The following is a 56,335-nucleotide window of genomic DNA, read 5'->3' as shown; positions in this document are numbered from 1 at the left end:
TGTCGGCGTTCGCTGTGGCAGCGTTGGCCGTGCTGCCGTTCACCGGTCGGACGATCGACCGGCGGGGGCCGCTGCCTGTGCTGCTGACCGGTTCGGTGACGGCGGCTGTCGGGGCGATGGGGTTCGGGCTGGCGACGACCGCGCCGCTGGCGGTGGCGGCGTCGGCGGTGATGGGCGCGGGGATCGCGGTCATGCAGCCGGCGCTGGCGACGCTCATCGTGTGGTGCTCGACGCCGACGACCCGGTCGCGGGCATTCGCGGCGCAGTTCTTTCTGGCCAATCTGGGTCTGGGGATCGGTGGGCTGGTCGGCGGGCTGATGGTGGACGCGTCGAGCCCGGGGTCGTTCACGTTGCTGTTCTCGATCGAGGCGGTGATGTTCCTGGTGCTGGGTGCGGTCGTGGCGTCCGTACGGCTGCCGAGGACTCCCCGTGTGGAGACCACCGCACCGACGGCGAAGGCCGTGAACGGGTGGCGGGTGCTGTTCGCCGACCGGGCGATGGTGCAGCTGTGTGTGCTGGGCGGGGTCATGTTCTTCGCGTGCTACGGGCAGTTCGAGTCGGGGCTCGCGGCCTTCGCGACCGAGGTGACGAGGATTTCGACGTCCACGCTGGGCATCGCGCTCGCGGCGAACACGGCGGTGATTGTGGCCGCGCAGTTTCTGATCCTGCGGACGGTGGAGCGGCGGCGGCGAAGCCGCGTCATCGCGGGGGTCGGTCTGCTGTGGGCTGTCGCCTGGATCGCGGCGGGGCTGTCGGGGCTGGTGCACGGGTCGCAGGCGGTGGCTACGGCTCTGCTGATCTCCACGTACGCGATCTTCGGGCTCGGCGAGGCGATGCTGTCGCCGACCGTCGCTCCGCTGGTGGCGGATCTGGCGCCAGGGCGGCTGGTGGGGCAGTACAACTCGGCTTTCGCGCTGGTGAAGCAACTTGCGCTGGCGGTGGGGCCGGCGGCGGGCGGGCTGATGGCGGGGGCGGGTCTCTACGGGGAGTACGTGGTCGCGATGGTCGCGTGCTCGCTGGGGATCACGTGGCTCGCGCTGCGGTTGGGGCGGAGCCTCGCCCCGGCGCAGGATCAGCCGTTGCGTTCGGTGGTTGTGGCGTCGTCCGCGGGGCGCGTCCAGGAGCCCGTGGCGGCCTGACCTGACCTCGCGTCCTTGGCCATGGCCATGGCCATGGTCAGCGCGGAAGGGCGAACTCGCACCACACCGCCTTGCCGCCTCCCGGCGTACGGCGCGAGCCCCAGGCCGAGGCGACGGTGGCGATGATGGAGATGCCGCGGCCGGACTCGTCGGCGGGTTCGGCGCGGCGGCGGCGCGGGAGGTGGTCGTCGCCGTCGGTGACTTCGATGATCAGGCGGCGGTCGGTGCGGCGGAGCCGCAGGCGCATGGGCGGCATGCCGTGCTGCAGGGAGTTGCCCACCAGTTCGCTGGTGGCGAGGACGCCGAGGTCGACCAGTTCGACGGGGAAGCGCCAGGTCTCCAGCACGCCTGAGGCGAAGGCGCGTGCGCGCGGTGCTGCTTCGATGCCGCCGAGGAGGTCGAGGGAGGCGTTGCGGAAGAGGTCGGAGTCGGCGCCTTCGTGGTCGGGGTACTGGAGGACGAGGACGGCGACGTCGTCGTCGTGCTCGGAGGTGACGCCGAGGGCGCGCAGCAGGCGGTCGCAGATGACGGATGGGGTGCCGGTGGCGCCGGCGAGGGCGTTCATGAGGGAGGCGACGCCTTCGTCGATGTCCTCGCCGCGGCGTTCGATGAGGCCGTCGGTGTAGAGGACGGCGGTGGAGCCGGGGCCGAGGGGGATGGAGCCGGAGGTGTGCATCCAGCCGCCGGTGCCGAGCGGGGGGCCGGTGGGCTCGTCGGTGCGGTGGACGGTGCCCTGGGCATCGCGGACGAGGATGGGGAGGTGGCCGGCGGAGGCGTAGGAGAGGTGGCCTTCGCTGGGGTCGTGGACGGCGTAGACGCAGGTGGCGATCTGGGTGGCGTCGATCTCGGCGGCGAGGCCGTCGAGGAGCTGGATGACCTCGTGCGGGGGGAGGTCGAGGCGGGCGTAGGCGCGTACGGCGGTGCGGAGCTGGCCCATGACGGCGGCGGCGCGCACGCCGCGGCCCATGACGTCGCCGATGACGAGGGCGGTGCGGCCGGCGCCGAGGGTGATGACGTCGTACCAGTCGCCGCCGACGGCGGCGTCGGTGCCGCCGGGCTGGTAGGTGGCGGCGACGCGGAGGTCGTCGGGCTGTTCGAGCTCCTGGGGGAGGAGGCTGCGCTGGAGGGTGACGGCGATGTCGTGGACGCGGCGTTCGCTCTCGCGCAGGCGCTCGGCGGACTGGAACTGGTCGGTGACGTCGGCGGCGAAGACCAGGACGCCGCCGACCCCGGCGGCGGTGGCCTGGATGGGGGTGCAGGTGAACGTGAAGTAGCCCTGGCCGCTGGGCGTGGCGACGCCGCGGGCCTTGACGGTGCGGGGTTTCCCGCTGCGCAGGACCTGGTCCATGAGCGAGAGGATGCCGAGCTCGGCAAGCTCGGGGAGGGCCTCGCGGGCGGGGTCGCCGGGCTTGCGGGGGCCGAAGACGTCGGCGTAGGCGTCGTTGACGTAGCCGATGCGGTGCGCGGGGCCGTAGGTGACGGCGATGAGCGCGGGGACCTGGCCGAGCATGTCGTGGACGGAGAGCGCGTCCAGGACATGGGTGACCTCGTCGGCGAGCTCGGCGCGGGCGGCCGGGACGCCGCCGCCGGGTGCCGGGGGTTCGGCGGGGGCGGCGTTGCGTCGCTGCGTTCCGGGGAGCCGGACGCTCCAGCGCGTGATGTTCACGGGGTTTCACCTTCGGGAGCTTCGCCGGACGCGCCCGGTGCCCTGCGCTGTTCGCGGGGGTACGGGGGGTCGCCCCCCGGGAGAACGCAGCACGGGGTTTCACCTTCGGGAGCTTCGCCGGACGCGCCCGGTGCCCTGCGCTGTTCGCGGGGGTACGGGGGGTCGCCCCCCGGGAGAACGCAGCACGGGGTTTCACCTTCGGGAGCTTCGCCGGACGCGCCCGGTGCCCTGCGCTGTTCGCGGGGGTACGGGGGGTCGCCCCCCGGGAGAACGCAGCACGGGGTTTCACCTTCGGAGGCCTCGCCGGACGCGCCCTCTCGCGAGCCTTGCGTCGATGTCACGGCCGTTGGTGTCACGGCTTGGGCTTTGGATGAATGAAGCAAACGTCCGATTCCTCGTAATTGTCACGCTTTGCAGGTGCTGACGCACGCATGGTCACCCGTCCAGTGTGGCCGACCCGGCGCCTCTGGGGAATCGGCGGCGGTGTCCGCACTGCTTGTCAGGGCGCGTCGGGCTTGCGGCCGACGCCTGCGGCGAGCTCGAACTCGGCTCGCGGGTTCTCCAGGGAACCCAGCGAGACGATCTCTCGTTTGAAGAGCCCGGACAGGGTCCACTCGGCGAGGATGCGCGCCTTGCGGTTGAAGGTCGGGACCCGGCTCAGGTGGTAGGCGCGGTGCATGAACCAGGCCGGATAGCCCTTGAGCTTGCGGCCGTAGACATTCGCGACCCCCTTGTGCAGGCCGAGCGAGGCGACCGAGCCGACGTATTTGTGGCGGTACTCCCGCAAGGGCTGCCCGCGCAGGGCGGCGACGACGTTGTCGGCGAGGACCCTGGCCTGGCGGACGGCGTGCTGGGCGTTGGGGGCGGTCACCGCGTCGGGGTCGGGCGAGGTCAGGTCGGGGACGGCGGCGGCGTCACCGGCGGCCCAGGCGGCTTCGGTGCCGTCGATGCGCAGTTCGGCGGTGCAGGTGAGGCGGCCGTGGCTGTTGAGCGGCAGGCCGGTGCGGGCGAGGACGGGGTTGGGCTTGACGCCGGCGGTCCAGACGAGGGTGCGGGTGGGGAAGCGGGAGCCGTCGTCGAGGACGGCGATGCGGTGCTCGACGGATTCGAGGCGGGTGTCGAGGCGGATGTCGACGTTGCGGCCGCGCAGCTCGCTGATGGCGTACCGGCCCATCTCCTCGCCGACCTCGGGGAGGATCCGGCCGGTGGCCTCGACGAGGATCCACTTCATGTCCTCGGGGGTGACGTTGTGGTAGTACCGCACGGCATAGCGGGCCATGTCCTCCAGCTCGCCGAGGGCCTCGACGCCCGCATAGCCGCCGCCGACGAAGACGAAGGTCAGCGCGGCGTCGCGGACCTCCACATCGCGGGTGGAGGAGGCGATGTCGAGCTGCTCCAGGACGTGGTTGCGCAGGCCGATCGCCTCCTCGACGGTCTTGAAGCCGATGCCGTGGTCGGCGAGGCCGGGGATGGGGAGGGTGCGGGACACCGAGCCCGGGGCGAGGATCAGCTGGTCGTAGGGGATCTCCAGGCCGCCGGAACCTTCCTCCTCGGTGGCGAGGGTTGCGACGGTCGCGACGCGCTTGGCGTGGTCGATGCTGCGGGCCTCGCCGATGACGAGCTTGCACTTGTCCAGCACCCGGCGCAGCGGGACGACGACATGACGGGGCGAGATGGAGCCGGCGGCCGCCTCCGGCAGGAACGGCTGATACGTCATGTAGGGCTGCGGCTCGACCACCACGATCTCGGCCTCGCCCTGCTTGAGCTGCTTCTGCATGCGCAGCGCGGCGTACATCCCGACATAGCCGCCGCCGACGACCAGGATGCGGGGGATCTCCTTGAGTGCTCCCATCGCTCCATGAGGCATTGGGCGGACGGGGTTTGTCCACAGGGCGGACGGTCCCGAATGGACGGATCGGTGTGCGGGGGCCGTTGTCGGGCGGTCAGGAGCGGGGAAAGACGGGACAAGACGAACCAGTCGGGCGGGTACTCCGATCGTGCGGCAGTGCCCTCTTCTCTCTTGAGCGGTGCTCAACTATGTTCGTAGTTCGTCGGGGTTGCGTTTCGTGTGTCGCGCGCGCCGGCTTTCAAGGGGTGGGGAAGTCTCCGGGGGGAGACGTCATAACCGGGGGATACGCATATGCGCATTCAAGATGCTCAATGGGCGACGGCGGCGGCAGTGAACGCGGCGGTGGACGGCGCGGTGGGCGCGAACGGCGGCGGTGGCCGGCCCGGCCCGCTGCGGGTGGACGCCCAGCGCAATCTGGAACACGTGCTGCGTGCTGCGCGTGAGGTGTTCGGCGAACTCGGCTACGGGGCGCCGATGGAGGACGTGGCGCGGCGCGCGCGGGTCGGGGTCGGCACGGTGTACCGGCGGTTCCCGAGCAAGGACGTGCTGGTCCGGCGGATCGCCGAGGAGGAGACCGCGCGGCTGACGGAGCAGGCGCGGACCGCGCTCGGGCAGGAGGAAGAGGCCTGGCCGGCGCTGTCGCGCTTCCTGCGCACGTCGGTCGCGTCGGGCGCCGGGCGGCTGCTGCCGCCGCAGGTGCTGCGGCCGGGGGCGGACGTCTCGGACGAGGCGCGGGTGCCCCAGCAGCGCAGCGCGGTCGAGGACGGCGGGAGCAGCGACGGGATTCCGGAGCTGCTGGAGGTCGTCGGGCAGCTGGTGGACCGGGCGCGGGCGGCGGGCGAGCTGCGCGGCGACGTCTCGGTGGCGGATGTGCTGCTGGTGATAGCCACGGCGGCGCCCGCGCTGCCGGACCCGGTGGCGCAGGAGGCCGCCTCGGCGCGGTTGCTGGACATCCTGCTGGAGGGGCTGCGGTCGCGGCCGACGGCTTAGGGTCTTCAGGGTTCATTGCCCCGTTCGGGCCGTGGCCAAAGGTTCCGGGAGCGGAAGTCTCCCCGGACGAGTGGTTCCGGTGCCGGACGGGTCGACGGCCGGGATCGTTGTGCCAGGCTTTGCGCCGTGGATGAGGGAATCGGGGAGCCTGGGCCTGGAGCCGCTGCCGGCGCGGGCGAGGGTCTGCCGTCGCGGGAGCGCGTACCGGGGCAGCGGGAGCCGGGCCGGCGACTGCCGGGAGCCGGGCCCGACTCCGGGCCTGGCGCCGTACCCGGCACCTGGCCCGGTCCGGCGCGCGTGCCTGCGCAGGACGCGCGCGACCCGCTCCCCCTGTCGGACGCCGATCTGGTCGCGCGCGTGCGTGGCGGTGACGACGGCTCGTACGAAGAGCTTTACCGGCGGCACGCCGCTGCCGTACGGCGCTACGCGCGCAGCTGCTGCCGCGACGGGCACACAGCCGAGGACCTCACCGGCGAGGTCTTCGCGCGCACCCTGCAGGCGATCCGGGGCGGCAGCGGGCCCGACACCGCCGTGCGCGCGTATCTGCTGACGACGGTGCGCCGGGTCGCCGCCTCCTGGGGCAACACGGCCAAGCGAGAGCAACTGGTCGACGACTTCGCGGTCTTCGCGGTGTCGGCCGGCGGCTCGTCGGCGAACGAGGACACTCTGGACCTGGGCGCGGACGTACGCGCCATGCACGAGGCCGAGCAGTCGCTGGCCATCCAGGCCTTCCGCACCCTGCCCGAGCGCTGGCAGGCCGTGCTGTGGCACACCGCGGTCGAGGAGGAGTCGCCGAGCGAGGTCGCGCCGCTGCTGGGGCTGACCGCGAACGCCACGGCCGTGCTCGCGCACCGCGCGCGGGAGGGACTGCGGCAGGCATACCTGCAGGCGCATGTCTCCTCGACGCTGACGGCCGAGACCTCATGCGCACGCTACGCCGACCGGCTGGGCGCGCACGCTCGGGGCGGCCTGCGCATGCGGGCCGACCGGGAGCTGCGCAAGCACCTGGGCGAATGCGCGAAGTGCCGGCTGGCGGCGGCCGAGCTGGCCGATGTCAACGCCGCGCTGAAGGGACTGCTTCCGGTCGCGGTCATCGGCTGGTTCGCAGCTGCGTACGCGGCCAAGGCCGCCGGGATCGCGGTGGCGGGCGGCGCGGTTGCCGCCGGCGCCGGAGCGGGGGCCGCGGCCGCCGCTTCCGGCGGTGGCGGCGCTTCGGCGGGCGCGGGCGGCGCGGCGGTCGCCGAGGGCGCCAGTACGCCGGTCAAGGTCGGCATCGCCGCGGGTGTCGTCGCGGCGGCGGGGGTCGCGCTGGCCCTCGCCCTGGCCGGGGGCGACCACAAGCCGCCGGTGAAGGCCAAGCCCGAGCCGTCCGCCTCGCCGGTCGTCAAAGCCCCGCCGGTGACGCCTGCGCCGTCGAAGGAACGGACGCCTACGCCTTCGCCCACGCCGGCGCCTTCGTCTTCGGCGCGCCCGGTGCCGGTCGTCGCGGTGAGGCCGTCGCCCACGCCCAGGCCGAAGGCCTCGCCCACGCCGACCCCGACGCCCAAGCCGACTCCGAGCCCAACGCCGACGCCCACCCCGACCCCCGACCCCGAGGTCTACCAGGTCAACCAGCTCACCTACGGGCCCCTCGGCGACGGCACCTCCCCCACCATCCGCCCCGGCGACTGGGTCTGGCAGCGGTGGGGCCTCGCCATCGGCGGCACGTCCTACGGCTACGGCGTCACGGTCACCGCGCCGTCATCGGTGACGATCGACCTCAACCGCTCCTGCGTCTCGTACGACGCCCTCGTGGGCATCGACGATCTGGCGCTCGGGCTCGGCTCGGCGCGGTTCTCCGTGTACGGCGATGACACGCGTCTTTGGCAGTCGGATGTGGTGCGGGGCGGGGAGGCCGCGGTGCCGGTCCATGTGCCGCTCGGCGGCCGGCGGACGATCCGGCTCGTCGTGGAGGCGGGCGACGGGTGGCAGCCGGTGAATGTGGCGGACTGGGCGGTGTCGCGGATCGCCTGCGGCTAGGGCCTGTCCGGTCGGAGTGTCCTCAGAGGCCGGGTGGGCTGAGATCAGCCCACTTCGCAGGCGTCGTCGGCGCAGGCCTCCGCGGTGGGAGCCGACGCACCGGTCTCCGCGGCGACCTGTTCGAGCACGCGCAGGAACGTCGATGTCTCCTGGCCGCCCTGGACGGCCCACTTCCCCTCGAAGACGAAGGTGGGGACGGCGGTGATGCCGACGGCGCGCGCGTCGTCGATCTCGGCGAGGACTTCCTCCCGCCCTTCCTCGGACGCGAGGAACGCGGCTGCGCGGTCCCGGTCCAGACCGGCCTCGGCCGCCAGCGCGGCGAGCGCGTCGCGGTCGCCGACGTCGACGCCGTCGGCGAAGTGGGCGGTGAGGAGGCGGTTCTTGAGGGCGGCCTGGACGGTGGGTCCGTAGGCGGTGAGGGCGTGCCAGAGGAGGCGGTGGGCGAGCAGGGTGTTGGTTTCGAGGACGCGGTCGAAGTCGAAGGGCAGGCCTTCGGCGCGGCCGAGGGCGGCGAGGCGGTCGTCCATGGCTGCGGCCTGGGGACCGAAGCGAGCGGTGAGGTACTCGCGGTGGGGCTCGGGCTGCTCGCTCTTGTCGGGGACGAGCTGGTAGGGGCGGTAGACCACCTCGACGGTGTCGGCCCCGGGGAAGGCGGCGAGAGCACGCTCGAAGCGGTGCTTGCCGACGTAACACCAGGGGCAGGCGATGTCGCTGTAGATCTCGACCTTCACGGTGGCCTCACTCCTCATCCGTCCCCGTTTGCTGAAAGCTCAAGCAAGGCCAACAGCTCATCACGCTCCTGCATTCCCTGACCGGCCGTCCAGGCTGCGTCGTACGCGGCGTCGCCGAGCGCACCGCGGGCCCTGGCCTCGGAGTCGGCGAGGTCGGCGGCCTCGGGGACCGGCAGGGGCAGCCCGTTGCGCAGCGCATGAGCGGCTCCGTGCAGACGCGCTGCCTGCTCAGGGGCGCCCAGAGTGACGAGGAGGCCGGCGGACTGGTCGGCGAGGGCTGCGAGCTGGGGCTCGGTGAGACCGCCGTCGTCGAAGCCGGCGCTCAGGGCGGCGCGCAGGAGGGGGAGGGCGCGGCGGGGGTGGCCCTCGGCGGCGGTGATGCAGGCGTTGAGGGCTTTCATGAGGATGTAGAGCACGGGCGCCGGGGTGCCGAGGCCGGCCTGGGAGTGGGCGAGGCCGTAGAGCTCGCGGGCACGGGCGGTCTCGCCGTGGCGCAGCGCGATGAAGCTGAGGCCGTAGCGGATGTAGGTACGGGCGTCGTGGACGCCGTAGCGCTCGGCCTCGGCCAGTCCCTCGTTCAGCAGCTTCTCGGCGGCCGCGTCGTCACCGGCCCAGTGGGCGACCTCACCCATCCGGGCGAGCAGGAAAGGCGATTCGGCGCGCGCCCCCAGCTCGTCGCCCAGCCGCCTGGCGGCCTCCAGGTCGGCCTGGGCCGCCGCGTACTCACCGCGCACGCGGTGGATCTCGGCTCTCGCCCCGTGCACCTGCGCGCGCAGCCAGCGGTCGCCGGTGCTCTCGCCGAGGGCCAGCAGTTCGGGGAGGTCGGCATCGGCGTGGGCGATCCCGCCGGGGGTGTCGACGGCGATGTGGGTACGGAACAGCAGAGCGGTGGCCAGCTCCCACGGACCGCCGTACGCACGGCAGTTGGCCGTCGTGGCCTCCATGGCCGCGGGGATGCCGGCGTAGTCGCGGAAGATGAATCCGACGAAGGGCCACAGCAGACCGGGGAATCGGGCGGCGTGCGGCCCGGGGTGGCTGTAGGCCTCCTTGATGCGGGCGCCCATGGCCCGGGTCTCGTCGTTGAAGAACTCCTCCTCTGTCGCGAAGTCGCTCTTCACGAACATGTCCAGCATGCGCAGGTCCATGGACGGCCAGAAGGCCGGGTCGGCGGGGTCGGCGGGCGGCTCGCCCAGCTCGATGACCCGGTCGAACCAGACGGTGGCCTCGTCGCGGTAGGAGCGCACCCACCAGAACCAGCCCATCGCGAGGACGATCGCGGTCGCGTCATCGGTCTCCCGCTGCTCGATCGTGCGATGCAGCGCGGCGCGGATGTTGTCGAGGTCGGCCTCGACGCGGCCCGCCCAGAGGAGTTGGTCGGCGCCGCGCAGGTGGGGGTCGGCCGTGCGGGCGAACTCGCGGTAGTGGGCGGTGTGCCGGGCAGCGGCCGCGAGGAGGTCGCCGGGGGCGTCGGCGGCCCGCTCGGCGGCGTACTCGTGGATGGTCTCCAGCATGCGGTAGCGGATGTCGTCCGCCTTCTGCTGGGGCACGATCAGGGATTTGTCGATCAGCCGGCCGAGCAGACTGAGCGTGTCCGGCATGTCGATCACCTCCTCGGCGGCGGCGAGCGTGCAGCCGCCGGCGAAGACGCTGAAGCTGCACAGGGCGGCACGCTCGTCCTCGTCCAGCAGGTCCCAGCTCCAGTCGACGACCGCGCGCAGCGTCTGCTGGCGCGGCAGGAGCGTACGGCTGCCGCCGGTGAGGAGCCGGAAGCGGTCGTCGAGGCGGTCGGCGATCTGGCGCGGGGTCAGCATGCGCAGGCGGGCCGCGGCGAGTTCGATGGCGAGCGGCAGGCCGTCGAGGCGACGGCAGATCTCTTCGACGGCATGCGCATGCGGCGTCAGGTCGAAGCCGGGCCGCATCATGGCCGCGCGCTCCGCGAACAGCCGCTGCGCGGTGGGCGGGAGGAGTGGTTCGACGGGGCGTACGGCTTCCCCCGGGACGCCGAGCGGTTCACGGCTGGTCACCAGAATCGTCAGGCCGGGGCAGGACGCGAGGAGGGCGTCGGCGAGGAACGCGGCGGCGTCGATCACATGTTCGCAGTTGTCGAGTACGAGCAGCAGGCGGCGACTGCGGCAGTGTTCGAGCAGCCGGTCCGTGGGGTCCTCCGGACCGGCCGCGAACACATGGGCGTCACGGCGGCCCAGCGCGGTCAGCACGGCGCCCGGCACCGCGGCGGGATGGTCCAGCGGGGCGAGTTCGGCGAGCCACGTCCCGTCGGGGAAGGCCGCCGCGTCGGCGGCCGCCGCGGCTTCCTGCGCAAGGCGGGTTTTGCCCGAGCCCCCGGGGCCGGTGAGGGTGATCAGACGGGAGGCCGCCATGTCGGCGCGCAGCGCGCGCAGTTCGGCCTCCCGGCCGACGAATGTGCTGAGGCGGGCCCGCAGATTGCCCTGCACGGCGGGCGGTGGCGGTGCCTGTGCCTGTGCCTGTGATGACTGCGGCTGAGGCTGCGGCTCCTCGGCCGCTCTCAGCAACTGCGCGTGCAGCGCGCGCAGTTCCGGTCCCGGGTCCGTGCCCAGCTGCTCGGCGAGCGCGCCCCGGGCCTCCTCGTACGCCATCAGCGCGTCGGCGGCGCGGCCCGTCGCGCGCAGAGCGCGTATCAGCTGCGCGCGGAACGGCTCGTGCAACGGCTGCTTCGCGACCAGTTCCCGGAGCTGCGGCAGTACGTCGTCGGCCCGGCCCAACGCGAGGTCCGCGTCGATCCCGCGCTGCAACGCCGTCACGCGCTGCGCTTCCGGCCGCGCGGCGGCGCTCCCCCGGTCCGGGAGGTCGGCGAGCGCCGGGCCGCGCCACAGCGCGAGGGCGTCATGGAGGGCGGCTGCGGCGGCCGCCGGGTCGCCCCCGGTGTCCAGGGCGGCGGTGCCCTCGCGCACGAGGCGTTCGAACACGCGCAGGTCGATGTCGCACGGCTGGGCGTCCAGGCGGTAGCCCGCCGGGCCCGACATCACCGCGTCCTTGCCGAGGGCGCGGCGCAGCCGCGAGACCAGCGCCTGCAGCGCGCCCGGTGCGTCATAGGGCGGCTCGTCGTCCGGGCCGCCCCACACCTCGTCGATCAGCGTCTCCGCGGACACCGCGTGCGGGGCGCGCAGTGCGAGCGCGGTCAGCAGTGCGCGCAGCCGGGTGCCGCCGAGGGTGATCGGCGTGCCGTTGGCGCTTCGCGCCTCTGTCGCGCCCAGGATCAAGTACCGCACGCCCCCATTGTGCGGGGGCGGTGCCCTGCGCACCCCCGGATTACACCCCGCCGCTTCCCGAAACCAGGGGCAGCGCCCCTGGACCCCGAACGTCCTACGGACGTGTCCTCAAACGCCGGACGGGCTGGGGCCTGTCCGGCGGATCAGGGTCGGATAGGCCGCGGCGTCGCAGTGACATCAGCCGCTGGCGCGGCGGGCGGTGCATCGCAAGGCGCCGGAATGCCCGCAGACTGGTTTGTCTGTGGGCATTCCGGCAACGCCGCGAGGTGCCGTGCCAGGTGTCGCGGACCCGGCCATGATCCGCCGGACAGACCCTAGGGCCTGTCGTCGTCGCGGGGGCCCAGGAGTTCGTCGGCGAGGGAGGGGAGGTCGTCGAGGGGGGTTTCCTCGGCCCAGGAGGGGCGGGGACGGCGGGCGGGAGCAGCCCCGGGCGCGGGGAGTTCGCGGGTGCGCTCGGCGTCGGGGGTCTCGGGGCGGAAGAAGTCGGAGGGCACGCGGTCGGTGGGGGCGTCGCCGACCCTGGGGAGGACGGCGGTCTCGTCGGCGTCGGGCGTGGCCTTGTCCCGCACGGGCCGGAGGACAGCCGTCTTCTCGGCGTCCGGCGTGGCCTTGTCCGTGGCCTTGTCCTTGGCCTCGTCCCGCACGGGCCGGAGTACGGCCGTTTCCTCGGCGTCCGGGTTGGCTGCCGGAACGGCGGGCAGGACGGCCGTCTCCGCCGCATCCGGCGTGGCCGGCGGGACGGTGGGCAGAACCGCCGTCTCGGCCGCGTCAGGTACCGGGACCTCGACCGTCCTGGTCGCCTCGGCCTCCGCTGCGGCGGCCATGGCGGCGGCCGAGGCGGCGGCGGCTTCAGCGGCCAGGCGTGCCTGCTCGGCGCGGAGCAGCGCCTCCTCGGCCTTGCGCTGCTTCTCCAGGCGTCGTTCCTCGGCCTCGGCGCGCAGGCGGGCCTCTTCTTCCTTCTGGCGGCGGAGCCGGGCCTGCTCCGCCTCGTAGACACGCTCCTGGGCTTCGCGGCGCAGCCGCTCCTCCTCGGCGAGCCGACGGGCTTCCTCTGCGCGCAGCGCGGCGGCCTCGGCCTCGCGCTCTTCGGCCTCGCGGCGCTCGGCCTCCTCGGCGAGGCGCTTGCGCTCGGCTTCCTCGGCGCGGAGCTTGTCGAGCTGGGCCTGGCGTTCGCGTTCCAGCCGCTCTTCCTCGGCCTTGCGGGCGGCCTCTTCCTCGGCCCGTCGCCGGGCCTCCTCCTCGGCGAGCCGCTTGGCCTCCTCGCGGGCCTCGATCTCCTTGGCGGACATGGGCAGGACCTGGTCCAGCCGGTGCCGTACGACCGTGGTCACCGCCTCCGGCTCCTGGCCGCCGTCGACGACGAGGTAGCGGGCGGGGTCGGCGGCGGCGAGGGTGAGGAAACCGGAGCGTACGCGCTGGTGGAACTCGGCGGGCTCGGACTCCAGGCGGTCGGGAGCCTCGGTGAAGCGCTCGCGGGCCGCCTCCGGGGAGACGTCGAGCAGGACGGTCAGGTGCGGTACGAGACCGTCGGTGGCCCAGCGGGAGATGCGGGCGACCTCGGTCGGGGCGAGGTCGCGGCCGGCGCCCTGGTAGGCGACGGAGGAGTCGATGTAGCGGTCGGAGATGACGACGGCGCCGCGCTCCAGGGCCGGGCGGACGACGGAGTCGACGTGCTCGGCGCGGTCGGCGGCGTAGAGCAGCGCCTCGGCGCGGTGGGACAGGCCTGCGCTGGAGACGTCGAGGAGGATCGAGCGCAGCCGCTTGCCGACGGCGGTGGCGCCGGGCTCGCGGGTGACGACCACCTCGTGGCCCTTGCCGCGTATCCAGTCGGCGAGGGCTTCGACCTGGGTGGACTTGCCGGCGCCGTCGCCGCCCTCGACCGCGATGAAGAAGCCGGTGGGGGCAGGGGCCTGGGCCGGGTCGCCGCCGCGCAGCGCCTCGCGCAGGTCGCGGCGGAGCGGGACGCCCTGGCGGTCGTCGGTCTTGCCGAGGACGACGGCCGCGACCGGCAGCAGCAGCGCGCCGACCAGCATCAGGGCGTACGCGGCTCCGCCGTGGTCGAAGGTGAAGGAACCGTTCGCCAGGCGGTGGCGGCCGATCACCCCGGCGAGGATCGGCGCGCCGACGGCGGCGAAGGCCAGGAAGACCCGTACGACGGCGTGCAGGTGCTCCGTCATCCGGGCCTTGCGGGGCTCCTCGGCCTCCTGGTCGATCAGGGTGTGGCCGGTGTTGGCCGTGATGCCTGCCGCGACGCCGGCGAGCAGCGCGAGGAGCAGGACCGTGGCCGGGTCCGGGACGACGCCCATGAGCAGCAGCGCCAGGCCGGTCACGGCGATGGCCAGCGCGAACAGCCGGCGCCGGGACAGCGCCGGCAGCGTGCGCGGCGCGATCCGGATGCCCAGCACGGTGCCCGCGGTCAGGGCCAGGACCAGCAGTCCGTACGCGACCGGTCCGCCGCCGAGGTCCGCGGCGTGCAGCACGGCCAGCGCGACGGCGGCGGCCACCGCACCCGCCACGGCCGCCGTGGCCAGCACCAGCAGCGGCAGGGCCCCGGTACGGCCGCGCTCGGGCGCGCCGTGCGCGTCCTTGGGCAGCCGCAGGCCCTCCAGGGGGGAGCGCGGGCGTACGTGGTTGGCACTGGGCAGTTCGAGGAAGTACAGGACGGCGATAGACGCCGAGAACAGCCCCGCGGAGACGTAGGAGGCCAGCGCGACCTGGTGCACGTCGAACCAGTCGACGCCGACGCCCAGCAGATTGCCGAACAGCGTGATCACGACCAGCGCGGCGGCGGCGACCGGCAGCGCCACGAATCCGGTACGCAGATCCAGGCGGCGCAGCGCGTCCAGGTGGTCCGGGGCCGGGCGCACCACGCCCTCGCCGGGGGCGGGCGCCGGGAGCATGGCGGGCGCGGCGCCGTCCTTCGCCACGGTCCACAGGCGTTCGGCGACGCCGGTGACGAAGACGGTGGCCAGCAGCCAGGTCACGGCCGAGCCCGGCAGCCAGTCGACCCACAGCGGCGCGACGATCAGCAGCGCCAGGCGCACGCCGTCCGCGCCGATCATCGTCCAGCGGCGGTCGAGGAAGCCGCTGGGCGCGGTCAGCGCGCTGAGCGGGCCGAGCAGCACCGCCCCGAAGAGCAGGGTCGAGAGCAGCCTGGCCCCGAACACGGCGGCCACGGCGAAGGCCGCGCCCTTGTATCCGCCGCCGAACGGCTCCGTCGTGACGGCGGCCTGCCCGGTCAGCGCGACGAGCGTCAGCAGCGCGAGGCGGTCCGCGACGGTGCCGGTGAACTGGGCGCCCCACAGCTTGCGCAATGGCGGGATCTTCAGCAGCGCGCCGACGGCACGCTCGCGTGAATCCGCGACCAGGTCGCCCGCGAAGGCGTCGGTCACGTCAGTTGGCTGAATTGGTTCTTCGGCCGGCTGCTCCGATCGCGTCATTCCGCCAGCCTATCCGGAGCCGGGTGGTACCCGACGCCCCGCCCGAACACGTGGACGGGACAAGCCCTCTCTCCCCGGGTTGCGCAGCCCGCCGGCTGCGCTTTGTCCTCAATCGCCGGACGGGCTGAAATCAGCCCGTCCGGCGATTGAGGACGGAACCGGTCACCGCACTAGGCGGTGGGCTTCTTCGCGGCTGTGGCCGCAGCCGTGGCCTTCTTCGCGGGCGCCTTCTTGGCCACCGTCTTCTTGGCCGCCGTCTTCTTGGCGGCCGTCGCGGTCGTCGTCTTCTTCGCCGGCGCCTTCTTCGCGGGGGCCTTCTTCGCGACCGCCTTCTTCACCGGCCCCTTGGCCCGCTTCTCGGCGAGGAGCTCGTAGCCGCGCTCGGGGGTGATCGTCTCGACGTCGTCGTCACGCCGGAGCGTGGCATTGGTCTCGCCGTCGGTGACGTACGGCCCGAAGCGGCCGTCCTTGACCACGACGGGGCGCTCGCTCACCGGGTCCGTGCCCAGCTCCTTCAGCGGCGGCTTCGCGGCGGCGCGGCCGCGCTGCTTGGGCTGGGCGTAGATGGCGAGGGCCTGCTCCAGGGTGATGGAGAAGAGCTGGTCCTCGGTCTCGATGGAGCGGGAGTCGGTGCCCTTCTTCAGATACGGGCCGTAGCGGCCGTTCTGGGCGGTGATCTCGGTGCCGGACTCGGGGTCGGTGCCGACGACCCGCGGGAGGGACATCAGCTTCAGCGCGTCGTCGAGGGTCACCGTGTCGAGTGACATGGACTTGAAGAGCGAGGCGGTACGCGGCTTGACCGCGTTCTTGCCGGTCTTCGGGGTGCCCTCGGGGAGGATCTCGGTGACGTAGGGGCCGTAGCGGCCGTCCTTGGCGACGATCTGGTTGCCGGAGACGGGGTCGGCGCCGAGCTCGAAGTCGCCGCTGGGCTTGGCGAGGAACTCCTCGGCGAGCTCGACGGTCAGCTCGTCCGGGGGAAGGTCGTCGGGGACGTCGGCGCGCTGGCCGGGCTCGCCCTCGATGTCGCTGGGCTTCTCGACGTAGGGGCCGTAGCGGCCGACGCGGAGCATGATGCCGCCGGTACCGACGGGGAACGAGGAGACCTCGCGGGCGTCGATGGCGCCGAGGTCCTCGACCAGCTCCTTGAGGCCGCCGAGGTGGTCGCCGTCGCCGTTGCCGGCATCCGCGGCGGAGCCCTCCGCCCCGTGCTCGCCGCCGAAGTAGAAGCGGCGCAGCCACGGCACGGCACGGGCCTCGCCGCGCGCGATGCGGTCGAGGTCGTCCTCCATCTTGGCGGTGAAGTCGTAGTCGACGAGCCAGCCGAAGTGCTTCTCCAGGAGGCCGACGACGGCGAAGGAGAGGAAGGACGGGACGAGCGCCGTGCCCTTCTTGAAGACGTAGCCGCGGTCGAGGATCGTGCCGATGATCGAGGCGTACGTCGACGGGCGGCCGATCTCGCGCTCTTCGAGCTCCTTGACCAGCGAGGCCTCGGTGTAGCGGGCCGGGGGCTTGGTGGCGTGGCCGTCGGCGGTGATGTCGGTCGCCGACAGCGGGTCGCCCTCGGTGACCTGCGGGAGACGGCGCTCGGAGCTGTCGAGCTCGGCGTTGGGGTCGTCGGCGCCTTCGACGTAGGCCTTCATGAAGCCGTGGAAGGTGATGATCTTGCCGCTCGCCGAGAACTCGGCGTCGCGGCCGTCACTGGAGCGCCCGCCGACCTTGACGGTCACCGACTGGCCGACGGCGTCCTTCATCTGGCTGGCGACCGTACGCATCCAGATCAGCTCGTAGAGCCGGTACTGGTCGCCGGTCAGGCCGGTCTCGGCGGGGGTGCGGAAGCGGTCGCCGGAGGGGCGGATCGCCTCGTGCGCCTCCTGCGCGTTCTTGACCTTGCCGGTGTACACGCGCGGCTTGTCCGGCAGGTACTCGGCCCCGTAGAGCTGGGTGACCTGGGCGCGGGCGGCGGTGATGGCCGTCTCGGAGAGCGTGGTGGAGTCCGTACGCATGTAGGTGATGAAGCCGTTCTCGTACAGCTTCTGTGCGACCTGCATGGTGGACTTCGCGCCGAAGCCGAGCTTGCGGCTCGCCTCCTGCTGGAGCGTCGTCGTACGGAAGGGCGCGTACGGCGAGCGGCGGTACGGCTTGGACTCCACCGAGCGGACCGCGAAGGAGGAGTCGGCGAGGGCGGCGGCGAGGGCGCGGGCGGCGGGCTCGTCCAGGTGCAGGACGGTCGCGCCGTCCTTGAGGGCGCCGGTGGCGGCGTCGAAGTCGCGGCCCTGGGCGACGCGCTTGCCGTCGACCGTGGTGAGCTTGGCGGAGAAGGTGCCGGGGTCGGTGGCGTCGCCGGCGCGGCCGGTGGCGAAGGTGCCGGAGAGGTCCCAGTACTCGGCGGAGCGGAAGGCGATGCGCTCACGCTCGCGCTGGACGACCAGGCGGGTGGCGACGGACTGCACGCGGCCGGCGGACAGCCGGGGCATGACCTTCTTCCACAGAACCGGCGAGACCTCGTAGCCGTAGAGGCGGTCGAGGATGCGGCGGGTCTCCTGGGCGTCGACCAGCGGCTGGTTCAGCTCGCGCGGGTTGCGGACGGCTTCCTGGATCGCGTCCTTGGTGATCTCGTGGAAGACCATCCGGCGGACCGGGACCTTCGGCTTGAGGACTTCCTGCAGGTGCCAGGCGATGGCCTCGCCCTCGCGGTCCTCATCCGTTGCGAGGAGGAGCTCGTCGGAATCCTTGAGGAGGTCCTTGAGCTTCTTGACCTGCGCCTTCTTGTCGGCGTTGACGACGTAGATCGGCTGGAACTCGCTGTCGACGTTGACGCCGAGCCGCGCCCACGGCTGGCCCTTGAACTCCGCCGGCACTTCGGCGGCCCCGTTCGGGAGGTCGCGGATGTGCCCGACGCTGGCCTCGACGACGTATCCAGGGCCGAGGTAGCCCTTGATCGTCTTCGCCTTGGCGGGCGACTCGACGATGACGAGTCGCTGGCCGCCCTTTGCGGTCTCGCGGGTCGGGGACAACTTCGCTCTTCTCTCCGGGTCGAAGGTGGTCTCGCTGCGGAGTGTGACCGTACATCCCGGCCCCGTGTCAAACGGGAAAAGTCCGCAACGCCACTCGAACGGTAACCCGACTTCCATCCTGTCTGCCGCACGGATGGCAAGCCATGTCCGATTCATCCCCGTGGCGGTACGTGTCATGCACGCGACCCCGCGTGATCGAACTGCGCTCAGATGCGTAGCAACGACCAGACGCCCACGAGGAGCGACACCGCTCCGAACAGCACCGCGAGGACCGTCGCCGTCTGACCGCCGCCCTCGGTCACCGGCGCCCGCTGCGTGATGCGGGTCACCGTCCACAGCAGCAGCCCGGCCCCGAAGAGCCCGAAGACCGCTCCGGCGAAGACCGCAGGTGCGCTGTCCATACTCTCCTCCTTCTACTGGTGTGCTCGACGCTGTGTGGCGGACAATGCCACGCCGCGGCGACGGCCCGGCGAATCCGGGGTGAACGGCCGCCGTGCGTCCGCCGGGGGGTGGCTCGTTTAGGACTGTCGCAGAGGAACCACCCTGTGCCCTCTCATGTCTTGACCGACCTGACAAGATGACGGCGAAGACCACAGGTATTCCGCGGGCCCTTCCCGCGGAACGCAGAACGGGGAGCGCCCGAGATGTCCGACCCGAACAACCCGTACGGCCAGCCTCAGGACGGCGGTTACGGCTACCCGCAGCAGCCGCCCGGCCAGCCCGGCCCCCAGCCCGGCTACGGCTATCCGCAGCAGGGCGCGTACCCGCCGCCGAGCCCCGGCAGCTACACCGGCGACCCCAACGCGCCGTACGGCTACGACGCGTACGGCCGGCCGCTGTCCGACAAGTCCAAGGTCGTCGCGGGTGTGCTGCAGCTCCTCGTCGGCGGTCTCGGCATCGGCCGTTTCTACACCGGTGACGTGGGCATAGGCCTGGCGCAGCTGTTCACCTGCGGCGGCTGCGGCATCTGGTCGCTGATCGACGGCATCCTCTTCCTCACCAGCAACGACCGCACCGACTCCCAGGGCCGGATCCTGCATGGCTGAGACGGCCCTCGCCCGTCTCCGGGCCGTGGCCGGGCGACCGGTCACGGCCTCGCTGACGTCCGCGGTCGCGGGCGTCGGCGCGGCCGCTTATCTGTACGGCACCAACCCGCACCAGCCGGGGCACTGGCTGCCCCGCTGCCCCTTCAACTGGGTGACCGGGCTGCTGTGTCCGGCCTGCGGCGGCACGCGCATGGTCTACGACCTGATGCACGGGGACTTCACAGCTGCGTTCCACGACAACGCGATGCTGCTGATCGCCAGCCCGGCGGGGTTGTACCTCTATCTGCGGTGGTTCACCGAGGGCCTGCGCGGCCAGGTGTACCGGCCGGCGCTCAAGCCGCGTGCGCAGGCCGTGATTCTGGGGATCGCCTTGACGTGGGCCGTCGTGCGCAACGTGATGTGACGTGCGCGCTTTGGCAACGCGCCGATCACGGTTTCATGACGAGACGTAATTATCAGGCCAATGTCGGCCCGCGGATGCAAAGATCTCGTCAATCCGTCGCGGGGGGCCGGGTTTCCGATTTGTGCGCTCCTGCTGACGTTTCTACGTCCCCATTGACGCAAGGAGCATGTTTTCATGGCCACGCCCACCCCTGACGCCCCGCACGGCTTCGACGCCAAGGGCCGTCCGCTGTCCGACAAGAGCCGGACCACCGCTGGCCTCCTCACCCTCTTCCTGGGTGGCTTCGGCGTCGGCCGCTTCTACACCGGCCACACGGGCATGGCCCTCGGCCAGCTCTTCACCTGCGGTGGCTGCGGCATCTGGTCGCTGATCGACGCGATCATCTTCTTCACCAACGAGGACCGCACCGACGCCCAGGGCCGCGTGCTCCAGAAGTAGGCATCAGGCGCATGACGAAAGCCCGTCCGCCCGGCTCTCCGGCGGACGGGCTTCGTCATGCTCGGGCCGTCATGCTCGGGCCGTGGCCGGATGCGGCTCCAGGAAGCCCTGCTCGACCAGCATCCGGATCGCGTCCGGCGTGCGGTCCCGCAGGACCACCGGGTCCTCGCCGAGCAGTTGGGCGATGGCGTCGAGGATCGCACCGGCGGTGAGGCTGCCGTCGCACACACCCGCGAAGCCCGCGCCGACCGTGTCGACCTTGGTCGCCCTGCGCATGCCGCGGTTGGCGCGCAGCACCACGTGCTCGGGGTCCTCGGCGCCCGGGAGGCCGACCTGTTCCTGGACGACCTCGTCGGCGAGCCGGAAGCGGGCGGCGAGCAGCGCGGCGTCGTCGTGCGTGCGCAGGAAGTCCTGGCGGCCGAACCAGGTGGCGATGTGCGGGCCGAGGGGCTGTTCGACGGGGTGCGGCCACTCCTCGGCGATGACGGACGGTCGGTCGGAACCCGTCTTGCGCAGGGTGATCCAGCCGAAGCCGACCCCCTTGACCTTGCGCTGCTCGAAGGCGTCGAGCCAGGCGTCGTAGCGGGCCGCGTACGCGGCCGGGTCGGCGAGGTGGTCGCCGCCGTCGCGCAGCCACAGCTCGGCGTACTGGGTGACGTCCTGGACCTCGCGCTGGACGATCCAGGCGTCGCAGCCGCGCGGGACCCAGGAGGACAGCCGCTCGCGCCAGTCCTCGCCGTCGGTGTGCTGCCAGTTGGCCAGCAGCTGGCAGTAGCCGCCGTCGTTGAGGTGGGCACCGGCCTCCTGGACGAGGGTGCGGCACAGGTCGTCGCCGGACATGCCGCCGTCGCGGTAGGTGAAGCGGCTGCCCGGCGAGATGACGAATGGCGGGTTGGACACGATCAGGTCGTAGCGCTCGTCCCCCACCGGCTCGAACAGGCTGCCCTGCCGCAGCACCGGCTCGGCCGCGCCCGACAGGGCCAGGGTGAGCCGCGCGAAGTGCAGAGCGCGCGGGTTGAGGTCGGTCGCGGTGACCTGGGTGGCGTGCCGGGAGGCGTGCAGGGCCTGGACGCCGGAGCCGGTGCCGAGGTCCAGGGCGCTGCCCACGGGCTCGCGCACCGTGATCCCGGCCAGCGTGGTGGACGCGCCGCCGACGCCGAGCACGAGGTCGGCCCGGTCCACGCCCGGCGTCGTGCCGATGCCGTTGGCGCCGCCGACCGCGCAGCCGAGGTCGGAGACGATCCACCAGTCCTCGCCGGCCCCGTCGCCCGCGTACGGGCGTACGTCGACCGTCGCCCGCACCTCGTCGCCGTCCCGCAGCAGCCAGCCGCCCGCGATGGCCTCGTCGGTGACCGGCAGCGCCCTGCGCAGCGCGGCGTAGGGGACGGGCCGCTGCAGCAGGAAGAGCCGCACCAGGCTCTCCAGCGGGCCGTCGCCGCGCGTCGCGCGCAGCGCGGGCACGGTCTCGGCCCGGGAGAGCGCGGCGTAGGCGCCGGCCCCGAGGAGGTCGAGGCAGCCGTCTGCGGTGAAGGCGGCCTTGCGCAGCGCGTCGCGCAGTCGCGCGGTGTGCTCGGTCGTGGGGAGGGAGGGCTTGCTCACGATGCCATTGTCCCCGGAAAACGGTTCGGGATTCAGCTCGCCGACACCGACGGGCTGACGGTGCCGCCCTGCTGGCAGCCGGGCTGCTTGGCCATGGCCGTGCCGAGTTCGCCCTGGCGCAGCGTGTCGAGGGCCTGCTCGCCGCTCTTGCTGACCTTGGCGAGGCTCTCGGAGACGGTCTTGAGGCCTGCCGCGAACTTCGCCTGGTCGGCGATGTTGAGCGCGTCGACCTGCTTCTGCAGGGCGGCGTAGGAGACGGAGAGCTTGGTGAGGTCGGAGACCGCGTCCTTCTTGAGCGCGGCGCCCTTGTCGACGGGCGGGTCGCCGGCCTGGTTGACGATGCCCGCCAGCGACGCGTACGCGGCCGAGATCTGCGCGAACGCGGCGGAATCCGCCCTGCGCACGTCGAGCGGCTTGCCGGCGCTGTCGACCTTGGTGATCGCCGTGTTGGCGTCGTTGATCTTCGTGACCTGCGCGGCGGCCTGGTCGCAGACCGTCTTCGCCCAGCTGTCCAGTTCCTTGTTGCCGTCGTCGCCGCACGCGGACAGCGACCCCAGCGCCAGGACCAGAGCCGCACCGGTCAGCGCAGCCGTGAATTTGTTCGTCACCGGTTGTCGTTCCTTCCGTGGCTCTACGGCCCCGGAACCTACACGGCATACGGGCCCCGGCCATCATCCGACCGCACCTTGTGCCCCGTATTGCAGCCATTTGAACCAAGAAGCCAGTGACAAACGTGACGTGATCTGATGCGAAAACAGATGATGGGCGCCACCCCAAAGAGTGACGCCCATCATCGCACTGACGGTCTGTCGGCTAGGAGGAGACCACCGCCGGGTCGGCTGATCGCTGGGCCGTCTCGGGGCTGCCCTCGCCCTCGTCGTCCATCGCGATGCCGCGCCGCTTGGACACGTAGACCGCGCCGACGATCACAGCGATCGAGATGGCGGCGACGCCGATGCGCACGCCGAGATTCGCGTCCTTCCCGTAGGAGAACTGGACGACAGCCGGGGCGATCAGCAGCGCCACCAGGTTCATCACCTTGAGCAGCGGGTTGATCGCCGGTCCGGCCGTGTCCTTGAACGGGTCGCCGACGGTGTCGCCGATGACGGTCGCGGCGTGGGCCTCACTGCCCTTGCCGCCGTAGTGGCCGTCCTCGACGAGCTTCTTGGCGTTGTCCCACGCGCCACCGGAATTGGCGAGGAAGACCGCCATGAGCGTGCCCGCGCCGATGGCCCCGGCAAGGTAGGAGCCGAGCGAGCCGACGCCGAACGTGAAGCCGACGGCGACGGGCGCGAGGATGGCGAGCAGGCCGGGGGTGGCCAGTTCGCGCAGCGCGTCCTTGGTGCAGATGTCGACGACGCGGCCGTATTCGGGCTTCTCGGTGTAGTCCATGATCCCGGGGTGCTCGCGGAACTGCCGGCGCACCTCGTAGACCACGGAACCCGCCGACCGGGACACGGCGTTGATGGCGAGCCCGGAGAACAGGAACACCACGGCGGCGCCGAGCAGCAGCCCGACCAGGTTGTTCGGCTGGGAGATGTCCAGGGACAGCCAGCGCATGTCCGAGACCGGGATCTCGGCCTTGGCCACGGCCGTGTCGATGGCCTCCTTGAAGGAGCCGAAGAGCGCGGTCGCGGCGAGCACCGCGGTCGCGATCGCGATGCCCTTGGTGATCGCCTTGGTGGTGTTGCCGACCGCGTCCAGGTCGGTGAGCACCTGGGCGCCCTCGCCGTGCACGTCGCCGGACATCTCGGCGATGCCCTGGGCGTTGTCCGCGACCGGGCCGAAGGTGTCCATGGCCACGATCACGCCGACCGTGGTCAGCAGCCCGGTCCCGGCCAGCGCGACCGCGAACAGGGCCAGCCACACCGACGTACCGCCCAGCAGGAAGGCGCCGTAGACCGACAGCCCGATGAGGACGGCCGAGTAGACCGCCGACTCCAGGCCGAGGGAGATGCCGGACAGGATGACGGTGGCAGGGCCTGTGAGCGAGGTCTTGCCGATGTCCCGGACCGGGCGGCGGCTGGTCTCGGTGAAGTAGCCCGTGAGCTGCTGGATCAGCGCGGCGAGCACGATGCCGATGGCCACCGCGATCAGCGCCAGGGTGCGCGGGTCGCCCGGGTGGGCGGCGATGTCGGCCGGGACGCCCTTGAGGTCGGCGTACGTCGACGGCAGGTAGACGTACGTGGCGACGGCCACCAGGGCCAGCGAGATGACGGCCGAGATGAAGAAGCCGCGGTTGATCGCGGTCATGCCGCTGCGGTCGTTGCGGCGCGGGGCGACCGCGAAGATGCCGACCATGGCGGTCAGGACGCCGATCGCGGGGATGAGCAGCGGGAAGGCGAGACCTGCGTCGCCGAAGGTCACCTTGCCGAGGATCAGCGCGGCGACCAGCGTGACGGCGTACGACTCGAAGAGGTCGGCGGCCATGCCCGCGCAGTCGCCGACGTTGTCGCCCACGTTGTCCGCGATGGTCGCGGCATTGCGCGGGTCGTCCTCCGGGATGCCCTTCTCGACCTTGCCGACCAGGTCGGCGCCCACATCGGCGGCCTTGGTGAAGATGCCGCCACCGACACGCATGAACATCGCGAGCAGCGCCGCCCCGAAGCCGAAGCCCTCCAGCACCTTGGGCGCGTCCTGCTTGTAGACCAGGACGACGACGGAGGCGCCGAGCAGGCCGAGGCCGACGGTGAACATGCCCACCACACCGCCGGTACGGAACGCGATCTTCATCGCCCGGTGCGAGACCGTGGTGAGGTCCGCCGCCGGCTGGCCGGGCTCAGGCGTCGCCGCTCTCGCCGCCGCCGCCACGCGTACGTTGCTGCGCACCGCCAGCCACATGCCGATGTAGCCGGTCACGGCCGAGAAGCCGGCGCCGACCAGGAAGAACACGCTGCGCCCGATGCGCTGCGAGGTGGTGTCGGCAGGCAGCAGCATCAGCAGGAAGAAGGCGGCGACCGCGAAGACGGCCAGAGTGCGGAACTGCCGTGCCAGGTAGGCGTTCGCGCCCTCCTGCACGGCGGCCGCGATCTCCTTCATGCTGTCGGTGCCCTCGTCGGCTGCGAGCACTTGACGCACCAGCACCACCGCGAGCGCCAGTGCTGCGATGGCCACGACCGCGATGACGAGTACGAGATTGCGGTTCCCGTCGGTCAGCACGGGTGAGGCGGCCAGGGTTGAAGCGATGTCCTGCGTGTGAGGGGTGAGTTGCCCCGCCATTCGTCCTCCTTGACGTTTGGCACATGGGCGCGCGGCTCCTGCGACTACGACCGCCGCTGCGCTCAGGCGAACTGCCGAGCAGAGATGTGGACGGATTGTAGGGAGCCGAACTAGATCAAAACAGGGCGCAGGAGCCGTTTTTCGCCTGTGGCGGGCAATAGCAAAGCGCCCGCACCACAAATTTCACCGTAAACGGTGAATGGTGCAGGCGCACGTCGGCTCGGCCGACCGGGTTACGGGGCCGTCGTGTTTGGGGACGTCGTCGTTACGGGGCCGTCGTCGGCCAGGTCATGCGGATCAGGCCGCCGTTCTCGCCGTCGATGACCTCGACGTCATCGACCAGGCCGCTGATGACGGCAAGGCCCATCTGCCCCTCGTCCTCGGCCTCGGTGGACTCGGCCTCGTCCGGCGAGGACTCGGGACGCGCCGAAGGAACGGCGGCCTGGGCCGCCGTGCCGTCCACCACCGGGATTTCGTCGCCGACCGAGATGGAGAACTTCTTCTCGTCCTCGGTCAGCAGCACCCGCACCGGCGTGTCCACACCGCTACTGCGGTGCAGTCCGACGGCCCGGCTGCACGCTTCGCCCACGGCGAGCCGGACCTCGTCGAGGACGGCCTCGTCCACCCCCGCCCTGCGCGCTACCGCCGCCGCAACAAGCCGTGCTGTACGGACGTGCTCCGGCAGAGCGCTGAAGAGCAGTTCTACGGTGGGCATGGCCTCCCCCTCGTGCCTATGGGCGGGCATAACGGGGGCCCGGGCGGCGTCATTGTTCGCCCGGCGCCCCGCGTGCGTACGGCGATCGGCCGGATCAGTCGGTCGCCGCTACGGCCTCGTCGACCGAGGTGTGGATGGGAAACACCTTGGTCAGGCCGGTAATCCGGAAAATCTTAAGAATGCGCTCCTGGTTGCACACCAGGCGAAGCGAGCCTTCATGCGCACGAACCCGCTTGAGCCCGCCGACGAGCACACCCAGACCGGTGGAATCGAGGAAGTCGACTCCCTCCATGTCCACGACCAGGTGATAACTACCGTCGTTCACGAGCTCGACCAGCTGCTCACGCAGCTTGGGCGCGGTGTACACATCAATCTCGCCGCCGACCTCGACGACCGTACGGTCGCCAACGGTTCGAGTCGACAGGGACAGGTCCACGGATCCTCCAGCACCTTGCATCGAGCGGTCGCCCCCCATGGATCGGCAGCCGCGTTGGCATTCAATCACTTACCAGCGGGCGTGCACGACGCCTTACGGCGATTGTCCGTCATGCCAGTGACACACTGAGTGCCGATGGCCCACGATCTTCCGCAGTCGGCGCACGGCCGCCCTTCCCCCCGCGTCCTCCTTGAGCGGCTCGCCACGGGGGCAGGCAGGGCCGCGCGCATCACCCATACGGAGCACTTGCCCGCAAGGGTCGGCCGCCATGCCGATTGGCCTGATCAGATCCGTAATGAAGTGATCGAAGCCGTCCGGACGGCAGGCATCGAGCGCCCCTGGGAGCACCAGGCACGCGTCGCCTCACACGCTATCGGCAACGAGTCCGTCGTGGTCGCCACGGGTACCGCTTCCGGGAAGTCGCTCGCGTATCAGGTGCCGGTGCTGAGCGCCCTGCTGGACGGCTCACAGGCTCCGAACGGGCGTGGGGCCACCGCGCTGTACCTGGCGCCCACGAAGGCCCTGGCGGCCGATCAGAGGCGCGCTGTGGCCTCCCTGGCCGCCCCGCTGGGCACGGCGGTGCGCGCGGCGGTCTACGACGGCGACACGCCCGTGGAGGAGCGGGAGTGGGTCCGGCAGTACGCCACGTACGTCCTGACCAACCCCGACATGCTGCACCTGGGCATCCTGCCGGGGCACGCCCGGTGGTCCTCCTTCCTGCGGGCACTGCGCTATGTCGTGATCGACGAGTGCCACACCTACCGCGGGGTCTTCGGCTCGCACGTCGCCCAGGTGCTGCGGCGGCTGCGGCGGCTGTGCGCCCGCTACGGCTCCGATCCGGTCTTCCTGCTGGCCTCCGCCACCGCCTCGGACCCCGCCGAGGCCGCCGGACGGCTCACCGGCGTCCCGGTCGTCGAGGTGACCGACGACGCCTCCCCGCGCGGCGAGCTCGCCTTCGCCCTCTGGGAGCCCCCGCTGACCGAGCTCAGCGGCGAGCGCGGCGCGCCGGTGCGGCGTACGGCCGTCGCCGAGGCGGCGGACCTGCTCACCGATCTGGTGGTGCAGGGCACCCGCACGGTCGCCTTCGTACGCTCCCGGCGGGGCGCCGAGCTGGTGTCGGTCATCGCGAAGGAGCGACTGGCCGAGATCGACGCCTCCCTGCCGCGCCGGGTCGGCGCCTACCGCGGCGGCTACCTCCCCGAGGAACGCCGCGCCATCGAGCGTGACCTGCACGACGGCCGGCTCCTCGGGCTGGCCTCCACAACGGCCCTGGAGCTGGGCGTGGACGTCTCCGGACTCGATGCCGTCCTCCTGGCGGGCTACCCGGGTACGCGGGCCTCCCTGTGGCAGCAGGCGGGCCGCGCCGGGCGCGCCGGCCAGGGCGCCCTGGCCGTCCTCATCGCCCGCGACGACCCCCTGGACACGTATCTCGTCCACCACCCGGAGGCGCTCTTCCAGCGCCCCGTCGAGTCCACCGTGCTCGACCCCGACAACCCGTACGTCCTCGCCCCGCATCTGTGCGCGGCCGCGGCGGAGCTCCCGCTCGGTGAGGCCGATCTCAAGCTCTTCGGTCCCGAGGCCGCCGGTCTGGTGGGCCAGTTGGAGCAGCGCGGCCTGCTGCGCCGGCGGGCCGGCGGCTGGTACTGGACCCGTCGCGAGCGCGCCGCCGACCTCACCGACATCCGGGGCGGGGGCGGCCGCCCCGTCCGTGTCGTGGAGGCCGGCACCGGGCGGCTGCTCGGCACCGTCGACGCGTCCGCCGCGCATGCGACAGTGCACGAGGGAGCGGTCCATCTGCACCAGGGCCGCACCTATTTGGTGCGGCAGCTCGACCTGGAGGACGCGGTCGCCCTCGTCGAGGCCGCCGAGCCCTCCTACTCGACGATGGCCCGCGACACGGTGTCCGTGTCCGTCCTCGACGTCGACCAGGAGGAAGCCTGGGGCGACGCCCGCCTCTGCTTCGGCTCCGTCGAGGTCACCAATCAAGTCGTCTCCTATCTGCGACGCCGGCTCATCACCGGCGAGGTCCTCGGCGAGACCAAGCTCGACCTCCCCCCGCGCACGCTGCGCACCCGGGCCGTCTGGTGGACCATGACCGACGCCCAGCTCGACGCCGCCAGCATCCACCCCGAGGAGCTCCCCGGCGCCCTTCACGCCGCCGAGCACGCCTCCATCGGGCTGCTGCCCCTCTTCGCCACCTGCGACCGCTGGGACATCGGCGGCGTCTCCATCGCCCTCCACCCCGACACCGGCCTCCCGACCGTTTTCGTCTACGACGGCCACCCCGGCGGGGCGGGCTTCGCCGAGCGTGCCTTCCACACGGCCCGCGCCTGGCTCACCGCCACGCGTGAGGCGATCGCCTCCTGCGAGTGCGACTTCGGGTGCCCGTCCTGTGTGCAGTCCCCCAAGTGCGGCAACGGGAACGACCCGTTGGACAAGGCGGCGGCCGTGCGGGTCCTGAACGCGCTCCTGGCCTGACCTCCTGAGCCAGACCCCCTGAGCCAGACCTCCTGGGCCTGACCCCCTACGGCCCCGCTCTCGCCCGCACCGACGCCGGGCCGACGGCCGTCGTGAGGTCGGCGATCTCGCCGACCACGGCGCAGCGCACCAGCCGCGCCCCCTGCGCCGCCGCGACCCGCGCGGCGAGGGCACAGGCTGCGGCCTGGCCGTCCAGCGCGTGGTCGGCGGCGGCAAGGGCGGCCAAGTCGGCGGCGGCGCCGGCACGGTGGCGGGATGCCAGGGCATGGCCAAGGGTCAGAAAGGCAGCCGCTACGGCACAGAGCAGGGCTGCCAGCAGGACGCCCCAGACCGTGGCTGAACCGCGATCGCGGTGGGCGGTGGTCATGGCTGCTCCGAGAGAGCCGTGGCCTCGCCCCGGAGGGTGAGCGCGGCTTCGCGGGCCGTGACGCGGACCCGGACGAAGTAGCCGTCACGGTCGAGGGTCACGGCGGCGTCGCGCGGGGCGGCTGTACGGGCCGCGGCCAGCGCCGCCGAGTCGGGCTCGGCCCGGGCCGCGGCACGGGCCCCGGCCCGGGCGGCGTCGATGCAGCGGATCTGCGCGGCGGCGGCAGCCAGCCCCCAGAGCAGCATCGCGGCCACGAGCAGCAGGGACGGGATGACGGTCGCCGCCTCGGCGGTGACATAGCCGCGGTCAGAAGCCCGCATCGAGGGCTCGCTTGATCAGGCCGCTCAGCGCCGAGCTGACGACACCGCTGGTCACGACCTTGTAGAGCACCGCAGCAAAGCCACAGGCGGCGAGCGTGCCGACGGCGTACTCGGCGGTGGTCATCCCGGCCTCGCCGGTGACCCGGAGTCGTTTGAGGAGTCGGAGGAACATGGTGGTTTTCCCTTCACTCAGATGAAATCGGCGGCGAGGATCGACTCCGCCAGGCCCATGACCACGGGGGCGACCCCGATGAGCAGGAAGGCCGGCAGGAAGCACAGCCCCAGCGGGGCGGTGGCCAGGACCGCGGCGCGGCGGGCGCGGGCAAGCGCGGCGCGGGAGCGCTCCGCGCGGTAGCCCGCGGCGAGGCGGGAGACCTCGCTGACCGGCGGGATGCCTGTGGAGGAGGCGCGTTCGAGGCAGCGCCCCAGGTCGTGGGAGCCGAGGCGGCCCCAGCAGGCAGCCGGGTCGCCGCCAAGGCGCAGCTCGGCCGCGATGCGCGTGAGCGCCTGGCCGAGGGGACCGCCGAGGGAGCGGCCGACCGCGTCGGCGGCCTCACGGGGACCGGCCCCGGCGGCGAGGCAGGCGGCCATGAGGTCGGCGGCGAGCGGGAGCTGCCGGGCCTCGTCGGCCGACCGCTCGGCAGCCGGGCGCAGCCGAAGGCGGCGCTGCCACCGCCGTATGCCGTAGGCGGCACCGGCTCCCACGACGCAGCCGGGCAGGCCGCCGACCAGGACCGCCGCCCCCAGCCCGGCCCCGGCGACCGGCAGCCAGGCCCGCAGCGCCTCCGGGAACCGGACCAGTGCCGGTACCGACGTACGCCCGGACGGCAGCCCGATCATCCGCTGGAGGCGTCGCCAGGCGGCGCGCTCACGCCGGGCGCCGAGCACCTCACCGGCGGCGCAGAGCCCGGCCACGCAGACGAGCAGAACAATCCCCAGCCTGTGGACGGATTCGACGAGGCCGCTGTTCATGACGTGCCCTCCGCCGACCGTACGATCCGGCTGGTCCAGGCGAGCCCCGCCCACTCCAGAAGGCCACCGGCGAGCAGGCAGGCCAGGCCGGCCGGTGTGTGCAGGAGGACCCGGAGGGGGTCGGCGCCGAAGCCGGTGCCGAGAAGGACGCCGAGCGCGGGAAGCAGGGCGAGCATCGCGGCGGTGGAGCGGGGCCCGGCCAGTTGCGCCCGCAGGTCGTCACGCTGGTCGTGCTCGGCCCGGAGGACGGCGGCGATGCGGTCCAGGCCGTCGGCGAGACCGGCCCCGCCGTCCACGGCGACCTGCCAGCACGCGGCGAGGCCGGCCAGTCCTTCCGCCCCCGCCTGGCCGGCGGCGGACCGCAGCGCGGCGGGCACGTCGCCCCCGAACCTGGCCGCGGCCAGCAACGGCAGCGCCGCGTCGGCCAGTTCCGGGCGGTCCGGCCAGCTCTCGCGCCGCAGCGCACCGGCGAGCGCGGCATGCGGAGCAAGGCCCGCCCGCAGGTCGCCGGCCAGGGCCGAGCAGAGCACGGTCACGGCGACGGCCCGCCGCTCGACCGCCGCCTCCCGCTCACGTGCTCGCAGCCACCGTCCGGCCAACGGCACCGCGGCCGCCCCGGCCAGGGCCGGCAGCACGGACCCGGCAAGCAGCGCGAGCAACAACCCGGCGGGCAGGCACAGGACTTCGCGGCCGAGCTGCCAGCCGAAGCGGTCCACGGCGGACCGGAGGGAGTCGAGCAGCGCCGGCCACCGGGCCTGCGGCGCGTCACCGCCGAAGATCACCCGTGCCCGGCGGAGCGCATCGTCCCGCCCACCCACAACCCACGCGGCTCCGCCCGCGCACAGCGCCGCCGCGAACGCCACCTGCACCTGCGCGGTCATCACGCACCACCCCGTTCGCACAGCGCCGCCAACCGCGCCCAGCCCGGGCCGCGTTCGGCGCCCAGCACAGCCGGGACAGTGCCCACCAGGCCGTCCCCTCCCCGTTCCAGGACATGGATCTCGGCGACCCGGCGCCGCCCCGAGCGGTCCCGCACCAGGTGCACCACCACGGACAGCGCGGCCGCCAACTGGCTGTGCAGCGCGGCCCGGTCGAGCCCGGCGGTGGATCCGAGCGCTTCCAGGCGAGCCGGGACATCACCCGCCGCATTGGCGTGCACGGTGCCGCAGCCGCCCTCGTGGCCGGTGTTGAGCGCGGCCAGCAGATCCGTCACCTCGGGCCCCCGCACCTCGCCCACGACCAGCCGGTCCGGCCGCATGCGCAGGGCCTGGCGGACGAGATCCCGGAGGGTGACCAGGCCCATGCCCTCCTGGTTCGCGGGGCGGGTCTCCAGCCGTACGACATGCGGGTGGCGCGGGCGCAGCTCCGCCGAGTCCTCGGCCAGCACGATCCGTTCGCCGGGGGCGACCAGGCCGAGCAGGCAGCTCAGCAGGGTGGTCTTGCCGCAGCCCGTGCCGCCCGAGACGACGAAGGACAGCCGGGCGTCCAGCACGGCCCTCAGCACCGAGGCGGTCGCCGGGTCCATGCTGCCGGCCGCGATGAGCTCGTCGAGGGTGAAGGCCCTGGTCCGTACGACGCGGAGCGACAGGCAGGGGGCGCCGACCACGACCGGCGGCAGCACGGCGTGCAGCCGGGTGCCGTCGGGGAGCCGGGCGTCGACCCAGGGGCGGGCGTCGTCGAGCCGGCGGCCCGCGGAGGTGGCGAGCCGCTGGGCCAGCCGCCGCACCGCCGCGGCGTCCTTGAAGCGGACGCCGGCCCGCTCAAGTCCCGCGCCGCGGTCGACCCAGACCTCGTCGGGCCCGTTGACCAGGACGTCGGTGACCTCGGGTTCGGCGAGCAGCGGTTCCAGTGGTCCGGCGCCGACGATCTCGGACCGCAGGGCGGTGACGACCCCCAGCACCTCGGTGTCGCCCAGCAGCCGCCCCTGTGCGCGCAGCGCGGCGGCGACGCCGGCCGGGGTGGGCTCGTCCCCGGAGGCGGCCAGGCGCAGCCGTACGGCGTCCAGCAGTTCGGCGCTCATGCGGCCACGCTCCCGCCGCCGGAACCGCCGGCACCGGTGCCGGGCAGCGCCTCGGCCAGGAAAGCGGAGCAGAAACGGGCCAGCGGTCCCCGGCCGTCGGCGCCGGGGGCGTCGCCGCAGTCCAGCGCGGCGGGCAGGCCGGGCTCGGGCGGCAGCTCACCGGCGAGCGGGAGGCCGATGAGCCCGGCGATCGCCTCGTCGCCGAGATAGCCGGAGCCGAACGGGCCCCGGGCCACGACCCGTACGTCCTTGAGGACCATGCCGATCCGCGAGGCGACGCGGCCCGCCGCAGCGACGGCCCGCAGCTCTGCGGGGACCACCAGGAGCCCCACGTCGATCTGCTCCAGCGCCTCCGTCACGGCCTCGTCGACGCGGCGTGGCAGGTCGACGACCACCACCCCGCCGCGCCGCCGGGCGGCGCCCATCACCGACCGCATGGCCTGCGGCGGGATGACCACCGCGTCGCCGCGGTCCCAGCTCAGCACGCTCAGCGCGTGCGCTCTGGGCAACGCCTCCTCCAGGGCACCGCTGTTGACCCTGCCGCGGGATTCGGCCAGGTCGGGCCAGCGCAGCCCGCCGGCCCGTTCCGCGCCGAGCAGGACATCGAGGCCACCGCCGAGCGGGTCGGCGTCGACGAGCATGGTCCGCCGTCCGGAGCGGGCGGCGGTGACGGCGAGGGCGCAGGCCAGCGTGCTGGCCCCGGCTCCGCCCCGGCCTCCGATGACGCCGACCGTGAGGGCCGGGGCGCCGACGCCCTCCGCGGCGTCGGCGATCCGGTCGACCAGCCAGTTCTCGGCATCTGGCAGGAAGAGCACATGGTCGGCTCCGATGTCGACGGCCTGCCGCCACACATCGGGGTCGTCGAGATCTCGCCCGACGAGCAGTACGCCGCCGCGCCGGCCCGCGCCGCGCAGCCGCCGGATCCGTGCGGCCCAGGCGCCCCGGTCGTCCCGGGCCGCACCCACCAGCACCAGCGGCGCGGTCTCCCAGCTCCCGGCCCGTGGCGGGGCCGCGAAGGCCACCTCGGGCTGGGCGCCGGCCGCGGCGCACAGCCTCAGCAGATCGTCGAGAAGAGCCTCGTCCTCGGTGACGATCAGCGGTCCGCCCGGCACACCGGCGGCGGCTGTCCGGCGGTCACCTGTGAATGATTCAGCCATTTTCCCGTCCCCCTCATCCGTCCCGTACGCATCAGGTGCATCACCGATGCGGCGTCTACGGCAAGGATCGAGCGGTCCGGGGAAAAATGTTGATCTTGAACGGGGCCTGTGGACAACTCAGCGATTGTGGATAACTCCGCCACCCGGACGAACGAATCCCGTCGAACAGCGGAACGATTACGGAATGTCACGCGTAGTAATCATCGAGGGAGCGAAAGGAGGCCGACACGATGCAGCGGACGAGAGCCGTAAGAGGAAGCGGACCGACCGGTCCAGGCCCCCCAAAACGCATGCGGACATGCGACGACCCCCGCCGGGGGGGAGAGCGGGGGTCGTCCCCACGGTCCGACTCGGGGGGGGAGGAGCCAGACCGGGTTAGCACGGTCGCGAACGATCCGTGACTTCCATGGTGTACCCGAAGGCCTTCTCAGGCAAACCCACGCGCCTCAGCTTACGCCGAATGGATGGGTGCCTATGCTCGTGCTCGTGGAAAACCACCTGTCTCCGCGCACCGCGGCCTTCTTCGATCTCGACAAGACCGTGATCGCCAAGTCGAGCACGCTGGCCTTCGGCCGGTCCTTCTACCAGGGAGGACTGATCAACCGGCGTGCCGTACTGCGCACCGCGTACGCGCAGTTCGTCTTCCTCCTCGGCGGGGCCGACCACGACCAGATGGAGGGGATGCGCAAGTACCTCTCCGAGCTCTGCCGTGGCTGGAATGTGCAGCAGGTGCGGGAGATCGTGGCCGAGACGCTGCACGACCTCATCGACCCGATCATTTACGACGAGGCGGCCTCCCTCATCGAGGAGCACCACCTGGCCGGCAGGGATGTCGTCATCGTCAGCGCGTCCGGAGCGGAGGTCGTCGAGCCGATCGGCGAGATGCTCGGGGCCGACCATGTCGTGGCCACCCGGATGGTCGCCAAGGACGGCTGCTACACCGGCGAGATCGACCATTACGTCTACGGCCCCGCCAAAGCCGAGGCGGTCCTCGGGCTCGCCGAGTCCGAGGGATACGACCTGGAGCGCTGCTTCGCCTACAGCGACTCGATCACCGACATCCCGATGCTGGAAGCCGTCGGCCACCCCTACGCCGTCAACCCCGACCGCGCGCTGCGCCGTGAGGCGGTCGCGCGCGAGTGGCCGGTGCTGACCTTCAACCGCCCGGTGCGGCTGCACCAGCGGGTGCGCGGCCTGTCCATACCCCCGCGTCCGGTGCTCGCCGCCGCCGCGATCGGAGCGGCGGCCGCCACAGCGGGCCTGGTCTGGTACGCGGCCCGCCGCCGCAGGCCCGCAATGTCCTGATCAGTCATGAATACGAAATAACTGGGCGCAGGGGTTCCGCTTGCCCTGCTCGCGCTGTAGAAATGAGTTAACGGCCCGCGAGACCAGGACATTCCGAGAGGAATCCCCCCTAGAAATCTGCATGAGGCCCCACGGACCGAGCATGACAATCGGGCACCCACGCGACGCAGACCCGCTTACCGGGCCAGCCGCACCAGGTGACGGGCGAAGTCCCGACCTGATGGGCAAATATCGTGCACGCTTGGTAACCCGAACGTCATGCCAGCGGCGGCACCCTTCCGGGTGTCGCCGCAACCCTGTTCAGGCGCCGCTCAGGCCCTCTTCCATTCAGGCCCTCTTCGGGGGCGACTACGAAGCCGCGCCCCGCTGCAGCGCCTCGCAGACCGCCACACTCTCCCGCACCCCGAGCCCCACGGCCCGCCCGCAGTGCGCGATCCAGGCGGTCATGCCCTCGGGCGTGCCGGAGACATAGCCCTCAAGCGCCTTGAGGTAGTCCGCGCGCCCCAGCTCGGCGTGCCCGACCTCCGCCGGACAGATGGACTTGGGGTCGAGGCCGCTGCCGACCAGCACGACGCGCTGCGCTGCCCGCGCCACCAGCCCGTTGAAAGAGCCGAAGGGCCGCAGCGCGAGCAGCTCGCCGTGCACCACCGCGCCCACCACCAGCGCCGGGGCCTCGCTGCCCGCGAGCAGCAGCCCTGCCAGGCCGTCCAGGCGGGCGGCGACCTCCTCGGGTTCGGGCAGCGGCAGCGCCGAAGCGGCCTCCATCAGCGGGTCGTCGGTCACCTTCTCGCCCGCCAGCCGCGGCCGCCCCACCGTCTCGTCCGGCACCGCGCCGCCCGCCGCGACCAGGTGCAGCCTGGCCAGCGCCTGCACCGGCGACTGCCGCCACATGCTGAGCAGTTGGCCCGCCTCGGCGGTCAGCCGCAGCGCGGCACCAACCGCGAGCGCTGAGCCATCGGATGACGCGGTGGCGGAGAAGTCGCTTCGGCGCCGGACCTCCTCCAGCGGCCAGTCGGCCCCGGCCAGCGCCGCCGAGCCGCGCGCGCCGCGCAGCGCCGCCTCGGAGGTCACCTCGTTGGAGCGCCGGCGCATCACCCGGTGGCCGTAGACCTGGTCCACGGCCTTCCGTACGGAGTCCACGGACTCCGCGACACCGGGGAGCGAACCGAGGACGGCGAGCGGATCTGTCGTACTCATACGTACGACCCTACGCACCCCGGCCGCGTGCCCCTCTTTGGAGTGGTGTTCCTCACCTCGCGTGCGGTAGGAGGCCACCCGCACCACTACCCTTACCGAACATGAAGATCGCTTTCGTCGGGAAGGGCGGCAGCGGCAAGACGACGCTGTCCTCTCTCTTCATCCGTCATCTCGCCGCCGCCCGGACCCCCGTCCTCGCCATCGACGCCGACATCAACCAGCACCTCGCGCCCGCCCTAGGCGTCGACGAGGACGAGGCCGCCGCGCTGCCCGCGATGGGCGCGCACCTCCCGGAGATCAAGGAGTACCTGCGCGGCGCCAACCCGCGGATCTCCTCCGCCGACACCATGATCAAGACGACCCCGCCGGGCCACGGCTCGCGTCTCCTGCGCGTGGTCGAGGACAATCCGGTCTACGCCGCATGCGCACGCCGGATTCCGCTGGACGACGGTGAGGCGCGGCTGATGGTCACCGGGCCCTTCAGCGAGTCCGACCTCGGGGTCTCCTGCTACCACTCCAAGGTCGGCGCGGTCGAGCTGTGCCTCAACCACCTCGTCGACGGACCCGGTGAGTACGTGGTGGTCGACATGACCGCCGGCAGCGACTCCTTCGCCTCCGGCATGTTCACCCGCTTCGACATGACCTTCCTGGTGGCCGAGCCGACCCGCAAGGGCGTCGCCGTCTACCGCCAGTACAAGGAGTACGCCCGCGACTTCGGGGTAGCTCTGCACGTCATCGGCAACAAGGTGCAGGGCCCCGAGGACCTGGCCTTCCTGCGCGCCGAGACCGGCGACGACCTGCTGGTCACCGTCGGCCACTCCGACTGGGTGCGGGCGATGGAGAAGGGCCGCCCGCCGCGCTTCGAGCTCCTGGAGAAGGCCAACCGGGCGGCACTGCGCACGATGCACACCGCCGTCGACGCCGCGCACGAGCACCGCGACTGGGCGCGCTACACCCGCCAGATGGTGCACTTCCACCTGAAGAACGCCGAGAGCTGGGGCAACGAGAAGACCGGGGCGGACCTGGCGTCGCAGGTCGATCCGGCATTCCTGCTCGGCGAGCATTCACCCGCAAGGACCAATTAGCAGTCCGTACGGTCCCACGGCCCTCCAGCCTGTCAGAGCCGTGCATTACTCTCCCATTACCGAGTCTTGAGAGTAACGAGATGATTACCTTCCGTTACTTCTCGGGGTCCTTGGCAGCAGCACCCGCCGCACAGCCGTGACCACGACCGCGTACCCACGCAGCCGCGCCGCCCCGGAGGAGACGGGATCCATGCAGAAACTGCGCCACGACCTACGTCACGACCTACGCCACGACCTTTCCGCTTCGATCACCGTTTTCCTCATCGCCGTCCCGCTGTCCCTCGGCATCGCCATGGCGACCGGCGCCCCGCTGCAGGCCGGGCTGGTCTCGGCGGCCGTGGGCGGCATGGTCGCCGGGCTGCTGGGCGGGGCCCCGCTGCAGGTCAGCGGGGCCGCCACCAGCCTGGTCGTGGTCACGGCCGAGCTGGTGCAGCGCTACGGGTGGCGCACCACCTGCGCCATCACCGTGCTCGCCGGCTTGGCCCAACTCGCCCTCGGGGCGCTGCGGGTCGCCCGGGCGGCGCTCGCGGTCAGCCCTGCGATCGTGCACGGCATGCTCGCCGGGATCGGCGCGACGATCGCCATCGCGCAGCTGCATGTGGTCCTCGGCGGCAGCCCGGATCCCTCGGCGCTCGACAACATCGCGGCCCTGCCCGCCCAGTTGGCGCACCCCAATCCGGCGGCGCTGCTGATCGGCGCGGTCACCGTCGCCGTGCTCATCGGCTGGCCCCGGCTGCCCGGCCGGGCAGGACACGCGCTGCGCACGGTCCCCGCGGCGGTCGTGGCGATCGCCACCGCCACGGCGATGGCGGCCGGGATCACGCTGCCCAGGGCGGAACTGCCCTCCTGGAACACCCTGGTCCTGCCCGGCCTGCCGGACGGGCCGGTGCTCGGCATCATCGCCGCCGTCCTCACCGTCACCCTCGTCGCGAGCATGGAGTCGCTGCTGTCCGCCGTCGCCGTCGACAAGCTGCGGGCCGCGCGCGGCGACACGGCCGAGCGGGCGGGCCTGGACCGGGAGCTGCTCGGCCAGGGCGCGTCCAATGTGGTCTCCGGGCTGCTCGGCGGGCTGCCGGTGGCCGGCGGCGCGATCCGCGGCTCGGCCAATGTCGCGGCCGGAGCGGTCAGCCGCCGCTCCACCGTGCTGCACGGGGTGTGGGTGGCGGGGTGTTCCGGCCTGCTGGCCGGAGGTCTGGAGCTGATCCCGCTGGCCACGCTCGCCGCGCTGGTGATGGTGGTCGGGGTGAAGATGGTGAGCTTCGCGCACCTCAGGCACGTCCAGCGGCACCGCGAATTCCCCGTCTACGCGGCCACGGTCGGCGCGGTCGTCCTCTTCGGCGTCCTGGAGGGCGTGGCGGCCGGGGTCGCGGTCTCGGTCTTCCTGCAGATGCGCCGGCTCACCCGGACCCGGATCACGGTCACCGAGGAGGACGGCACCCACCGGGTCCACGTACGCGGCCAGTTGACCTTCCTCGCCGTCCCGCAGCTGACGCGGGCCTTCGCGCAGGTGCCCTACGGTTCCACGGCCGTGGTCGAGCTGGACGGCTCCTTCATGGACCACGCTGCGTACGAGGCGCTGCGCACGTGGTGCGACGGGCACCGGGCGCGCGGCGGCTGGGCCACGCTGGCCGGGCGGGCGGGGCAGCCGATCGCCGAACCCGCCAGTGCGCATGCGTGCCGGCCCTGGACGCCGTGGCGCAACCACCACTGCACGCGCACGGACGTCGCCGCCGGCTCCGAGGGCCAGCTCGTCGGCGGGCTCAGCGCCTTCCAGCGCAACACGGCCCCCCTGGTGCGCGACGAGCTGGCCCGGCTCGCCGCCGAAGGCCAGCGGCCCACCCAGCTCTTCCTGACCTGCGCGGACTCCCGCCTGGTCACCAGCATGATCACCTCCAGTGGCCCCGGCGACCTGTTCACCGTGCGCAATGTCGGCAACCTGATGCCGCCGCCCGGCACGGATGCCTCGTGCGACTCGGTGGCCGCCGCCGTCGAATACGCCGTGGACGTCCTGGAGGTCGGCAGCATCACCGTCTGCGGCCACTCCGGCTGCGGAGCCATGCAGGCCCTCCTCGGCGGCCAGGGCCACGAGCCCGGCGCCCAGACCCCCTTGGCCCGCTGGCTCCGCCACGGCCGCCCCTCCCTGGCCCGCCTCGGCCGCATCGGACGCCTCGGGCGCGGCGAGGTCGCCCTCGCCGACCGGCCGGTGGCCGACGATCTCGAGCGGCTCGCCCTGGTCAACGTCATGCAGCAGCTCGACCACCTGATGGCCCACCCCTGCGTCGCCCGCCGGGTGGCCGAGGGCACGCTGCGGCTGCACGGCATGTACTTCCATGTGGCCGAGGCCCAGGCGTACGTCCTGAACCGGACGACCAGCACGTTCGCCGCGGTGCGGCCCGGGGTGGCGGGCGGCGTGCTCGACGCGGTGTGAGTCCTCCCTACTCCACCGCGCAGTCGACGGACCGCGTCTTGCCGTGCGCCGCCTTCCCGTCCCACACGAGCTTCTGTGGGACGGGAAGCGGCTGCTCGCCGGCCACGTACACCTCCAGGTGGGTCATCGCCCTCACTTCTCCGGTCTTGGTGCCGTTGACCCGCATGACCCCCGTGTACTTGTTGATGTCGACCTGGATCCGCTGCCCGGGCTTCAGCTTCGACGGGTCGATCCGCAGATGCACTCCGTCGCCGGACCCGTTGAGCCAGGAGACGACCTTCCCGGTGTCCTTCAGCACCTGCTCCATGGCGGGCCCCTCGCGCATGCACGTGCCCTGGTCGTCGACGAGCCGGTCGACCGTGGCGTCGAGCCCCGCGGCGCGCAGGTCGTCCTGCAGCTGCTGCGGGTCGCCGAACTCCTCGCCCGTCACCGTGACGGTGCCGTCGGCGTTCTTCTCCACCGCGTACGCCGCCGTGGCCCCGCCACCCGGCAGCAGGACGACGGTGACGGCCGCCGCCGCGCACGCCGCCAGCGCCAAGGCGGTTCGGCGCAGGGTCACCCGGCGGCGTACCGGCTGCGGGCGGTCGCCGGAAGCGAGGGCGACCTCGCGGAGGAGTTCGTCCAGCAGCCGGTCCTCGAAGGTCTTGGTGCTCATGCTTCTCCCCCTGCGTAAGTGAGTTCCGTCGCGGTCCGCGGCTCCGCCGCCGCGCGCAGCGTCCGCCGCGCGCGGTGCAGCCGTACGCGTGCCGTGACCTGCCGTATGCCGAGCGCGGCGGCCGCCTCGGTGACGGTGAGCTGGTCGACGGCGATGAGTTCGAGGACGGCCCGTTCCCCCTCGGGGAGCGAGGCCATGGCGGCCAGCGCCCGGCGGCCCGGGGACTCGGCGTCGACCTTCTCCTCCAGGCGGACGATGTCGTCCGGTTCGAGGAGCCGGCGGCCGGAGATGCGGCCGTTGAGGCGCGATTCGCGGGCGCCGCGCCGCCGTTCGGCGGAGACGACGTTGCGGGTGATGCCGTAGAGCCAGCCGGTCTCGCTGCCGAGGCCGGGGCGGTAGGTGTGAGCGGAGTCGATCACCGCGAGGAAGACCTCGGCGGTAAGGTCGGCGACCGTGTGCGGGTCGTCGACACGCCGCGCGATGAAGCGGGTGACGGCCTCTATGTGTTGCCGGTAGAACTCGGCGAACGCCTCCGGATCGCCGACCGTGTGTCTCATATCGCTTGCCACAAGTGCGTATCCCCTCCTCGTGCTGCCATTCACCCCTACTTGGGCAGCCGGCGGCAGGGCGTTACAAGGACAACAGGTCTAAACCAATTTTCGGGACGGGCCTTGTCATGGAAGCCCCTTGCTGATGAGCTATGGCCCGGGACACACGTGAGCCTGTCGAAGGAGACATTGTGAGCAACGAGAGCCTTGCCAACCTCCTTAAGGAGGAGCGCCGGTTCGCCCCGCCCGCCGAGCTGGCGGCGGCCGCGAATGTCACCGCGGACGCGTACGCGCAGGCGAAGGCGGACCGGCTGGGCTTCTGGGCGGAGCAGGCGCGGCGGCTGACCTGGGCGACGGAGCCGACGGAGACGCTGGACTGGTCGAATCCGCCGTTCGCGAAGTGGTTCGCCGACGGCAAGCTCAACGTGGCGTACAACTGCGTCGACCGGCATGTCGAGGCCGGCCTCGGCGGCCGGGTCGCCATCCACTTCGAGGGTGAGCCCGGCGACAGCCGCGCCATCACCTACGCGGAGCTGAAGGACGAGGTCAGCCGGGCCGCCAACGCGCTCACCGAACTCGGCGTGGGCAAGGGCGACCGGGTCGCGGTCTACCTGCCGATGATCCCCGAGGCCGTCGTCGCGATGCTGGCCTGCGCCCGGATCGGCGCCGCGCATTCCGTGGTCTTCGGCGGCTTCTCGGCCGACGCGCTGGCGACCCGGATCGAGGACGCCGACGCACAGGTCGTGATCACCTCCGACGGCGGCTACCGGCGCGGCAAGCCGATGGCGCTGAAGCCCGCCGTGGACGAGGCAGTCGAGCGCGTGGACCGGGTCCGCCATGTGCTGGTCGTACGCCGCACCGGGCAGGAGGTCGCCTGGACCGAGGGCCGCGACGTGTGGTGGCACGACGCCGTGGACGGCCAGTCGCCCGAGCACACGCCGGAGGCCTTCGAGGCCGAGCAGCCGCTGTTCATCCTCTACACCAGCGGCACGACGGGTAAGCCGAAGGGCATCCTGCACACCTCCGGCGGCTACCTCACCCAGGCCGCGTACACCCACCACGCCGTCTTCGACCTCAAGCCCGAGACCGACGTGTACTGGTGCACCGCCGACATCGGCTGGGTGACCGGCCACTCGTACATCGTCTACGGGCCGCTGGCCAACGGCGCGACCCAGGTCATGTACGAGGGCACCCCGGACACCCCGCACCAGGGGCGCTTCTGGGAGATCGTGCAGAAGTACGGCGTCTCGATCCTCTACACCGCGCCGACCGCGATCCGCACCTTCATGAAGTGGGGCGACGACATCCCCGCGAAGTTCGACCTGTCCAGCCTGCGCGTGCTGGGCAGCGTCGGCGAGCCGATCAACCCCGAGGCCTGGATCTGGTACCGCGAGCACATCGGCGGCGGCCGCTGCCCGATCGTCGACACGTGGTGGCAGACCGAGACCGGCGCGATGATGATCTCGCCGCTGCCCGGTGTGACCGAGACCAAGCCGGGCTCCGCCCAGCGGGCCCTGCCCGGCATCTCCGCCACCGTCGTGGACGACGAGGCCAACGAGGTGCCGGACGGGGCGGGCGGCTACCTGGTGCTGACCGAGCCGTGGCCGTCGATGCTGCGCACCATCTGGGGCGACGACCAGCGCTACCTGGACACCTACTGGTCGCGTTTCCAGGGCCGCTACTTCGCGGGCGACGGCGCCAAGAAGGACGACGACGGCGACATCTGGCTGCTCGGCCGGGTCGATGACGTCATGCTCGTCTCCGGGCACAACATCTCCACGACCGAGGTCGAGTCCGCGCTGGTGTCCCACCCGAAGGTCGCCGAGTCGGCGGTCGTCGGTGCGGCGGACGCGACCACCGGGCAGGCGATCGTCGCGTTCGTGATCCTGCGGGGCACGGCGGAGGACAGCGAGGGGCTGGTCGCCGAACTGCGCGATCATGTCGGGAAGATGCTCGGCCCGATCGCCAAGCCGAAGCGGATCCTGGTCGTCGCCGAACTGCCGAAGACCCGTTCCGGCAAGATCATGCGACGGCTGCTGCGGGATGTCGCGGAGAACCGCGAGCTGGGCGATGTCACGACCCTGACGGACTCCACCGTCATGGATCTCATCCAGACCAAGCTGCCGTCCGCCGCCAGCGAGGACTGACCGGTCCCCTCCGGGGGATGGGAAGGGGCGGGGCCAGGGGGAGAAACCCCGGCCCCGCCCCTTCCCAGGCTCAGTGGTCACATACCCGGATAATATGGGCGCCCGTGCCGTGACCCGACCGGAGGCCGAGCCTTGAGCGCGCCCGCGAACCGCCGCCGTTCCGTGTTCCTGGGGCGGATGTCGCTCCCCGAGCGGAACTTCGTCGCGGACGCGCTCCGTACGGAAACCCTCGGCGGCGTGCTGCTGCTCCTGGCCGCCGTGGCGGCGCTGATCTGGGCGAACAGCCCGCTCAGCGCGTCGTACGAGTCGACCGTGGACTTCCACTTCGGGCCGGCCGCGCTGCGTCTGGACCTGTCGGTCGGCCACTGGGCGGCGGACGGGCTGCTGACGGTCTTCTTCTTCGTGGCGGGCATCGAGCTGAAGCGCGAGCTGGTCGCGGGCGAGCTGCGCAGCCCGTCGGCGGCGGCGCTGCCGGTGGTGGCCGCGGTGTGCGGGATGGCGGTTCCGGCCCTGGTGTACGCGGTGGTGAACGCGACGGGCGGCGGCTCGATGCAGGGGTGGGCGGTGCCGACGGCCACGGACATCGCGTTCGCGCTCGCGGTGCTTGCGGTGCTGGGAACCTCGTTGCCGTCCGCGCTGCGGGCGTTCCTGCTGACGCTGGCGGTCGTGGACGACCTGTTCGCGATCCTGATCATCGCGGTCTTCTTCACCTCGACGATCGATCTGCCGATGCTCGGCCTGGCCGCCGTCGGCCTGGCGCTGTTCTGGCTGCTGCTGCGCAAGGGCGTGCACGGCTGGTACGTCTACGTGCCGCTCGCCCTCGTCAACTGGGGGCTGATGCACGCGAGCGGTGTGCACGCCACGATCGCGGGCGTGGCGATGGGCCTGATGCTGCGCTGCCACCGGCACGAGGGCGAGGAGCACTCCCCCGGGGAGCACATCGAGCATCTCGTACGCCCGCTCTCCGCCGGGCTGTGCGTGCCGCTGTTCGCGCTGTTCTCCGCGGGGGTCAGCGTTTCGGGGGACGCGCTGGGGGATGTGTTCGCGAAGCCGGAGACGCTGGGCGTGGTGCTGGGCCTGGTGGTCGGCAAGGCGGTGGGGGTGTTCGGCGGGACGTGGCTGGCGGCGCGCTTCACCAGGGCGGAGCTGAATCCGGAGCTGGCGTGGGCGGATGTGCTGGCGGTGGCGTCGCTGGCGGGCATCGGGTTCACGGTGTCGCTGCTGATCGGGGAGCTGGCCTTCGACGAGGACCCGTTGCTGGCCGGGGAGGTCAAGGCGGCGGTGCTGATCGGCTCGCTGATCTCCGCGGTCGTGGCGGGCGTGCTGCTGAAGCTGCGCAACGACAGATACCGCCGTCTGGTCGAGGAGGAGGAGCGGGACGAGGACCAGGACGGCATCCCGGACATGTACGAGCAGGGCGACCCGGAATACCACCTGCGCATGGCGGCCATCCACGAAGCGAAGGCCGCCGAACACCGCCGCCTCGCCGAAGTGGCGCGCACCGGGGGCGGCGGCGACGGACCGTCAGGCATGATCGGGGGGTAACCCCGCAATCGGGGGTCACCCCGCATACGCAGAATCAGACGGACGACCACGGAGGACGCGATGAGCGCAGCGCCAGCGGACGAGGCCGGGCCCGAGGGACGCAGCCTCGGCAAACTGTTCGCCTCGGCCACGGCGGAGATGTCCGCTCTGGTGCACGAGGAGATCGCCCTCGCCAAGGCGGAGGTCAGGGAGGACGTCAAGCGGGCCGGCGCGGGCAGCGGGGCGATCGCGGTCGCCGCGGTGCTGGTGCTGTTCTCGCTGCCCGTGCTGAGCTTCGCGGCGGCGTACGGGATCCACAACCTGGGTCTGGGCCTGGCGTGGTCGTTCCTGATCGTGGGCGTGGCGTTCCTGGTACTGGCGGCGCTGCTGGGGCTGCTCGCGAAGGCGAAGTTCAAGAAGATCAAGAAGCCGGAGCGGACCATCGCCTCGGCCAAGCAGACGGCGGCCGTGCTCCAGGGCGTCAAGCCGCATCCCCGGCCGGCCGTGGCGTCCGTGGACGGCGTCAAGGCGATCGCGTCCGGCAACGCGACCGACGTAAAGGTGTGACACGCTCTCGCCATGACGGACGCTGGTAATTCATCGGCCCAATCGGTCGTACGCCCCGACGGCCCCTGGACACACCGGGAGGTCGCGGCGAACGGCGCCCGCTTTCACATCGCGGAGATGGGCGACGGACCGCTGGTGCTGCTGCTGCACGGCTTCCCGCAGTTCTGGTGGGCCTGGCGCGACCAGCTGCCCGCGCTTGCGCAGGCCGGATTCCGCGCGGTGGCGATGGACCTGCGCGGGGTGGGCGGCAGCGACCGTACGCCGCGCGGCTACGACCCGGCCAACCTCGCGCTGGACGTCACCGGGGTGATCCGCTCCCTCGGTGAGCCGGACGCCGCGCTGGTCGGTCATGACCTGGGCGGCTATCTGGCGTGGACGGCCGCCGTGATGCGGCCCAAGCTCGTACGGCGGCTCGCGGTGTGCTCGATGCCGCACCCGAGGCGGTGGCGGGCCGCGATGCTGGGCGACTACAAGCAGACGGCCGCCGGGTCGTACGTATGGGGTTTCCAGCGGCCGTGGATCCCGGAGCGTCAGCTCCTCGCGGACGACGCGGCGCTGGTGGGCCGGCTGATCCGGGACTGGTCCGGGCCCCGGCTGCCGGAGGACGAGGCGGTGGAGACGTACCGGCGGGCGATGACCATCCCGTCGACGGCGCACTGCGCGATCGAGCCGTACCGGTGGATGGTGCGGTCGCTGGCGCGGCTGGACGGCTTCCAGTTCAACCGCCGGATGAAACGGCCCGTGCGCGTGCCGACTCTGCATCTGCACGGCTCGCTGGACCCGGCCATGCGCACGCGGTCCGCGGCGGGCAGCGGGGTGTACGTGGAGGCGCCTTACCGCTGGCGGCTCTTCGACGGGCTGGGGCACTTCCCGCACGAGGAGGACCCGGTGGCGTTCTCGACGGAGCTCATCAACTGGCTGAAGGACCCTGAGCCGGACCGCTAGGTCCCCGTGTGTCTTAGACGCCGCCCCGTCTATCCGCGCGGTCTCTTATATGACCATCAGCCAAATGCCGGGCGCATAGGCCAATTGATGGACCCCCAGGCGGTTACGGACCTTGGGGCCGGGGCACGTAGCTCGGTATGGGCTGGACGCACGACTACCGTGACGTGTCACGCAATCGCCGCTCCGGGGCAGCATCCGCCGCCCGGAGCTTCCCGGGGAACGGCACCCCGGACCCCCGAACGGGTGATTCCCGCATCGGGATTCCACATATCCTGCGGCGCCGCGCGCGCTGGGTGAGCGCGCGCCTGCGCCACGCGCGCAGCGACTAGAACCCGTCCGGGCGGCGGCTCACAGCGCGCAGCCCTGGCTGTCCACCTCGCCGCTGGCCGACACACCCGCGGTCGCGTCGGGGCGCACCTCGTCCGCCGTCAGGGCGTAGCCGGTCGACGCGTCGTCGAGTGACTTGGCGAAGACCACCCCGTAGACCTTGCCCTCTGGGGTGAGCAGCGGGCCGCCGGAGTTGCCCTGCCGGACCGTGGTGTAGAGGGAGTAGACGTCGCGGTTCACCGTGCCCCGGCGGTAGATGTCCGGGCCGGTGGCCGGGATGCGGTTGCGCACCCGGGCGGCGCGGACGTCGTAGCCGCCGTTCTCGGGGAAGCCGGCCACGATCGCGCTGTCGCCGGTCTTGGCGTCGGTGTCGCTGAAGCTGAGCGCGGGCGCGTTGAGCGCGGGGACGTCGAGGACCGCGATGTCGCGCTGGTAGTCGTAGAGCACGATCTTGGCGTCGTAGAGCTTGCCCTCGCCGCCGATCTGGACGGTCGGCTCGTCGACCCCGCCGACGACATGGGCGTTGGTCATGACGCGGTGCTGCGCGAAGACGAAGCCCGTGCCCTCCAGCACCTTGCCGCAGCTCGGCGCGGTGCCGACGACCTTGACGATGCTCTTCTTCGCCCGGCTGACCACCGCGCTGCTGGCGACCGCCGGGTCCGGGGCCGGGACATCGGTGATCGGCTCGTTGGCGAAGGGGGTGAAGACCTGCGGCAGGCCGTTCTGCGCGAGGGTGGAGCTGAAGTCGGCGAACCAGGTGTCGGCCTGCTCCGGTACGACGCGGGCGACGCCGAGCAGCACCTTGGAGGAACGTACCTCGCGGCCGAGCGTCGGCAGCGTGGTCGTGGCCAGCGCGGAACCGATCAGCCAGGCGACCAGCAGCATGGCCACGACATTCACCAGCGCGCCGCCGATCGCGTCGATCGCGCGCGCCGGGGACCAGCTGATGTGCGTACGGACCTTGTTGCCCAGGTGGGTGGTGAAGGCCTGCCCGACCGAGGCGCAGACGATGACCAGGACCACGGCGGTGACCACCGCGACCGTGCCCGGGGTGGCGTTGTCCGTGAGCTCGGCCCAGATCACCGGCAGCAGGTAGACGGCGATCAGCCCGCCGCCGAGGAAGCCGATCACCGACATGACGCCGACGATGAACCCCTGGCGGTACCCGATGACCGCGAACCACACGGCCGCGAGCAGCAGCACGACGTCCAGCACGTTCACCGAGACTCACCTCGCAGGCCGGGGCCCTCCCCGGGGGATTGCAACACCCGGACACCGTCTCATGGCTGATCAGCCCAGCGGGACGGTCTTTGACCTATCCCAACCTCGCTCCCAGCCCGCGAAATGCAGAATTCGGTCGATCAGGCCCGCTGTGAAGCCCCACACGAGCGCGTCCGCGACCAGGAACGCGGGCCCCCGGTAGCCGCTGGGGTGGGCGACGGTCGCGCGGTTGGCCGGGTCGGCGAGGTCCGCGACCGGCACCGTGAAGACCCGGGCGGTCTCGGCGAGATCGACCGCCCCGACCGGAGTGGGGCGGCGCCACCAGCCGAGCACCGGCGTGACGACGAAACCGCTCACCGGGATGTAGAGCCGGGGCAGCACGGCGAAGACCTGGACGCCGGAAGGGTCGAGCCCGGTCTCCTCCTCGGCCTCGCGCAGCGCGGCCCGCAGCGGCCCGTCGCCCTCGGGGTCGCCGTCCTGGGGGTCGAGCGCCCCGCCGGGGAAGGAGGGCTGCCCGGCGTGCGAGCGCAGGGAGCTGGAGCGCTCCATGAGCAGCAGCTCGGGGCCGGCGCCGTCGGCGCCCTCCCCGAAGAGGATCAGTACGGCCGAGGCGCGGCCGCCGGTTGCCGGAGGCAGGAAACGGCTGAGCTGCTCGGGCCGTACGTCGGCCGCGCCACGGGCGACGGGGCGCAGCCAGTCGGGCAGGCCGTCGGAGGTGACGTTGACAGCGTCAAGCCCGTCCTCGTAGGCCCTGTTCGCTCTCGTCACTCAGCCCCCAGCGCCGCGGCGGGCTTGCCCGGGAATCCGACGGGCGGCCTGAGCCGCTGGCCGGGGGCGCCGCCCAACTCGTACTTCAACAGTTTCTTCGCCTTCTCCGGGTCGGTCTCGCCCTCGCCGTACGCGGGGCAGAGCGGCGCTATCGGGCAGGCACCGCAGGCGGGCCTGCGGGAGTGGCAGACGCGGCGGCCGTGGAAGATCAGCCGGTGCGACAGCATCGTCCACTCGCTCTTCGGGAAGAGCGCCCCGATCTCCTGCTCGACCTTCTCCGGGTCCTCCGAGGTCGTCCAGCCGAAGCGGCGCACCAGCCGCCCGAAGTGCGTGTCCACGGTGATCCCGGGCACCCCGAAGGCGTTGCCGAGCACGACGTTGGCGGTCTTTCGGCCCACGCCCGGCAGTGTGACCAGGTCCTCCAGCCGGCCCGGCACCTCGCCGCCGAAGCGGTCGCGCAGCGCGGCGGACAGCCCGAGCAGGGACCTGGCCTTGGCCCGGAAGAAGCCGGTGGGCCGGATGAGCTGCTCCAGCTCCTCGGGGTCGGCGGCCGCGAGATCCTCGGGCGCCGGGTACTTCGCGAAGAGCGCGGGCGTGGTCTGGTTCACCCTCAGGTCCGTGGTCTGCGCGGACAGCACGGTCGCCACGAGGAGCTGGAAGGGATTGTCGAAGTCCAGCTCCGGATGGGCGTACGGATACGCCTCCGCGAGCTCGCGATTGATCCGCCGGGCCCGGCGCACCAGAGCGAGCCGCGACTCGGGGGCACGGCCCGTCGCGCTGCGTTCGCTCACGGCTGAATCGGCTCCGTCCTTCACCCGCCCGGCCGTACCACCCTGCTGTTTCTTGCGCGCACTTGGCGTATCAACCACCCGGCCAGCCTAAGGCTCGGCACTGACATCCGCTCCGGACCACGACGATCCCGTACCCAAACGGACCCCCGGAGCACAGCTCCGCGAACACATAAGACAGACTTGTGATTGATCGCACTGTTTCGCTGTACGGCATTATGGTCCGGAACCGGAAGCACGACCGAGAACAGTCCGGCATGGCCGACAAGGAGATAGCTCGTGGACGACGTTCTGCGGCGCGCACCGCTATTCGCGGCGCTCGACGATGAGCAGGCCGCTGAACTGCGCGCCTCCATGCAGGAGGTCACGCTGGCGCGTGGCGACTCGCTGTTCCACGAGGGCGACCCCGGGGACCGGCTCTATGTCGTCACCGAGGGCAAGGTGAAGCTCCACCGCACCTCCCCCGACGGCCGCGAGAACATGCTCGCCGTCATCGGCCCCGGCGAGCTGATCGGCGAGCTCTCGCTCTTCGACCCCGGCCCGCGCACCGCCACCGCCACCGCTCTGACCGAGGTCAAGCTCCTCGGCCTCGGCCACGGCGACCTCCAGCCCTGGCTCAACGCCCGCCCCGAGGTCGCCACGGCGCTGCTGCGCGCCGTCGCGCGCCGCCTGCGCCGGACGAACGACGTCATGTCCGACCTGGTCTTCTCCGATGTCCCGGGGCGGGTCGCCAAGGCGCTGCTCGACCTGTCGCGCCGCTTCGGCGTCCAGTCCGAGGAAGGCATCCACGTCGTCCACGACCTCACGCAGGAAGAGCTCGCCCAGCTCGTCGGCGCCTCCCGCGAGACCGTGAACAAGGCGCTCGCCGACTTCGCGGGACGCGGCTGGCTGCGGCTGGAGGCCAGGGCGGTCATCCTGCTGGACGTGGAGCGGCTCGCCAAGCGTTCTCGCTAGCGCGGTGACCGGAATGGTTCACCGGGCTCGTCCGGTGAACCGATTCGTCCTCAAACGCCGGACGGGCTGAATTCAGATCAGCCCGTGCTCGCGCAGGTAGTCCAGCTGGGCCCGCACCGACAGCTCGGCCGCCGGCCACAGGCCCTTGTCCACGTCCGCGTAGACATGGGCGACGACCTCGGACGGCGTGACGTAGCCCGATTCCACCGCTGTCTCGACCTGCGCAAGCCGGTTCGCGCGGTGGGCGAGGTAGAACTCCACCGCGCCGCGCGCATCGGTCAGTACGGGGCCGTGGCCGGGCAGGACCGTGTCCACGCCGCTGTCCATGGTGAGGTGCTGCAGCCGCCGCAGGGAGTCCAGGTAGTCGCCGAGGCGGCCCTCGGGGTGGGCGACGACGCTCGTGCCGCGCCCGAGGACGGTGTCGCCGGTGAGGACGGCCGCGTCGGCGGGCAGGTGGAAGGACAGCGAGTCCGCGGTGTGCCCGGGGGTGGGGATGACGCGCAGCTCCAGGCCGCCGGCGGCGATGACGTCGCCTGCCTCCAGGCCCTCGTCGCCGAGGCGCAGGGCGGGGTCCAGGGCCCGTACGGAGGTCCCGGTGAGCTCGGCGAAGCGGGCGGCGCCCTCGGCGTGGTCCGGGTGGCCGTGGGTGAGGAGGGTGAGCGCGATGCGCTTGCCGAGGGAGTGCGCGGTGCTCACGACATGCGCGAGGTGGGTTTCGTCCAGCGGGCCCGGGTCGATGACGACGGCGAGGTCGGAGTCCGGCTCGCCCACGATCCAGGTGTTGGTGCCGTCCAGCGTCATGGCCGACGGATTCGGCGCCAGCACGCAGAACGCGCGCGGCGTCGCCTGTCCCCCGACGGCCGGGCGGGGGTTGCCGGGCAGGATGGCCGAGGTCATTCGCCAGTTCCTCCGATGAGCTTGGTGAATTCCGGGTGCCCCGGCCAGCTGAGTACAACCCCGCCACTTTCGTCCTGCGCAAGCCGCGCCTGGGCCAGGACGGGGGTCAGATCGCGCTCCGCCGCGGCCGCGAGGGCCTCGGCGGCGGCTGCGTACGGGGTGAGCGAGCGCAGCGTCGCGATGGTCGGCGGCATCATCGTCAGCTCGCCCCTGTCGTACGCCGCCGCTGCCTCGGACGGGCGCAGCCAGGCCGTGTGGTCGGCCTCGCCCGACACGTCGCGGGTGCGCTGGCCCGGGGGCAGCGCGGTCACGAAGAACCAGGTGTCGTAGCGCCGCTCCTCGAACTCCGGCGTGATCCAGCGCGCCCACGGGCCGAGAAGGTCGCTGCGCAGGACGAGTTCGCGGCGGGCCAGGAAATCCGCGAACGCCAGCTCCCGGGAGACCAGCGCGCTGCGGTCCGCCTCCCAGTCGGCCGGTGTCGTGTCCTCGACCACGCGGGTCGCGTCCGCGCCGGCCAGCAGCACGCCCGACTCCTCGAACGTCTCGCGCACCGCCGCGCACACCACGGCCTGCGCAGAGGCCGCGTCCACGCCCAGCCGCTCCGCCCACACCTCCACCGGCGGCCCGGCCCAGCCGACGGCCCGCTCGTCCCGGGGGTCGACGCCGCCGCCGGGGTAGGCGTACGCGCCTGCCGCGAAGGCCATCGAGGTACGCCGGCGCAGCATGTGCACGGCGGGGCCCCCGGGCCCGTCACGCAGCAGCATCACCGTCGCCGCCCTGCGCGGCCGCACCGGCTCCAGGCGGCCTTCTGCCAGGGCCCTGATGCGGTCCGGCCAGCTCGGGGGGAACCACTGGCCGTTGGAGGTGGTCATGGGCCGGATGCTATGCGCTTGCGCGGGGATGTTCGATAGGGCCCGGGCTGTGCCCGGACCCACCGGGGGCTTCGCCCCCAGACCCCGAACGCCCTCCGGGCCTGTCCTCAAACGCCGGAGGGGCTGAATTCAGTCCGACAGCTCGACCTGGAGCTCGACCTCGACCGGCGCGTCCAGCGGCAGCACCGCGACGCCGACCGCGCTGCGCGCATGCACGCCCTTGGGGCCGAGGACCTCGCCGAGAAGCTCGCTCGCACCGTTGACGACGCCGGGCTGGCCGGTGAAGTCGGGGGCGGAGGCGACGAAGCCGGTGACCTTGACCACCCGCTTGATGCGGTCGAGGTCGCCGATGACGGACTTGACGGCCGCGAGGCCGTTGAGGGCACAGGTGCGAGCCAGCTCCTTGGCGTCCTCGGGGGAGACCTCGGCACCGACCTTGCCGGTGAGCGCAAGCTTGCCGTCGACCATCGGCAGCTGGCCGGAGGTGAAGACGTAGACGCCGGACCGGACGGCGGGGACATACGCGGCGAGCGGCGCGACGACACCCGGAAGGGTCAGCCCGAGCTCGGCGAGGCGATCGTCGACAGCGCTCATGCCTGCTTCTCCCGCTTGAAGTACGCGACGAGCTGCTCGGGGTTGTTGGGCCCCGGGATGACCTGGACGAGCTCCCAGCCGTCCTCGCCCCAGGTGTCCAGAATCTGCTTTGTCGCGTGCACGAGAAGCGGCACGGTCGCGTATTCCCACTTAGCCATGACAGGGACTGTAATGCCTGACAGCACCCACCCCACGCGTAGCCCGCCGCCCGACTGGTTAGGCTCGAAGCTGTGAGCCCTCAACAGTCAACTGCCACCAGGCTCCACGTCGTGACGGGCAAGGGCGGCACAGGAAAGACCACGGTCGCCGCGGCGCTCGCGCTCGCCCTGGCCGCCGAGGGGAGGCGCGTCCTCCTGGTCGAGGTCGAGGGGCGGCAGGGCATTGCCCAGCTGTTCGAGGCCGAGGCGCTGCCGTACGAGGAGCGGAAGATCGCCGTCTCGCCCGGCGGGGGTGAGGTGTACGCACTCGCCATCGACCCGGAACAGGCGCTGCTGGACTACCTGGACATGTTCTACAAGCTCGGCAGAGCCGGCCGCGCGCTCAAGAAGCTGGGCGCGATCGACTTCGCCACGACCGTCGCGCCCGGCCTGCGCGATGTCCTGCTGACCGGCAAGGCGTGCGAGGCCGTGCGCCGCAAGGACAAGGCGGGCTGGCGGACGTACGACGCCGTCGTCATGGACGCCCCGCCGACCGGCCGGATCACCCGCTTCCTCAATGTGAACGACGAGGTGGCGGGGCTGGCCCGGATCGGCCCGATATACAACCAGGCGCAAGCCGTCATGCGCGTGATGAAGTCCCAGGAGACCGCCGTCCACCTCGTGACGCTCCTGGAGGAGATGCCGGTCCAGGAGACCGTGGACGGCGTCGCCGAGCTGCGCGCCGCCGGGCTGCCGGTCGGCGGCGTGGTGATCAACATGGTGCGTCCGGTGGTCCTGGACTCCGACGCCGTGGGCGCGGTGGCCAACGGGCGGCGTACGGCGGTGGCGAAAGCCCTGTCCCAGGCCGGTCTGGGCGGCGCGCGCAGGGGCGGTCTGGCGGAGCGGCTGGTGGATCCGCTGCTTGCGCAGGCGTACGAGCACGCGGAGCGGGTAGCGCTGGAACGCCGCGAGCGCGAGGAGCTCTCCGCTCTCGGCCTGCCGACGTACGAACTGGAGCTGCAGGGCGACGGAATCGACCTGGGCGGGCTCTACAGGTTGGCTGAAATTGTGCGCAAGCAGGGAGTGGGGATCGCGTGAGCCTGGAGAGTCCGGTATTGGAGATCGACCCCCTCCTGGACGATCCGCGCACGCGGATCCTGGTCTGCTGCGGCTCCGGCGGCGTCGGCAAGACGACCACGGCCGCCGCCCTGGGCGTACGGGCCGCCGAGCGGGGCCGCAAGGCCGTCGTGCTGACCATCGACCCCGCGCGGCGGCTGGCGCAGTCCATGGGGCTGAGCGAGCTGGACAACACCCCGCGCAGGGTGGAGGGCGTCGACGAGTCGGCGGGCGGTGAGCTGAGCGCGATGATGCTGGACATGAAGCGGACCTTCGACGAGGTCGTGCTGCAGCACAGCGACCCGGAGCGGGCCCGGGCGATCCTGGAAAACCCCTTCTACCAGTCGCTTTCGGCGGGCTTCGCGGGCACGCAGGAGTACATGGCCATGGAGAAACTGGGCCAGCTCCGGGCGCTCGACACATGGGACCTGATCATCGTCGACACCCCGCCCAGCCGTTCCGCGCTGGACTTCCTGGACGCGCCGAAGCGACTCGGGTCGTTCCTGGACGGGCGGTTCATCCGGCTGCTGATGGCACCGGCGAAGGTCGGCGGGCGGGCCGGGGTGAAGTTCCTCAACCTGGGGATGTCGATGATGACCGGCACCCTGAGCAAGGTCATGGGCGCGCAGCTGCTGCGGGACGTGCAGACCTTCGTGGCGGCGATGGACTCGATGTTCGGCGGCTTCCGCAAGCGCGCGGACGCCACGTACAAGCTGCTCCAGGCGAACGGCACGGCCTTCCTGGTGGTGGCGGCGCCGGAGCGGGACGCGCTGCGCGAGGCGTCGTACTTCGTGGAGCGGCTGGCGGCGGAGGACATGCCGCTGGCGGGGCTGGTGCTCAACCGGGTACACGGGAGCGGGGCGGCGCAGCTGACCGCGGAGCGGGCCCTGGCGGCGGCGGAGGCCCTGGAGGACGGGCTGCAGGACGGGCCCCGGGAAGGACCCCAGGACCAGGACAAGCCGGCGGAAGCGTCAACTCCCCTCCCCAGCGGGGAGTTCGACGATTCCGCGGAATCCGCAGAAAATCTTCAAAACGGCGGCATTGTGGATCAGGCGGACGGGAAGGCTGAAGTCCGTAAGACCGACCACGCCTCTCCCGACCCGGAGCCGGGCCCAGAGCCAGTAGCGGAGCCGGTAGCGGAACCCGAATCCGCAGACCGTCTCGCCGCCGGCCTGCTCCGCCTGCACGCGGAGCGCATGCAGCTGGTCGCGCGCGAGCGCCGAACCCGGGATCGGTTCGTCTCAGTGCACCCCGAGGTGCCCATGGTGGACGTGGCCGCGCTGCCCGGTGACGTACACGATCTCGCGGGCCTGCGCGAGATCGGCGAGCGCCTCGCGGCAGGTCAGCCGACCGCCGCGTAGTCGCCGTACTCGTCATCGTCGTCGTCGAGCGTCAGCAGGCCGGTGCTGCGCTCGTACTCGTGTCGCGCGGTCTCCAGCAGCGCGCGCCACGAGGTGACCGTGGGACGCCGGCGCAGCAGCGCCCTGCGTTCCCGCTCGGTCATACCGCCCCAGACGCCGAACTCGACACGGTTGTCGAGCGCGTCGGCAAGGCACTCGGTACGCACCGGGCAGCCGGTGCACACCGCCTTGGCCCTGTTCTGGGCGGCTCCTTGGACGAAAAGCTCATCCGGATCCGTCGTACGGCACGCGGCCTGCGTGCTCCAGTCGGTTACCCAGCTGCTCATGCTGGCGCCGTCCTCTCCCGAATCGAGGCTCCCCCACGGCGGCGAGCGGCATATTCGCCGCCGCCAGTTGAGGACGTTACGGAAGGTGGGCACGGCGCAACAGCCCTTTCAGGCCCAATCTTGAATGGCCCGAACGGACTATGGGTACGCGGCAGATCACCCATGGGAGTGAGCTGGCGACATATCCGACCTGGGTGGCGTAGTCGGACATTTCGAGCATTCCAATGCCCGTGACCTATGGCATATGACAGGATTTCGGGCAGATCTCATCACCCACAAGAGTGACGGGGATGGACAGACGCACGCTGCGGGTTGCGACTGCCTTGTTACAAGGGTAGGCGAACAGATGGCCGCACGTCCTAAGAATCGCAACGTACGATGCCCTGCATGGGTCAGAAGCGATCGGGTGGAGGGCTCACCACAGCCCAGCAGGCCGCCAAGTTCCTCGGTGTCAGTGTCATGGCCGGCGTCGTGCTGGCGGGCATCGCGGTGCCCGCCGTCGGCGCCCTCGGGCTGTCCGCGAAGGGAACGGCCTCCGAGTTCGACTCGCTCCCGGGCGAGCTGAAGAGCCCGCCGCTGAGTCAGAGCACCCAGATCCTCGACTCCAAGGGTGGCTTGATCGCGACCGTCTACTCCCGTGACCGCAAGGTCGTGGCGCTGGACGACATCAACAAGACGATGCAACAGGCCATCGTCGCGATCGAGGACTCGCGCTACTACGAGCACGGCGCCATCGACGTCAAGGGCATCCTGCGCGCGGCGAACAAGAACGCCCAGAGCAGCGGCGTCTCGGAAGGCGCGTCCACGCTGACCCAGCAGCTCGTGAAGAACGTCTTCATCGAGGAGGCCGGCGACGACGCGACCAAGGTCGCCCAGGCCACCCAGCAGACGCTCGGCCGCAAGATCAAGGAAATGAAGTACGCGATCCAGCTCGAGAAGGAGCTGGGCAAGAAGAAGATCCTGCAGAACTACCTCAACATCACCTTCTTCGGCGAGCAGGCCTACGGTGTCGAGTCCGCCGCCAAGCGCTACTTCTCCACCACGGCCAAGAAGCTCACCCTCACGCAGTCCGCGCTGCTGGCCGGCATCGTCCAGTCACCGAGCGTCTACGACCCGGTCAACGACCCGCAGGAAGCCATCAAGCGCCGCAACGTCGTACTGCAGCGCATGGCCGACGTGAAGAACATCACCCAGGCCGAGGCCGACGCCGCGAAGAAGAAGCCCCTCGGGCTGAAGATCACCACCCCCAAGAACGGCTGCATCACCGCCGTCAGCGGCGCGGGCTTCTTCTGCGACTACGTACGCGA

General features: G+C 72.0%; 49 protein-coding genes (2 of these 49 running past the window's edge). 19 read left to right on the top strand and 30 right to left on the bottom strand.

Going from position 1 to position 56,335, the window contains the following annotated elements:
- Nucleotides 1-1,139 carry the 3' portion of an MFS transporter gene (locus tag OG607_RS24085; RefSeq protein WP_405727086.1) on the top strand. 145 nt of this gene lie to the left of the window's left edge, so only the last 1,139 of its 1,284 coding nucleotides appear in the window; its start codon lies off the left edge, out of view; the stop codon is at nt 1,137-1,139.
- A 37-nt stretch (nt 1,140-1,176) separates the two neighbouring features.
- On the opposite strand, the gene OG607_RS24080 is transcribed toward OG607_RS24085, so the two are convergent.
- Together OG607_RS24080 and OG607_RS24075 are read right to left on the bottom strand one after the other, a co-directional pair.
- Nucleotides 1,177-2,805 carry a SpoIIE family protein phosphatase gene (locus OG607_RS24080; protein ID WP_405727083.1) on the bottom strand — a complete coding sequence of 543 codons (1,629 nt, stop codon included), beginning with the start codon at nt 2,803-2,805 and terminating at the stop codon, nt 1,177-1,179.
- A 499-nt stretch (nt 2,806-3,304) separates the two neighbouring features.
- Nucleotides 3,305-4,657 carry an NAD(P)/FAD-dependent oxidoreductase gene (locus OG607_RS24075; RefSeq protein WP_405727080.1) on the bottom strand — a complete coding sequence of 451 codons (1,353 nt, stop codon included), beginning with the start codon at nt 4,655-4,657 and terminating at the stop codon, nt 3,305-3,307.
- Nucleotides 4,658-4,945: 288 nt separating this feature from the next.
- Between OG607_RS24075 and OG607_RS24070 the strand changes: the two genes are divergently transcribed.
- Both OG607_RS24070 and OG607_RS24065 read left to right on the top strand, forming a co-directional pair.
- Entirely contained in the window at nt 4,946-5,644 is a 699-nt protein-coding gene (locus OG607_RS24070; protein WP_405727077.1) for a TetR/AcrR family transcriptional regulator, read from the top strand.
- Between the two features lie 126 nt (nt 5,645-5,770).
- A complete protein-coding gene (locus tag OG607_RS24065) occupies nt 5,771-7,663 on the top strand; it encodes a sigma-70 family RNA polymerase sigma factor (RefSeq protein ID WP_405727074.1) in 1,893 nt (630 codons plus the stop codon).
- Between the two features lie 44 nt (nt 7,664-7,707).
- Here the strand turns inward: OG607_RS24065 and OG607_RS24060 are convergent, their stop codons facing one another.
- The 5 genes from OG607_RS24060 to OG607_RS24040 form a co-directional block, all read right to left on the bottom strand.
- Nucleotides 7,708-8,394, bottom strand: a complete 687-nt coding sequence (locus tag OG607_RS24060) for a DsbA family oxidoreductase (RefSeq protein ID WP_405727071.1) — start codon at nt 8,392-8,394, stop codon at nt 7,708-7,710.
- A 14-nt stretch (nt 8,395-8,408) separates the two neighbouring features.
- Nucleotides 8,409-11,642, bottom strand: coding sequence for an AfsR/SARP family transcriptional regulator (locus tag OG607_RS24055; RefSeq protein WP_405727068.1), 3,234 nt, complete (start codon nt 11,640-11,642; stop codon nt 8,409-8,411).
- A 314-nt stretch (nt 11,643-11,956) separates the two neighbouring features.
- Nucleotides 11,957-15,082, bottom strand: a complete 3,126-nt coding sequence (tmk, locus tag OG607_RS24050; RefSeq protein ID WP_405727065.1) for a dTMP kinase — start codon at nt 15,080-15,082, stop codon at nt 11,957-11,959.
- Nucleotides 15,083-15,252: 170 nt separating this feature from the next.
- Nucleotides 15,253-18,096 carry a type I DNA topoisomerase gene (gene topA / locus OG607_RS24045; protein ID WP_405727062.1) on the bottom strand — a complete coding sequence of 948 codons (2,844 nt, stop codon included), beginning with the start codon at nt 18,094-18,096 and terminating at the stop codon, nt 15,253-15,255.
- A gap of 206 nt (nt 18,097-18,302) precedes the next feature.
- The gene (locus tag OG607_RS24040; RefSeq protein WP_405727059.1) at nt 18,303-18,497 is read right to left on the bottom strand and encodes a hypothetical protein; all 195 of its coding nucleotides are present in this window, start codon (nt 18,495-18,497) and stop codon (nt 18,303-18,305) included.
- A 243-nt stretch (nt 18,498-18,740) separates the two neighbouring features.
- Between OG607_RS24040 and OG607_RS24035 the strand changes: the two genes are divergently transcribed.
- The 3 genes from OG607_RS24035 to OG607_RS24025 all read left to right on the top strand — a co-directional run bounded on the left by OG607_RS24035 (nt 18,741) and on the right by OG607_RS24025 (nt 19,983).
- On the top strand, nt 18,741-19,142 hold the full coding sequence (locus OG607_RS24035) for a TM2 domain-containing protein (protein WP_405727056.1): 402 nt from the start codon (nt 18,741-18,743) through the stop codon (nt 19,140-19,142).
- Nucleotides 19,135-19,545, top strand: coding sequence for a DUF2752 domain-containing protein (locus OG607_RS24030; RefSeq protein WP_405727053.1), 411 nt, complete (start codon nt 19,135-19,137; stop codon nt 19,543-19,545). The genes OG607_RS24035 and OG607_RS24030 overlap by 8 nt, the downstream gene beginning before the upstream one ends.
- Nucleotides 19,546-19,719: 174 nt before the next feature.
- Entirely contained in the window at nt 19,720-19,983 is a 264-nt protein-coding gene (locus tag OG607_RS24025; RefSeq protein WP_405727050.1) for a TM2 domain-containing protein, read from the top strand.
- A 69-nt stretch (nt 19,984-20,052) separates the two neighbouring features.
- Here the strand turns inward: OG607_RS24025 and OG607_RS24020 are convergent, their stop codons facing one another.
- The 5 genes from OG607_RS24020 to bldG all read right to left on the bottom strand — a co-directional run bounded on the left by OG607_RS24020 (nt 20,053) and on the right by bldG (nt 25,952).
- Nucleotides 20,053-21,582: a methyltransferase gene (locus OG607_RS24020; RefSeq protein ID WP_405727047.1), complete on the bottom strand. Its 1,530-nt coding sequence runs from the start codon at nt 21,580-21,582 to the stop codon at nt 20,053-20,055.
- 32 nt (nt 21,583-21,614) lie between these two features.
- A complete protein-coding gene (locus OG607_RS24015; RefSeq protein ID WP_405727044.1) occupies nt 21,615-22,190 on the bottom strand; it encodes a small secreted protein in 576 nt (191 codons plus the stop codon).
- A gap of 205 nt (nt 22,191-22,395) precedes the next feature.
- The gene (locus OG607_RS24010) at nt 22,396-24,801 is read right to left on the bottom strand and encodes a sodium-translocating pyrophosphatase (RefSeq protein ID WP_405727041.1); all 2,406 of its coding nucleotides are present in this window, start codon (nt 24,799-24,801) and stop codon (nt 22,396-22,398) included.
- A 265-nt stretch (nt 24,802-25,066) separates the two neighbouring features.
- The gene (locus tag OG607_RS24005) at nt 25,067-25,516 is read right to left on the bottom strand and encodes an ATP-binding protein (protein WP_405727038.1); all 450 of its coding nucleotides are present in this window, start codon (nt 25,514-25,516) and stop codon (nt 25,067-25,069) included.
- Nucleotides 25,517-25,610: 94 nt separating this feature from the next.
- The gene (bldG, locus tag OG607_RS24000) at nt 25,611-25,952 is read right to left on the bottom strand and encodes an anti-sigma factor antagonist BldG (protein WP_018562186.1); all 342 of its coding nucleotides are present in this window, start codon (nt 25,950-25,952) and stop codon (nt 25,611-25,613) included.
- 135 nt (nt 25,953-26,087) lie between these two features.
- Here bldG and OG607_RS23995 point away from each other — a divergent pair, with 135 nt between their 5' ends.
- On the top strand, nt 26,088-28,430 hold the full coding sequence (locus OG607_RS23995) for a DEAD/DEAH box helicase (protein WP_405727034.1): 2,343 nt from the start codon (nt 26,088-26,090) through the stop codon (nt 28,428-28,430).
- 46 nt (nt 28,431-28,476) lie between these two features.
- Here OG607_RS23995 and OG607_RS23990 read toward each other — a convergent pair whose 3' ends face one another.
- The 7 genes from OG607_RS23990 to ssd are packed head-to-tail and all read right to left on the bottom strand — an operon-like array spanning nt 28,477 to nt 33,266.
- Complete coding sequence (locus tag OG607_RS23990) at nt 28,477-28,797, bottom strand: Rv3654c family TadE-like protein (RefSeq protein WP_405727031.1); 321 nt, start codon at nt 28,795-28,797, stop codon at nt 28,477-28,479.
- On the bottom strand, nt 28,794-29,117 hold the full coding sequence (locus tag OG607_RS23985) for a TadE family type IV pilus minor pilin (protein WP_405727028.1): 324 nt from the start codon (nt 29,115-29,117) through the stop codon (nt 28,794-28,796). The genes OG607_RS23990 and OG607_RS23985 overlap by 4 nt, the downstream gene beginning before the upstream one ends.
- Nucleotides 29,104-29,289: a DUF4244 domain-containing protein gene (locus OG607_RS23980; protein ID WP_405727025.1), complete on the bottom strand. Its 186-nt coding sequence runs from the start codon at nt 29,287-29,289 to the stop codon at nt 29,104-29,106. Before OG607_RS23980 ends, OG607_RS23985 begins: the two co-directional genes overlap by 14 nt.
- A gap of 17 nt (nt 29,290-29,306) precedes the next feature.
- Entirely contained in the window at nt 29,307-30,089 is a 783-nt protein-coding gene (locus tag OG607_RS23975) for a type II secretion system F family protein (RefSeq protein WP_405727022.1), read from the bottom strand.
- Entirely contained in the window at nt 30,086-30,970 is an 885-nt protein-coding gene (locus tag OG607_RS23970) for a type II secretion system F family protein (protein WP_405727019.1), read from the bottom strand. The genes OG607_RS23975 and OG607_RS23970 overlap by 4 nt, the downstream gene beginning before the upstream one ends.
- Nucleotides 30,970-32,109, bottom strand: coding sequence for a TadA family conjugal transfer-associated ATPase (locus tag OG607_RS23965; RefSeq protein ID WP_405727016.1), 1,140 nt, complete (start codon nt 32,107-32,109; stop codon nt 30,970-30,972). Before OG607_RS23965 ends, OG607_RS23970 begins: the two co-directional genes overlap by 1 nt.
- Nucleotides 32,106-33,266: a septum site-determining protein Ssd gene (gene ssd, locus OG607_RS23960; protein ID WP_405727013.1), complete on the bottom strand. Its 1,161-nt coding sequence runs from the start codon at nt 33,264-33,266 to the stop codon at nt 32,106-32,108. The genes OG607_RS23965 and ssd overlap by 4 nt, the downstream gene beginning before the upstream one ends.
- Before the next feature lie 474 nt (nt 33,267-33,740).
- On the opposite strand from ssd, the gene OG607_RS23955 reads away from it, so the two are divergent.
- Nucleotides 33,741-34,571 carry an HAD family hydrolase gene (locus OG607_RS23955; RefSeq protein WP_405727010.1) on the top strand — a complete coding sequence of 277 codons (831 nt, stop codon included), beginning with the start codon at nt 33,741-33,743 and terminating at the stop codon, nt 34,569-34,571.
- A gap of 348 nt (nt 34,572-34,919) precedes the next feature.
- Here the strand turns inward: OG607_RS23955 and OG607_RS23950 are convergent, their stop codons facing one another.
- On the bottom strand, nt 34,920-35,768 hold the full coding sequence (locus tag OG607_RS23950) for an oxidoreductase (RefSeq protein ID WP_405727007.1): 849 nt from the start codon (nt 35,766-35,768) through the stop codon (nt 34,920-34,922).
- A gap of 101 nt (nt 35,769-35,869) precedes the next feature.
- Between OG607_RS23950 and OG607_RS23945 the strand changes: the two genes are divergently transcribed.
- Nucleotides 35,870-36,853 carry an ATP-binding protein gene (locus OG607_RS23945; RefSeq protein ID WP_405727004.1) on the top strand — a complete coding sequence of 328 codons (984 nt, stop codon included), beginning with the start codon at nt 35,870-35,872 and terminating at the stop codon, nt 36,851-36,853.
- A gap of 190 nt (nt 36,854-37,043) precedes the next feature.
- Nucleotides 37,044-39,281, top strand: coding sequence for a SulP family inorganic anion transporter (locus OG607_RS23940; protein ID WP_405727001.1), 2,238 nt, complete (start codon nt 37,044-37,046; stop codon nt 39,279-39,281).
- Between the two features lie 7 nt (nt 39,282-39,288).
- Here the strand turns inward: OG607_RS23940 and OG607_RS23935 are convergent, their stop codons facing one another.
- Nucleotides 39,289-39,936, bottom strand: coding sequence for a hypothetical protein (locus OG607_RS23935; RefSeq protein WP_405726998.1), 648 nt, complete (start codon nt 39,934-39,936; stop codon nt 39,289-39,291).
- The gene (locus OG607_RS23930) at nt 39,933-40,493 is read right to left on the bottom strand and encodes an RNA polymerase sigma factor (RefSeq protein WP_405726995.1); all 561 of its coding nucleotides are present in this window, start codon (nt 40,491-40,493) and stop codon (nt 39,933-39,935) included. The genes OG607_RS23935 and OG607_RS23930 overlap by 4 nt, the downstream gene beginning before the upstream one ends.
- 143 nt (nt 40,494-40,636) lie before the next feature.
- Between OG607_RS23930 and acs the strand changes: the two genes are divergently transcribed.
- From acs to OG607_RS23905, 5 genes are all read left to right on the top strand, one after another.
- Nucleotides 40,637-42,631 carry an acetate--CoA ligase gene (acs, locus tag OG607_RS23925; protein ID WP_405726992.1) on the top strand — a complete coding sequence of 665 codons (1,995 nt, stop codon included), beginning with the start codon at nt 40,637-40,639 and terminating at the stop codon, nt 42,629-42,631.
- Between the two features lie 132 nt (nt 42,632-42,763).
- Complete coding sequence (nhaA, locus tag OG607_RS23920) at nt 42,764-44,176, top strand: Na+/H+ antiporter NhaA (protein WP_405726989.1); 1,413 nt, start codon at nt 42,764-42,766, stop codon at nt 44,174-44,176.
- Nucleotides 44,177-44,236: 60 nt separating this feature from the next.
- The gene (locus OG607_RS23915; RefSeq protein ID WP_405726986.1) at nt 44,237-44,722 is read left to right on the top strand and encodes a phage holin family protein; all 486 of its coding nucleotides are present in this window, start codon (nt 44,237-44,239) and stop codon (nt 44,720-44,722) included.
- A gap of 12 nt (nt 44,723-44,734) precedes the next feature.
- Complete coding sequence (locus tag OG607_RS23910) at nt 44,735-45,667, top strand: alpha/beta fold hydrolase (protein ID WP_405726983.1); 933 nt, start codon at nt 44,735-44,737, stop codon at nt 45,665-45,667.
- 137 nt (nt 45,668-45,804) lie between these two features.
- Nucleotides 45,805-45,996 carry a hypothetical protein gene (locus OG607_RS23905; protein WP_405726980.1) on the top strand — a complete coding sequence of 64 codons (192 nt, stop codon included), beginning with the start codon at nt 45,805-45,807 and terminating at the stop codon, nt 45,994-45,996.
- Between the two features lie 19 nt (nt 45,997-46,015).
- Here the strand turns inward: OG607_RS23905 and OG607_RS23900 are convergent, their stop codons facing one another.
- From OG607_RS23900 to nth, 3 genes are all read right to left on the bottom strand, one after another.
- Nucleotides 46,016-47,215: a MarP family serine protease gene (locus tag OG607_RS23900; protein ID WP_405726977.1), complete on the bottom strand. Its 1,200-nt coding sequence runs from the start codon at nt 47,213-47,215 to the stop codon at nt 46,016-46,018.
- A gap of 69 nt (nt 47,216-47,284) precedes the next feature.
- Complete coding sequence (locus OG607_RS23895; protein WP_405726974.1) at nt 47,285-47,983, bottom strand: NUDIX hydrolase; 699 nt, start codon at nt 47,981-47,983, stop codon at nt 47,285-47,287.
- A complete protein-coding gene (nth, locus tag OG607_RS23890; RefSeq protein ID WP_405726971.1) occupies nt 47,980-48,774 on the bottom strand; it encodes an endonuclease III in 795 nt (264 codons plus the stop codon). Before nth ends, OG607_RS23895 begins: the two co-directional genes overlap by 4 nt.
- A gap of 276 nt (nt 48,775-49,050) precedes the next feature.
- Here nth and OG607_RS23885 point away from each other — a divergent pair, with 276 nt between their 5' ends.
- Nucleotides 49,051-49,725, top strand: a complete 675-nt coding sequence (locus OG607_RS23885; protein WP_405726969.1) for a Crp/Fnr family transcriptional regulator — start codon at nt 49,051-49,053, stop codon at nt 49,723-49,725.
- A gap of 72 nt (nt 49,726-49,797) precedes the next feature.
- Here the strand turns inward: OG607_RS23885 and OG607_RS23880 are convergent, their stop codons facing one another.
- The 4 genes from OG607_RS23880 to OG607_RS23865 form a co-directional block, all read right to left on the bottom strand.
- A complete protein-coding gene (locus tag OG607_RS23880; protein WP_405726966.1) occupies nt 49,798-50,622 on the bottom strand; it encodes an MBL fold metallo-hydrolase in 825 nt (274 codons plus the stop codon).
- Complete coding sequence (locus OG607_RS23875) at nt 50,619-51,494, bottom strand: NUDIX hydrolase (RefSeq protein WP_405726963.1); 876 nt, start codon at nt 51,492-51,494, stop codon at nt 50,619-50,621. Before OG607_RS23875 ends, OG607_RS23880 begins: the two co-directional genes overlap by 4 nt.
- Before the next feature lie 129 nt (nt 51,495-51,623).
- Nucleotides 51,624-52,088 carry a RidA family protein gene (locus tag OG607_RS23870; protein ID WP_405726960.1) on the bottom strand — a complete coding sequence of 155 codons (465 nt, stop codon included), beginning with the start codon at nt 52,086-52,088 and terminating at the stop codon, nt 51,624-51,626.
- Nucleotides 52,085-52,246 carry a DUF4177 domain-containing protein gene (locus OG607_RS23865; protein ID WP_136726681.1) on the bottom strand — a complete coding sequence of 54 codons (162 nt, stop codon included), beginning with the start codon at nt 52,244-52,246 and terminating at the stop codon, nt 52,085-52,087. The genes OG607_RS23870 and OG607_RS23865 overlap by 4 nt, the downstream gene beginning before the upstream one ends.
- A gap of 72 nt (nt 52,247-52,318) precedes the next feature.
- Between OG607_RS23865 and OG607_RS23860 the strand changes: the two genes are divergently transcribed.
- Nucleotides 52,319-53,323, top strand: a complete 1,005-nt coding sequence (locus OG607_RS23860) for an ArsA-related P-loop ATPase (protein ID WP_405726956.1) — start codon at nt 52,319-52,321, stop codon at nt 53,321-53,323.
- The gene (locus OG607_RS23855; RefSeq protein ID WP_405726953.1) at nt 53,320-54,702 is read left to right on the top strand and encodes an ArsA family ATPase; all 1,383 of its coding nucleotides are present in this window, start codon (nt 53,320-53,322) and stop codon (nt 54,700-54,702) included. Before OG607_RS23860 ends, OG607_RS23855 begins: the two co-directional genes overlap by 4 nt.
- Here the strand turns inward: OG607_RS23855 and OG607_RS23850 are convergent.
- Nucleotides 54,684-55,028 (bottom strand): WhiB family transcriptional regulator, encoded by a 345-nt coding sequence (locus OG607_RS23850; RefSeq protein ID WP_329316051.1) that lies wholly within the window; start codon nt 55,026-55,028, stop codon nt 54,684-54,686. The genes OG607_RS23855 and OG607_RS23850 overlap by 19 nt on opposite strands.
- Nucleotides 55,029-55,415: 387 nt before the next feature.
- Between OG607_RS23850 and OG607_RS23845 the strand changes: the two genes are divergently transcribed.
- Nucleotides 55,416-56,335, top strand: partial view of a transglycosylase domain-containing protein gene (locus tag OG607_RS23845; RefSeq protein ID WP_405726949.1) — the 5' end (the start) only. Its footprint extends 1,342 nt past the window's final position; 920 of the gene's 2,262 nt are visible here — the first part of the coding sequence; it begins with the start codon at nt 55,416-55,418; its stop codon lies off the right edge, out of view.

The sequence above is a fragment of the Streptomyces sp. NBC_01537 genome, assembly GCF_045040445.1.
Lineage (GTDB): Bacteria > Actinomycetota > Actinomycetes > Streptomycetales > Streptomycetaceae > Actinacidiphila.
Note: the sequence above shows the minus strand (reverse complement) of the source record. Positions and strands in the feature narration are given on the sequence as shown.

Bases quoted from the DNA above. Each gene is read 5' to 3' on its own strand.
- OG607_RS23955 (WP_405727010.1), top strand. From the start codon at position 33,741: ATGCTCGTGCTCGTGGAAAACCACCTGTCTCCGCGCACCGCGGCCTTC.
- OG607_RS23990 (WP_405727031.1), bottom strand. From the start codon at position 28,797: ATGACCACCGCCCACCGCGATCGCGGTTCAGCCACGGTCTGGGGCGTC.
- OG607_RS24035 (WP_405727056.1), top strand. From the start codon at position 18,741: ATGTCCGACCCGAACAACCCGTACGGCCAGCCTCAGGACGGCGGTTAC.
- OG607_RS23870 (WP_405726960.1), bottom strand. From the start codon at position 52,088: ATGAGCGCTGTCGACGATCGCCTCGCCGAGCTCGGGCTGACCCTTCCG.
- OG607_RS23970 (WP_405727019.1), bottom strand. From the start codon at position 30,970: ATGACCGCGCAGGTGCAGGTGGCGTTCGCGGCGGCGCTGTGCGCGGGC.
- acs (WP_405726992.1), top strand. From the start codon at position 40,637: ATGGCCCGGGACACACGTGAGCCTGTCGAAGGAGACATTGTGAGCAAC.
- ssd (WP_405727013.1), bottom strand. From the start codon at position 33,266: ATGGCTGAATCATTCACAGGTGACCGCCGGACAGCCGCCGCCGGTGTG.
- OG607_RS23985 (WP_405727028.1), bottom strand. From the start codon at position 29,117: ATGCGGGCTTCTGACCGCGGCTATGTCACCGCCGAGGCGGCGACCGTC.
- OG607_RS24005 (WP_405727038.1), bottom strand. From the start codon at position 25,516: ATGCCCACCGTAGAACTGCTCTTCAGCGCTCTGCCGGAGCACGTCCGT.
- OG607_RS23995 (WP_405727034.1), top strand. From the start codon at position 26,088: ATGGCCCACGATCTTCCGCAGTCGGCGCACGGCCGCCCTTCCCCCCGC.
- OG607_RS23880 (WP_405726966.1), bottom strand. From the start codon at position 50,622: ATGACCTCGGCCATCCTGCCCGGCAACCCCCGCCCGGCCGTCGGGGGA.
- OG607_RS24075 (WP_405727080.1), bottom strand. From the start codon at position 4,657: ATGGGAGCACTCAAGGAGATCCCCCGCATCCTGGTCGTCGGCGGCGGC.
- OG607_RS23910 (WP_405726983.1), top strand. From the start codon at position 44,735: ATGACGGACGCTGGTAATTCATCGGCCCAATCGGTCGTACGCCCCGAC.
- OG607_RS23975 (WP_405727022.1), bottom strand. From the start codon at position 30,089: ATGAACAGCGGCCTCGTCGAATCCGTCCACAGGCTGGGGATTGTTCTG.
- OG607_RS23915 (WP_405726986.1), top strand. From the start codon at position 44,237: ATGAGCGCAGCGCCAGCGGACGAGGCCGGGCCCGAGGGACGCAGCCTC.
- OG607_RS23950 (WP_405727007.1), bottom strand. From the start codon at position 35,768: ATGAGTACGACAGATCCGCTCGCCGTCCTCGGTTCGCTCCCCGGTGTC.
- OG607_RS23945 (WP_405727004.1), top strand. From the start codon at position 35,870: ATGAAGATCGCTTTCGTCGGGAAGGGCGGCAGCGGCAAGACGACGCTG.
- OG607_RS23850 (WP_329316051.1), bottom strand. From the start codon at position 55,028: ATGAGCAGCTGGGTAACCGACTGGAGCACGCAGGCCGCGTGCCGTACG.
- OG607_RS24070 (WP_405727077.1), top strand. From the start codon at position 4,946: ATGCGCATTCAAGATGCTCAATGGGCGACGGCGGCGGCAGTGAACGCG.
- OG607_RS24030 (WP_405727053.1), top strand. From the start codon at position 19,135: ATGGCTGAGACGGCCCTCGCCCGTCTCCGGGCCGTGGCCGGGCGACCG.
- OG607_RS23980 (WP_405727025.1), bottom strand. From the start codon at position 29,289: ATGTTCCTCCGACTCCTCAAACGACTCCGGGTCACCGGCGAGGCCGGG.
- OG607_RS23865 (WP_136726681.1), bottom strand. From the start codon at position 52,246: ATGGCTAAGTGGGAATACGCGACCGTGCCGCTTCTCGTGCACGCGACA.
- OG607_RS24040 (WP_405727059.1), bottom strand. From the start codon at position 18,497: ATGGACAGCGCACCTGCGGTCTTCGCCGGAGCGGTCTTCGGGCTCTTC.
- OG607_RS24010 (WP_405727041.1), bottom strand. From the start codon at position 24,801: ATGGCGGGGCAACTCACCCCTCACACGCAGGACATCGCTTCAACCCTG.
- OG607_RS23935 (WP_405726998.1), bottom strand. From the start codon at position 39,936: ATGAGCACCAAGACCTTCGAGGACCGGCTGCTGGACGAACTCCTCCGC.
- OG607_RS23875 (WP_405726963.1), bottom strand. From the start codon at position 51,494: ATGACCACCTCCAACGGCCAGTGGTTCCCCCCGAGCTGGCCGGACCGC.
- tmk (WP_405727065.1), bottom strand. From the start codon at position 15,082: ATGACGCGATCGGAGCAGCCGGCCGAAGAACCAATTCAGCCAACTGAC.
- OG607_RS23940 (WP_405727001.1), top strand. From the start codon at position 37,044: ATGCAGAAACTGCGCCACGACCTACGTCACGACCTACGCCACGACCTT.
- OG607_RS23930 (WP_405726995.1), bottom strand. From the start codon at position 40,493: ATGAGACACACGGTCGGCGATCCGGAGGCGTTCGCCGAGTTCTACCGG.
- OG607_RS24025 (WP_405727050.1), top strand. From the start codon at position 19,720: ATGGCCACGCCCACCCCTGACGCCCCGCACGGCTTCGACGCCAAGGGC.
- OG607_RS23965 (WP_405727016.1), bottom strand. From the start codon at position 32,109: ATGAGCGCCGAACTGCTGGACGCCGTACGGCTGCGCCTGGCCGCCTCC.
- OG607_RS23905 (WP_405726980.1), top strand. From the start codon at position 45,805: ATGGGCTGGACGCACGACTACCGTGACGTGTCACGCAATCGCCGCTCC.